Annotated in this window: 58 protein-coding genes (1 of these 58 cut by a window edge); 21 read left to right on the forward strand and 37 right to left on the reverse strand. The window is 72.4% G+C overall.

The window, feature by feature from the left end; translation table 11 throughout:
* Positions 1–399: 399 nt before the first annotated feature.
* Genes tyrS through AC5L35_RS35625 form a run of 13 tightly spaced genes read right to left on the reverse strand, consistent with a single transcriptional unit; the run spans position 400 to position 13,903 of the window.
* On the reverse strand, positions 400–1,677 hold the full coding sequence (gene tyrS, locus AC5L35_RS35565) for a tyrosine--tRNA ligase (RefSeq protein WP_495064155.1): 1,278 nt from the start codon (positions 1,675–1,677) through the stop codon (positions 400–402).
* Positions 1,678–1,711: 34 nt separating this feature from the next.
* Positions 1,712–2,725 (reverse strand): iron-siderophore ABC transporter substrate-binding protein, encoded by a 1,014-nt coding sequence (locus AC5L35_RS35570; RefSeq protein ID WP_495064156.1) that lies wholly within the window; start codon positions 2,723–2,725, stop codon positions 1,712–1,714.
* Positions 2,726–2,757: 32 nt separating this feature from the next.
* Entirely contained in the window at positions 2,758–3,417 is a 660-nt protein-coding gene (locus AC5L35_RS35575; RefSeq protein WP_495064157.1) for a DNA-3-methyladenine glycosylase, read from the reverse strand.
* A gap of 7 nt (positions 3,418–3,424) precedes the next feature.
* Positions 3,425–4,684: an aspartate aminotransferase type Ic gene (locus tag AC5L35_RS35580; RefSeq protein WP_495064158.1), complete on the reverse strand. Its 1,260-nt coding sequence runs from the start codon at positions 4,682–4,684 to the stop codon at positions 3,425–3,427.
* Entirely contained in the window at positions 4,681–6,111 is a 1,431-nt protein-coding gene (gene argH, locus AC5L35_RS35585) for an argininosuccinate lyase (RefSeq protein WP_495064159.1), read from the reverse strand. The genes AC5L35_RS35580 and argH overlap by 4 nt, the downstream gene beginning before the upstream one ends.
* Positions 6,111–7,544 (reverse strand): argininosuccinate synthase, encoded by a 1,434-nt coding sequence (gene argG, locus AC5L35_RS35590; protein ID WP_495064160.1) that lies wholly within the window; start codon positions 7,542–7,544, stop codon positions 6,111–6,113. Before argG ends, argH begins: the two co-directional genes overlap by 1 nt.
* A gap of 18 nt (positions 7,545–7,562) precedes the next feature.
* A complete protein-coding gene (locus AC5L35_RS35595) occupies positions 7,563–8,084 on the reverse strand; it encodes an arginine repressor (protein ID WP_495064161.1) in 522 nt (173 codons plus the stop codon).
* Positions 8,081–9,004 carry an ornithine carbamoyltransferase gene (argF, locus tag AC5L35_RS35600; protein ID WP_495064162.1) on the reverse strand — a complete coding sequence of 308 codons (924 nt, stop codon included), beginning with the start codon at positions 9,002–9,004 and terminating at the stop codon, positions 8,081–8,083. The genes AC5L35_RS35595 and argF overlap by 4 nt, the downstream gene beginning before the upstream one ends.
* On the reverse strand, positions 8,997–10,187 hold the full coding sequence (locus tag AC5L35_RS35605; protein ID WP_495064163.1) for an acetylornithine transaminase: 1,191 nt from the start codon (positions 10,185–10,187) through the stop codon (positions 8,997–8,999). The genes argF and AC5L35_RS35605 overlap by 8 nt, the downstream gene beginning before the upstream one ends.
* The gene (argB, locus tag AC5L35_RS35610; protein WP_495064164.1) at positions 10,184–11,119 is read right to left on the reverse strand and encodes an acetylglutamate kinase; all 936 of its coding nucleotides are present in this window, start codon (positions 11,117–11,119) and stop codon (positions 10,184–10,186) included. Before argB ends, AC5L35_RS35605 begins: the two co-directional genes overlap by 4 nt.
* Complete coding sequence (argJ, locus tag AC5L35_RS35615) at positions 11,103–12,269, reverse strand: bifunctional glutamate N-acetyltransferase/amino-acid acetyltransferase ArgJ (RefSeq protein WP_495064165.1); 1,167 nt, start codon at positions 12,267–12,269, stop codon at positions 11,103–11,105. Before argJ ends, argB begins: the two co-directional genes overlap by 17 nt.
* Positions 12,266–13,291: an N-acetyl-gamma-glutamyl-phosphate reductase gene (argC, locus tag AC5L35_RS35620; RefSeq protein ID WP_495064166.1), complete on the reverse strand. Its 1,026-nt coding sequence runs from the start codon at positions 13,289–13,291 to the stop codon at positions 12,266–12,268. The genes argJ and argC overlap by 4 nt, the downstream gene beginning before the upstream one ends.
* 51 nt (positions 13,292–13,342) lie before the next feature.
* Positions 13,343–13,903, reverse strand: coding sequence for a DinB family protein (locus AC5L35_RS35625; RefSeq protein ID WP_495064167.1), 561 nt, complete (start codon positions 13,901–13,903; stop codon positions 13,343–13,345).
* 95 nt (positions 13,904–13,998) lie between these two features.
* Between AC5L35_RS35625 and AC5L35_RS35630 the strand changes: the two genes are divergently transcribed.
* Positions 13,999–14,988, forward strand: a complete 990-nt coding sequence (locus tag AC5L35_RS35630) for a helix-turn-helix transcriptional regulator (protein ID WP_495064168.1) — start codon at positions 13,999–14,001, stop codon at positions 14,986–14,988.
* Positions 14,989–15,012: 24 nt separating this feature from the next.
* Positions 15,013–16,062: an LLM class flavin-dependent oxidoreductase gene (locus tag AC5L35_RS35635; protein WP_495064169.1), complete on the forward strand. Its 1,050-nt coding sequence runs from the start codon at positions 15,013–15,015 to the stop codon at positions 16,060–16,062.
* 13 nt (positions 16,063–16,075) lie between these two features.
* Here the strand turns inward: AC5L35_RS35635 and AC5L35_RS35640 are convergent, their stop codons facing one another.
* A complete protein-coding gene (locus AC5L35_RS35640) occupies positions 16,076–16,876 on the reverse strand; it encodes an SDR family NAD(P)-dependent oxidoreductase (protein WP_495064170.1) in 801 nt (266 codons plus the stop codon).
* Positions 16,877–16,947: 71 nt separating this feature from the next.
* Between AC5L35_RS35640 and AC5L35_RS35645 the strand changes: the two genes are divergently transcribed.
* Positions 16,948–17,577, forward strand: a complete 630-nt coding sequence (locus AC5L35_RS35645) for a TetR/AcrR family transcriptional regulator (RefSeq protein WP_495064171.1) — start codon at positions 16,948–16,950, stop codon at positions 17,575–17,577.
* Positions 17,578–17,623: 46 nt separating this feature from the next.
* Entirely contained in the window at positions 17,624–18,208 is a 585-nt protein-coding gene (locus AC5L35_RS35650; protein ID WP_495064172.1) for a hypothetical protein, read from the forward strand.
* Positions 18,209–18,210: 2 nt separating this feature from the next.
* Here AC5L35_RS35650 and pheT read toward each other — a convergent pair whose 3' ends face one another.
* The 7 genes from pheT to AC5L35_RS35685 form a co-directional block, all read right to left on the reverse strand.
* The gene (gene pheT / locus AC5L35_RS35655; RefSeq protein ID WP_495064173.1) at positions 18,211–20,703 is read right to left on the reverse strand and encodes a phenylalanine--tRNA ligase subunit beta; all 2,493 of its coding nucleotides are present in this window, start codon (positions 20,701–20,703) and stop codon (positions 18,211–18,213) included.
* Positions 20,704–20,734: 31 nt separating this feature from the next.
* Positions 20,735–21,802: a phenylalanine--tRNA ligase subunit alpha gene (gene pheS / locus AC5L35_RS35660; protein WP_495064174.1), complete on the reverse strand. Its 1,068-nt coding sequence runs from the start codon at positions 21,800–21,802 to the stop codon at positions 20,735–20,737.
* Positions 21,795–22,658, reverse strand: a complete 864-nt coding sequence (locus AC5L35_RS35665; protein ID WP_495064175.1) for a TrmH family RNA methyltransferase — start codon at positions 22,656–22,658, stop codon at positions 21,795–21,797. Before AC5L35_RS35665 ends, pheS begins: the two co-directional genes overlap by 8 nt.
* Positions 22,659–22,678: 20 nt before the next feature.
* On the reverse strand, positions 22,679–23,068 hold the full coding sequence (rplT, locus tag AC5L35_RS35670; protein WP_495064176.1) for a 50S ribosomal protein L20: 390 nt from the start codon (positions 23,066–23,068) through the stop codon (positions 22,679–22,681).
* Positions 23,069–23,124: 56 nt separating this feature from the next.
* On the reverse strand, positions 23,125–23,319 hold the full coding sequence (gene rpmI, locus AC5L35_RS35675) for a 50S ribosomal protein L35 (protein WP_169396575.1): 195 nt from the start codon (positions 23,317–23,319) through the stop codon (positions 23,125–23,127).
* A 66-nt stretch (positions 23,320–23,385) separates the two neighbouring features.
* Complete coding sequence (gene infC / locus AC5L35_RS35680; RefSeq protein ID WP_495064219.1) at positions 23,386–23,979, reverse strand: translation initiation factor IF-3; 594 nt, start codon at positions 23,977–23,979, stop codon at positions 23,386–23,388.
* 349 nt (positions 23,980–24,328) lie between these two features.
* Positions 24,329–24,532: a hypothetical protein gene (locus AC5L35_RS35685; protein ID WP_495064177.1), complete on the reverse strand. Its 204-nt coding sequence runs from the start codon at positions 24,530–24,532 to the stop codon at positions 24,329–24,331.
* A 293-nt stretch (positions 24,533–24,825) separates the two neighbouring features.
* Between AC5L35_RS35685 and AC5L35_RS35690 the strand changes: the two genes are divergently transcribed.
* Complete coding sequence (locus AC5L35_RS35690; protein WP_495064178.1) at positions 24,826–25,059, forward strand: DUF397 domain-containing protein; 234 nt, start codon at positions 24,826–24,828, stop codon at positions 25,057–25,059.
* A gap of 18 nt (positions 25,060–25,077) precedes the next feature.
* Here AC5L35_RS35690 and AC5L35_RS35695 read toward each other — a convergent pair whose 3' ends face one another.
* Both AC5L35_RS35695 and AC5L35_RS35700 read right to left on the reverse strand, forming a co-directional pair.
* On the reverse strand, positions 25,078–25,971 hold the full coding sequence (locus tag AC5L35_RS35695; RefSeq protein ID WP_495064179.1) for a Sco1979 family transcriptional regulator: 894 nt from the start codon (positions 25,969–25,971) through the stop codon (positions 25,078–25,080).
* Between the two features lie 102 nt (positions 25,972–26,073).
* The gene (locus AC5L35_RS35700) at positions 26,074–26,397 is read right to left on the reverse strand and encodes a hypothetical protein (protein WP_495064180.1); all 324 of its coding nucleotides are present in this window, start codon (positions 26,395–26,397) and stop codon (positions 26,074–26,076) included.
* Between the two features lie 286 nt (positions 26,398–26,683).
* Here AC5L35_RS35700 and AC5L35_RS35705 point away from each other — a divergent pair, with 286 nt between their 5' ends.
* Entirely contained in the window at positions 26,684–27,778 is a 1,095-nt protein-coding gene (locus AC5L35_RS35705; RefSeq protein WP_495064181.1) for a class I SAM-dependent methyltransferase, read from the forward strand.
* Between the two features lie 16 nt (positions 27,779–27,794).
* Here AC5L35_RS35705 and uvrA read toward each other — a convergent pair whose 3' ends face one another.
* Positions 27,795–30,758 carry an excinuclease ABC subunit UvrA gene (uvrA, locus tag AC5L35_RS35710; protein WP_495064182.1) on the reverse strand — a complete coding sequence of 988 codons (2,964 nt, stop codon included), beginning with the start codon at positions 30,756–30,758 and terminating at the stop codon, positions 27,795–27,797.
* 218 nt (positions 30,759–30,976) lie between these two features.
* Between uvrA and AC5L35_RS35715 the strand changes: the two genes are divergently transcribed.
* Positions 30,977–31,387: an OsmC family protein gene (locus AC5L35_RS35715; RefSeq protein WP_495064183.1), complete on the forward strand. Its 411-nt coding sequence runs from the start codon at positions 30,977–30,979 to the stop codon at positions 31,385–31,387.
* A 79-nt stretch (positions 31,388–31,466) separates the two neighbouring features.
* On the opposite strand, the gene AC5L35_RS35720 is transcribed toward AC5L35_RS35715, so the two are convergent.
* From AC5L35_RS35720 to AC5L35_RS35755, 8 genes are all read right to left on the reverse strand, one after another.
* Entirely contained in the window at positions 31,467–31,793 is a 327-nt protein-coding gene (locus tag AC5L35_RS35720; protein ID WP_495064184.1) for a DUF202 domain-containing protein, read from the reverse strand.
* A complete protein-coding gene (locus AC5L35_RS35725) occupies positions 31,790–32,170 on the reverse strand; it encodes a YidH family protein (RefSeq protein ID WP_495064220.1) in 381 nt (126 codons plus the stop codon). Before AC5L35_RS35725 ends, AC5L35_RS35720 begins: the two co-directional genes overlap by 4 nt.
* Positions 32,163–33,302, reverse strand: a complete 1,140-nt coding sequence (locus AC5L35_RS35730) for a sulfite oxidase (RefSeq protein ID WP_495064185.1) — start codon at positions 33,300–33,302, stop codon at positions 32,163–32,165. The genes AC5L35_RS35725 and AC5L35_RS35730 overlap by 8 nt, the downstream gene beginning before the upstream one ends.
* Before the next feature lie 199 nt (positions 33,303–33,501).
* Positions 33,502–34,206, reverse strand: coding sequence for an ABC transporter ATP-binding protein (locus AC5L35_RS35735; RefSeq protein WP_495064186.1), 705 nt, complete (start codon positions 34,204–34,206; stop codon positions 33,502–33,504).
* Entirely contained in the window at positions 34,203–34,961 is a 759-nt protein-coding gene (locus AC5L35_RS35740; RefSeq protein WP_495064187.1) for an ABC transporter ATP-binding protein, read from the reverse strand. The genes AC5L35_RS35735 and AC5L35_RS35740 overlap by 4 nt, the downstream gene beginning before the upstream one ends.
* A complete protein-coding gene (locus AC5L35_RS35745) occupies positions 34,958–35,950 on the reverse strand; it encodes a branched-chain amino acid ABC transporter permease (RefSeq protein ID WP_495064188.1) in 993 nt (330 codons plus the stop codon). The genes AC5L35_RS35740 and AC5L35_RS35745 overlap by 4 nt, the downstream gene beginning before the upstream one ends.
* Positions 35,947–36,810: a branched-chain amino acid ABC transporter permease gene (locus AC5L35_RS35750; RefSeq protein WP_495064189.1), complete on the reverse strand. Its 864-nt coding sequence runs from the start codon at positions 36,808–36,810 to the stop codon at positions 35,947–35,949. Before AC5L35_RS35750 ends, AC5L35_RS35745 begins: the two co-directional genes overlap by 4 nt.
* On the reverse strand, positions 36,810–38,036 hold the full coding sequence (locus AC5L35_RS35755) for an ABC transporter substrate-binding protein (protein WP_495064190.1): 1,227 nt from the start codon (positions 38,034–38,036) through the stop codon (positions 36,810–36,812). Before AC5L35_RS35755 ends, AC5L35_RS35750 begins: the two co-directional genes overlap by 1 nt.
* A gap of 204 nt (positions 38,037–38,240) precedes the next feature.
* Here AC5L35_RS35755 and AC5L35_RS35760 point away from each other — a divergent pair, with 204 nt between their 5' ends.
* Complete coding sequence (locus tag AC5L35_RS35760) at positions 38,241–38,915, forward strand: MBL fold metallo-hydrolase (RefSeq protein WP_495064191.1); 675 nt, start codon at positions 38,241–38,243, stop codon at positions 38,913–38,915.
* A gap of 41 nt (positions 38,916–38,956) precedes the next feature.
* Here the strand turns inward: AC5L35_RS35760 and AC5L35_RS35765 are convergent, their stop codons facing one another.
* Positions 38,957–39,379, reverse strand: a complete 423-nt coding sequence (locus AC5L35_RS35765) for a nitroreductase/quinone reductase family protein (RefSeq protein ID WP_495064192.1) — start codon at positions 39,377–39,379, stop codon at positions 38,957–38,959.
* A gap of 172 nt (positions 39,380–39,551) precedes the next feature.
* On the opposite strand from AC5L35_RS35765, the gene AC5L35_RS35770 reads away from it, so the two are divergent.
* From AC5L35_RS35770 to AC5L35_RS35780, 3 genes are all read left to right on the forward strand, one after another.
* Positions 39,552–40,796, forward strand: a complete 1,245-nt coding sequence (locus tag AC5L35_RS35770) for a PP2C family protein-serine/threonine phosphatase (RefSeq protein WP_495064193.1) — start codon at positions 39,552–39,554, stop codon at positions 40,794–40,796.
* Positions 40,797–41,030: 234 nt separating this feature from the next.
* On the forward strand, positions 41,031–41,819 hold the full coding sequence (locus AC5L35_RS35775; RefSeq protein ID WP_495064194.1) for an oxidoreductase: 789 nt from the start codon (positions 41,031–41,033) through the stop codon (positions 41,817–41,819).
* A complete protein-coding gene (locus AC5L35_RS35780; protein WP_495064195.1) occupies positions 41,816–42,178 on the forward strand; it encodes a DNA polymerase ligase N-terminal domain-containing protein in 363 nt (120 codons plus the stop codon). The genes AC5L35_RS35775 and AC5L35_RS35780 overlap by 4 nt, the downstream gene beginning before the upstream one ends.
* 13 nt (positions 42,179–42,191) lie before the next feature.
* On the opposite strand, the gene AC5L35_RS35785 is transcribed toward AC5L35_RS35780, so the two are convergent.
* Positions 42,192–42,818: a nitroreductase family protein gene (locus tag AC5L35_RS35785; protein ID WP_495064196.1), complete on the reverse strand. Its 627-nt coding sequence runs from the start codon at positions 42,816–42,818 to the stop codon at positions 42,192–42,194.
* Here AC5L35_RS35785 and AC5L35_RS35790 point away from each other — a divergent pair.
* Complete coding sequence (locus AC5L35_RS35790) at positions 42,769–43,380, forward strand: hypothetical protein (protein WP_495064224.1); 612 nt, start codon at positions 42,769–42,771, stop codon at positions 43,378–43,380. The genes AC5L35_RS35785 and AC5L35_RS35790 overlap by 50 nt on opposite strands.
* Positions 43,381–43,434: 54 nt before the next feature.
* Positions 43,435–44,616, forward strand: a complete 1,182-nt coding sequence (locus tag AC5L35_RS35795) for an LCP family protein (RefSeq protein ID WP_495064197.1) — start codon at positions 43,435–43,437, stop codon at positions 44,614–44,616.
* 27 nt (positions 44,617–44,643) lie between these two features.
* Here AC5L35_RS35795 and AC5L35_RS35800 read toward each other — a convergent pair whose 3' ends face one another.
* Entirely contained in the window at positions 44,644–45,198 is a 555-nt protein-coding gene (locus AC5L35_RS35800; protein ID WP_495064198.1) for an FKBP-type peptidyl-prolyl cis-trans isomerase, read from the reverse strand.
* 112 nt (positions 45,199–45,310) lie between these two features.
* On the opposite strand from AC5L35_RS35800, the gene AC5L35_RS35805 reads away from it, so the two are divergent.
* The gene (locus AC5L35_RS35805; protein ID WP_495064199.1) at positions 45,311–47,380 is read left to right on the forward strand and encodes a S9 family peptidase; all 2,070 of its coding nucleotides are present in this window, start codon (positions 45,311–45,313) and stop codon (positions 47,378–47,380) included.
* 18 nt (positions 47,381–47,398) lie between these two features.
* Here AC5L35_RS35805 and AC5L35_RS35810 read toward each other — a convergent pair whose 3' ends face one another.
* Positions 47,399–48,898 (reverse strand): MFS transporter, encoded by a 1,500-nt coding sequence (locus AC5L35_RS35810; protein ID WP_495064200.1) that lies wholly within the window; start codon positions 48,896–48,898, stop codon positions 47,399–47,401.
* A gap of 67 nt (positions 48,899–48,965) precedes the next feature.
* Between AC5L35_RS35810 and AC5L35_RS35815 the strand changes: the two genes are divergently transcribed.
* From AC5L35_RS35815 to ligD, 3 genes are read left to right on the forward strand one after another with little or no spacing between them, the layout of a single operon-like run.
* A complete protein-coding gene (locus tag AC5L35_RS35815; protein WP_495064201.1) occupies positions 48,966–49,340 on the forward strand; it encodes an FKBP-type peptidyl-prolyl cis-trans isomerase in 375 nt (124 codons plus the stop codon).
* A gap of 1 nt (position 49,341) precedes the next feature.
* The gene (locus AC5L35_RS35820; protein ID WP_495064221.1) at positions 49,342–49,854 is read left to right on the forward strand and encodes a metallophosphoesterase family protein; all 513 of its coding nucleotides are present in this window, start codon (positions 49,342–49,344) and stop codon (positions 49,852–49,854) included.
* Positions 49,855–49,902: 48 nt separating this feature from the next.
* Positions 49,903–50,859: a non-homologous end-joining DNA ligase gene (ligD, locus tag AC5L35_RS35825; RefSeq protein ID WP_495064202.1), complete on the forward strand. Its 957-nt coding sequence runs from the start codon at positions 49,903–49,905 to the stop codon at positions 50,857–50,859.
* 103 nt (positions 50,860–50,962) lie between these two features.
* Here the strand turns inward: ligD and AC5L35_RS35830 are convergent, their stop codons facing one another.
* Positions 50,963–51,355: a cupin domain-containing protein gene (locus AC5L35_RS35830; RefSeq protein ID WP_495064203.1), complete on the reverse strand. Its 393-nt coding sequence runs from the start codon at positions 51,353–51,355 to the stop codon at positions 50,963–50,965.
* Between the two features lie 66 nt (positions 51,356–51,421).
* Between AC5L35_RS35830 and AC5L35_RS35835 the strand changes: the two genes are divergently transcribed.
* From AC5L35_RS35835 to AC5L35_RS35850, 4 genes are all read left to right on the forward strand, one after another.
* Complete coding sequence (locus tag AC5L35_RS35835; RefSeq protein WP_495064204.1) at positions 51,422–51,712, forward strand: antibiotic biosynthesis monooxygenase family protein; 291 nt, start codon at positions 51,422–51,424, stop codon at positions 51,710–51,712.
* Between the two features lie 53 nt (positions 51,713–51,765).
* Entirely contained in the window at positions 51,766–51,945 is a 180-nt protein-coding gene (locus tag AC5L35_RS35840; protein ID WP_495064205.1) for a hypothetical protein, read from the forward strand.
* A 108-nt stretch (positions 51,946–52,053) separates the two neighbouring features.
* Positions 52,054–54,900, forward strand: a complete 2,847-nt coding sequence (locus AC5L35_RS35845) for an alpha/beta fold hydrolase (RefSeq protein ID WP_495064222.1) — start codon at positions 52,054–52,056, stop codon at positions 54,898–54,900.
* A protein-coding gene (locus tag AC5L35_RS35850) for an ABC transporter permease (RefSeq protein WP_495064206.1) crosses the window boundary here: on the forward strand, positions 54,897–55,423 show its 5' portion. Its footprint extends 370 nt past the window's final position; 527 of the gene's 897 nt are visible here — the first part of the coding sequence; it begins with the start codon at positions 54,897–54,899; its stop codon lies beyond the right edge, outside the window. Before AC5L35_RS35845 ends, AC5L35_RS35850 begins: the two co-directional genes overlap by 4 nt.

Consider the following 55,423-nt stretch of genomic DNA (forward strand, 5'->3'; position numbering starts at 1 on the left):
CAAACTGGCATAAAACCAATTCATGATAAAGCTCGACACACTGTTGAGTTCTCAAAAGACACCCGCACACCATCCACCACCGCAAGGTGATGCTCCGGGGCTGTGTTCTCGTCTGTATCGCTACCGGTCAGTGCCGGAGCAACTTTTCTACAGTACGTGGTCCTGACCGTGGAGTCAAGCTCCACCAGGCCCACATCCAGAAGCCTACACCTTGCGGTGCGGGGCCTTCCGGGGCGGCCGCCTGTCCGGGGGCTGACTCTGGGCCGGAGGATCTCCGTCCCGGTCTGTCGTGCTGCCCGCCGTGGCGACGAGGAGAAAGTTACACAGGCCCTCGGACCATAGTCAAATCGGGGGTCCCTTTTCGGGATTCCTGCTGGTCAGACCCCTTTTTCGGCCGAGTCAGGCCGAGACCACCCTGGCGCCCGCGAGGTTGCGCTTCCCTCGCCTCAGCACGAGCCAGCGCCCGGGCAGGAGGTCCGGCTCCCCCGGGATCCACTGCTCGTCGGGCACCTTCACGTTGTTCACGTAGGCGCCGCCCTCGCCGACGGTGCGCCGGGCGGCACCGCGGCTCTCCGCGAGTCCGGTGGCCACGAGCAGGTCGACGACGGTCGGCCGCTCGTCGAGGCGGACGGTGGTCGTGGGGACCTCGGCGAGCGCGGCATCCAGCGTGCTGGCGTCCAGATCGTGCAGGTCACCGCGCCCGAAGAGCGCTCCGGACGCCGCGACGACCTGCTCGGTGTGCCGCCGGCCGTGGACGAGCGTGGTCAGCTCCTCGGCCAGCCTGCGCTGTCCGGCGCGCAGATGGGGCCGTTCGGCGACCGACTTCTCCAGCTCCTCGATCTCCTCCTGCGAGAGGAACGTGAAGAGCCGCAGGTACCGGCCGACGTCGGCGTCCGAGACGTTGAGGAAGTACTGGTACCAGGCGTACGGCGAGGTCAGCTCCGGATCGAGCCAGAGGCTCCCGCCCCCGGTGGACTTGCCGAACTTGCGTCCCTCGCTGTCGGTGACCAGCGGCGTGGTGAGGGCGTGGACGCCGACGCCCTCCACCCGCCGGATGAGCTCGACGCCACCGACGATGTTGCCCCACTGGTCGGAGCCGCCGATCTGCAGCCGGCAGCCGTGACGCCGGTACAGGTGCAGGTAGTCCTGGCTCTGCAGCAGCAGGTAGCTGAACTCGGTGTACGACATGCCGTCGGTGGCGAGCCTGCGCTTCACCGTCTCGCGGCTGAGCATGACGTTGATCGAGAAGTGCTTGCCGACGTCGCGGAGGAACTCGAGGGTGGTCTGCGGGCCGGTCCAGTCCAGGTTGTCGGCGATCAGCGCGCCGGTGGGTGAGTCGTCGAACTCGACGAACCGCTCGAGCTGCCCGCGGATGCGCTCGGCCCAGTTGGTGACCGTTTCGGCGCTGTTCATGGACCGCTCGCCGACGTCTCGGGGGTCGCCGATCATTCCCGTGGCGCCCCCGGCGAGCACGATCGGCCGCGCTCCCGCCTGCTGGAACCGCCGCAGCGCCAGCAGGGGGACGAGGTTGCCGGCGTGCAGGCTGGGAGCTGTGGGATCGAAGCCCGAGTAGAGCGTGAGCACTCCCTCGGCGAGCTCGCGCCGCAGCGCGTCCCGGTCGGTGCTCTGCGCGATCAGGCCGCGCCACTCCAGCTCGTCGAGGATGTCGGTACCCACGACACCGATCCTCCCCCACACCGGCCAGGGGTTTTCAGCCGCCCAGGCGGGCGGCGAACTCGCCGGGCAGGTCGTCGAGCAGCGTCGGCAGGCTCAGCACGCTGCTGAACGACAGTGCGGCCCCCTGCTCCTCGGTGAGATCCACCACGCGACCCTCCCGGCCGACCCGCAGGGCCGGGTAGCCGGGCTGCTGCTGGAGACCGGAGTTGGAGGTCCCTGGGATGGCGATCCATCCCACGAGGTCGTTCTCGTCGAGCAGCCCGAGTTGCTCGGTGCTGATCTCGGCGTAGAAGCTCTGCCCGGCCAGCTGGTCGAAGCGCTCGGGCACGGTGAACCCCAGCGAGCCCAGGAAGCGCCCACGGTTGTCCTGGGAGTTCCAGACGAAGTAGCTGCCCGTACCGGTGGAGCTCACCGCGGCCAGTGCGGCCCGCTTGCCGGCGAACTGCGGGTACTGCGCGCGCACGGCCGCGAACCTCGCGTCCAGGTCGGTGACCATCTGCCCGGCCTGCGCGGACCGTCCGACCGCCGTGCCGATCAGCCGCGTGGCGTCCTGCCACGGAGCCTGGTACGCGGGGAAGCCGACGGGCTGCGTGATCGTCGGGGCGATCCGGGAGAACGTGGCGTACTGCTCCGCGTCGAGCCCGGCCGACACGGCCACGATCAGGTCCGGCCGCAGGGCGGCGATCGTCTCGGGGTCGATCTCGGTGCCGAGCACCTGGGGCTGCTGACCCTGCAGGCGGTCGGCCGCCCACGGCCAGGTCGCGGAGGGCTTGTTGCCGGTGAACTCCCGGATCGCGACCGGGACGACCCCGAGTGCGAGGAGTGCGTCCTGGTCGGTGTAGCCCAGCGAGACGACGCGGCGCGGCTCGGCGGGCACCACCGTGGAACCGAGGGTGTGCTCGATGGTCACCGGGAACGCCGCGTTCCCCGGCGCCGACGGTGCCGGTTCGCCGGCCGGAGACCCACCGCCGGCGCAGGCGGTGAGCAGGACGGCGGCGGCGAGGAGGGGCGCGAACGCGCGCCTTGCCCGGAGATGCGAGACGATCACGAGCGCAGGTTAGGCTAACCTATCGAAGTCGGTCAAAGGCGCCCCACCGGCGCGTTCCGGCCCGGCCGGTACTGGCTCACCGCGGCCGACCCGTGCACCCAGAACCGCCACGGCAGGTCGTGCGCCGCCGCCACCCCGACCCGAGGGCCGGAGCGCACCAGCGCCGGGTCGATCGGCGGCGCGGCCAGCAGCCGCACCGGCGACCCGGGATCGGTGACGTCCACCCCGTTGTGGTCCCGGCCGAGCCCGAGCAGCGACGCGAGCCGCGCCGGGCCCCGCGCGAGGTCGGCCGAACGCCGCGCGGTCGGCCGTCGGGCGTGGGCGACCGCGAGGTCGGACTCGACCTCGCCGGCACGCAGCAGCACCGCACCCGCCTCCCCGTCCTCGAGGCAGCTGATGTTGGCGCAGAAGTGCATCCCGTAGACGAAGTAGACGTACAGGTGCCCGGCAGGCCCGAACATCACGCCGTTGCGCGCCGTCCGCCCACGGAAGCTGTGCGAGGCGGGGTCGTCGGCGCCGCGGTAGGCCTCCACCTCGACGAGCCGCACGGCCACCGTGCCCTCGGGGGTGTCGGCCTCGACCGTGCACCCGAGCAGCCGGACGGCCGCGACGAGGACGTCCCCGGCCAGCTCATCGCGGTCCAGCAGCGGTGCCGGACCGTCCTCGTCCGCTGACCGCCGTTCCGTGCTCACACTCGGCTCAGCGGGCGGCCAGCGCGAGGCGGACGCAGTCGGTGACCCCGTACATGACGCGCTCCACCTCGGCCAGCTCCGGGAACGTCGGTGCGAGCCGGATCGTGCGGTCCTCCGGGTCGGTGCCGTAAGGGTGGGTCGCGCCCGCCGGGGTCAGCGCGATCCCGGCCTCCCCCGCGAGCCGGACGATCTCCGTGGCCGTGCCGTCCGGCACGATCAGCGTGACGAAGTACCCGCCGGCCGGCCGCGACCAGTGCACGCCGGACACCGACCCGAGGCGCTCGGCGAGGATCCGGTCGACGGCGGCGAACTTCGGGGCGATCAGCTCACGGTGGCGGCGCATGTGCTCGCGCAGGCCGTCGGCGTCCCGCAGGAACATCACGTGACGCAGGTGGTTGGTCTTGTCCGGCCCGATCGTGCGCTTCGCGGTGAGGGCGAGCCACCACTGCACGTTGGCCGGGGACGCGCCGAGGAACGCCACGCCCGCACCGGCGAGCGTGATCTTCGAGGTGGAACCGAAGACGAACGGGCGGTCGGGGTGCCCCGCGTCCGCGGCGAGCGCCAGCACGTCGGCGATCTCCACCTCGTGCTCGGTGAGGTGGTGCACCGCGTACGCGTTGTCCCAGAAGATCCGGAAGTCCGGCGCCGCTGCCGGCATCGACGCGAGCCTGCGCGTCGTGTGCTCGGAGTAGACGGCGCCGTCGGGGTTGGAGTACTTGGGCACGCACCAGATGCCCTTGACCGACGGGTCGACGGCCACGATCTCCTCGACCACGTCCATGTCGGGGCCGTCCGCGGTCATCGGCACCTGCACCAGCTCGATACCGAGTCGCTCGCAGACTGCGAAGTGCCGGTCGTAGCCGGGGGTCGGGGCGAGGAACCGCACCCGCTCCTCGTCCACCCAGCGACGGTCGGCGCCCGGGAGCGGGCTGAGCAGTGCGTGCACGAGCGTGTCGTGCATGAGCTCCAGGCTCGAGTTGCCGAACGCGATCAGCTGCTCGACCGGCACCCCCAGAAACGGCGAGAACAGCGCACGCAGCTCCGGGAGCCCCTGCAAGCCCTGGTAGTTGCGGGTGTCGGTGCCGTCGGCCGCCCGGAAGTGCTCGCCGGGCAGGCTCAGCATGGGGGTGGCCAGGTCGAGCTGGGCACTCGACGGTTTGCCGCGGGTGAGGTCGAGCGAGAGGCCGCGGGCGCGCAGCTCGTCGTAGGCGGCACGGGCCGCGTCGAGATCGAGCTGCGTTCCCACGTCGGCGGTGGACGAGGTCATGCGGGTCCTCTTCCGGTGGAGGCTGGCGTGAGCACGGCGCGGGCGGCGGCTGTGGCGGCGCGCAGCGCGTCGAGCTGTTCGGCGACGCGCTCCCCCGCCGTCCCACCACGGGCGTTCCGCGAGGCTATCGACCCCGCGACGGTGAGCACCTCCCGGACCGCTGGCGTGAGCTCCGGGTGCACGGCGGCCAGCTCCGCGTCGGTGAGGTCGGCGAGCCCGACGCCACGGGTCTCCGCGACCCGGACGCAGCCACCGGCGGCCTCGTGCGCAGTGCGGAACGGGACACCGGCCCGCACCAGCCACTCGGCGACGTCGGTGGCGAGGGTGAACCCGGCCGGGGCGAGCTCGGCGAGCCGGTCGGTGTGGAAGGTCAGGGTGGCGACCATCCCGGCCACCGCGGGGAGCAACAGCTCCAGCTGCTCGACCGAGTCGAACAGCGGCTCCTTGTCCTCCTGCAGGTCGCGGTTGTACGCCAGCGGCATCGCCTTGAGCGTGGCCAGCAGCCCGGTCAGGTTGCCGATCAGCCGCCCGGCCTTGCCCCGGGCCAGCTCCGCGACGTCGGGGTTCTTCTTCTGCGGCATGATCGAGCTGCCGGTGGAGAAGGCGTCGTCGAGGGTGACGTAGGAGAACTCCGCGGTGGCCCAGATGATCACCTCCTCGGCGATCCGGGAGAGGTCCACCGCGATCATCGCCAGCACGAACGCGGCCTCGGCCGCGAAGTCGCGCGACGCCGTGCCGTCGATGGAGTTGGCGCTCGAGGAGTCGAAGCCCAGCTCCGCGGCCACGGCCTCGGGGTCGAGCCCGAGCGACGACCCCGCCAGCGCGCCCGAGCCGTACGGCGACACCGCGGCGCGCCGGTCCCAGTCGTGCAGCCGGTCGACGTCGCGCAGCAGGGCGTGGGCGTGGGCGGCGAGATGGTGGGCGAGCAGGACGGGCTGCGCGTGCTGCAGGTGCGTGCGCCCGGGCATCGGGGCGTCCGGGTGCGCAGCGGCCTGGGCCACCAGCGCGTCGACGACGTCCAGCACGCCCGCGCCGACCCGGCGGGCGCCGTCGCGCAGCCACATCCGGAACAGCGTGGCCACCTGGTCGTTGCGCGAGCGCCCGGCGCGCAGCTTGCCGCCCAGTTCGGGACCGGCCCGTTCGATGAGCCCCCGCTCCAGCGCCGAGTGCACGTCCTCGTCGTCGGGCGCGGGTCCGAACGCGCCCGACTCCACGTCGGCCTCGAGCTTGGCCAGCGCGTCGAGCATGCCGGCGAGCTCGCCGTCGGTGAGCAGGCCCGCGCGGGCGAGCACGCGGGCGTGCGCCATCGAGCCGCGCAGATCGTACGGAGCCAGCCGCCAGTCGAAGTGCGTGGACTTCGACAACGCCGCCAGCGCATCGGCCGGCCCGGAGGCGAACCGGCCACCCCACAGCTGGGAGCCGGACATCAGTCGGTACCCGCTTCCAGAGCGGCGGCGTCGAGGGACGTTCCGGAGTCGTGCTCACCGGTCTCCTCGGCCGCCGCGATCCGGTCGAAGCCGCCCGCGGGCAGCTCGCCGAAGAGGGTGCCGTGCTCGACGAGCACCGTGCCCTGCTCCTGCGGCTGCGCGGCGTAGGCCTCCAGCTTGGCGCGGGAGTCGGCGATGTCGAGGTTGCGCATGGTGAGCTGGCCGATCCGGTCAGTGGGCCCGAAGGCGGCGTTCTCGACCCGCTCCATGGAGAGCCGGTCGGGGTGGTAGGAGAAGCCGGGCCCCTGAGTGTCCAGGATCGTGTAGTCGTCGCCGCGGCGCAGGCGCAGCGTGACGGTGCCGGTCACGAGCGAGGAGACCCAGCGCTGGATCGACTCGCGCACCATCAGCGCCTGCGGGTCCAGCCAGCGCCCCTCGTAGAGCAGCCGGCCCAGCTTGCGGCCCTCGTTGTGGTAGTTGGCGACCGTGTCCTCGTTGTGGATCGCGTTGAGCAGCCGTTCGTATGCGGCGAACAGCAGCGCCATCCCGGGCGCCTCGTAGATGCCGCGCGACTTCGCCTCGATGATCCTGTTCTCGATCTGGTCGGACATGCCCAGGCCGTGGCGTCCGCCGATCGCATTGGCCTCGAGGACGAGGGCGACCTTGTCGGCGAACCGCTTGCCGTTGATCGCCACCGGATGCCCGGCCTCGAAGGTGATCGCGACGTCCTCGGTCTCGATCCGGGTCGCCGCATCCCAGAACTTGACCCCCATGATCGGCTCGATGGTCTCCAGGGACACGTCGAGCTGCTCGAGGGTCTTGGCCTCGTGGGTCGCACCCCAGATGTTGGCGTCGGTGGAGTACGCCTTCTCGGCAGCGTCCCGGTAGGGCAGCCCGTGGGCGGTGAGCCACCTGCTCATCTCGTGGCGTCCGCCCAGCTCCTGGACGAAGTCGGCGTCGAGCCACGGCTTGTAGATGCGCAGCTCGGGGTTGGCCAGCAGGCCGTAGCGGTAGAACCGCTCGATGTCGTTGCCCTTGAACGTCGAGCCGTCGCCCCAGATGTTGACGTCGTCGGCCTGCATCGCCCGTACCAGCAACGTCCCGGTGACGGCGCGGCCCAGCGGGGTGGTGTTGAAGTACGTCCGGCCCCCGGACCGGATGTGGAAGGCGCCGCACGCCAGCGCCGCCAGGCCCTCCTCGACCAGCTGCGGCCTGATGTCGAGCACGCGGGCGATCTCGGCCCCGTACTGCTTCGCGCGTGCGGGCACGCCGGACATGTCCAGCTCGTCGTACTGGCCGAGGTCGGCGGTGTAGGTGCACGGGATCCCGCCCTTGTCGCGCATCCAGGCGACCGCCACGGAGGTGTCGAGGCCTCCGGAGAAGGCGATGCCGATCCGCTCGCCCTTGGGGAGGGAGGTCAGGACCTTGCTCACGAGATGGTTGCTCCTTGGTCAGAGTTCGCGCAGGCGCGCGACGAGTTGGGCGCCGGTGAGGGGTTCGCGGGCCACCACGAGGAGGGTGTCGTCGCCGGCGATGGTGCCGACGACGTCGTGCAGTGCGGCGCGGTCCAGGGCACTGGCCAGATAGTGCGCTCCCCCCGGCGGGGTGCGCAGGACGGCCAGGTTCCCACTCGCGTCCGCGGACACCAGCAGGTCCCCCAGCAGCCGGGCCAGGCGTGCGGTGCCGCCCTCGATGCCGCGCACCGGGCTCCCGTCGTCCGGGATCACGTAGACCGGAGTGCCCCCGTCGGCGCCGCGCAGCTTGACCGCGCCCAGCTCGTCGAGGTCACGCGACAGCGTGGCCTGCGTGGTGCCGATGCCGTCGGCCTCCAGCAGCGCGAGCAGCTCGGACTGGCTGTGCACCGACCCCTGCGTGATGAGCTCGACGATGCGGGCCTGCCGCGCGGCCCGGGAGCGCCCGGGCGCCGACGGACCGGCCAGCGCCGCGCCGCGGTCGTCGCCCACGGCGGTCATGACTGCTGCACCAGCCAGGTCAGCAGCGCCTTCTGGGCGTGCAGCCGGTTCTCCGCCTCGTCCCACACCGCGCTCGCGGGACCGTCGATGACCTCGCCGGTGATCTCGTCGCCACGGTGGGCCGGCAGGCAGTGCAGCACGATCGCCTCCGGTGCGGCCCGCTCCAGCAGCGCGGCGTTGATCTGCAGCGGCCGGAACGGAGCGGTGCGGTCCACGCCGTCGCCCTCCTGGCCCATGGAGACCCAGGTGTCGGTGACCACCACGTCGGCCCCGTCGACGGCGGCGTGCGGGTCGGCCACCAGTTCGACGCCGCCACCGGTCTCCGCACCGCGGTTCTTCGCGTCCCGCAGCACGCCGGCGTCGGGCTGGAAGCCCTCGGGCGCGCAGACCCGGACGTGCAGCCCGGCGGTGGCCCCACCGAGCAGCAACGAGTGGGCCATGTTGTTGGCGCCGTCGCCCAGGTAGGTGAGGGTGAGCCCGGCGAGCCGGCCGAAGCGCTCCCGGATCGTCTGCAGGTCGGCGAGCACCTGGCAGGGGTGGAACTGGTCGGTGAGCGCGTTGACCACCGGCACGGTCGAGGCGGCCGCCATCTCCTCGATCCGTGACTGGTCGCCGGTGCGCCACACGATCGCGTCGACGTAGCGGGAGAGCATCCGCGCGGTGTCGCCGATCGTCTCGCCGCGCCCCATCTGGCTGGACCGGGCGTCGACGATCAGCGGATGTCCGCCCAGCTGCGCGATCCCGGCCTCGAACGACAGGCGGGTGCGGGTGGAGGGCTTGTCGAACAGCACGGCGACCGGGCGCGGACCGGCGAGCGGCCGGTGCCCGTACCGGTCGGCCTTCATCGTGTCGGCGAGGTCCAGCACCGCCCGCTGCTCGTCGGGGGTGAGGTCGTCGTCGCGCAGCAGGTGCCTAGTCATCGGCCGCGTCCAGGAACGACGGGAGCGCGGCGAGGAACTCGCCGGCCTGCTCCTCGCTGAGGACGAGCGGCGGCACCAGCCGGACCCGGTCCGGCACCGCGTTGTTGACGAGGAACCCGCCCTCGCGAGCCGCGGCGGCCACCCCGGCCGAGACGGGCTTCGTGAGACCGATGCCGATCAGCAGCCCGGCGCCGCTGACCTCGCGGACCAGCGGATGGCCCAGCGACTCGATGGTCGTGGCGATCTCCTTGCCGACCAGGTTCACGTGTTCGAGCAGGCCCTCGTCGGCGATGGTGCGCAGCACGGCGAGCGCCGCCGCGGCGCAGACCGGGTTGCCGCCGAAGGTGGTGCCGTGCTGCCCGGGCTCGAGCAGCGCACCGGCCGCTCCGATGCTGATGCACGCGCCGATCGGGAGGCCGCCGCCGAGGCCCTTCGCCAGCGTCACGACGTCGGGGACGACGCCGTCGCGCTGGTGGGCGAACCACACGCCGGTGCGGCCGATGCCGGTCTGCACCTCGTCCAGGACGAGGAGAGCCCCGCGGGCCGCGGTGATCTCCCGGGCCGCCGCGAGGTACCCCGCAGGCGGGTTCACCGCTCCGGCCTCGCCCAGGATCGGCTCCAGGAACACCGCGGCGGTGTCCGGGCCGACGGCGGCGTCGAGAGCGGCGACGTCGCCGTAGGGGACGTGCGAGACGCCCGGGGTCATCGGCTCGAACGGGGTGCGCTTGGGCTCCTGGCCGGTGAGCGCGAGCGCGCCCATCGTGCGGCCGTGGAAGGCGTTCTCGGCCGCGATGATGTGCGGCCGGCCCGTGCGGCGCGCCATCTTGAACGCCACCTCGTTGGCCTCGGCGCCGGAGTTGCAGAACAACACCCGGGCCTGCGGCTGGTCGAGCAGCTCCAGCAGCTTCTCGGCCAGGTCGAGCGGCGGCTGCGTGATGTAGAGGTTGCTCGTGTGCCCGAGCGTGGAGATCTGCCGAGTCACGGCCTCGACGACGGCCGGGTGCGCATGCCCCAGCGCGTTGACGGCGATGCCGCCGACGAGGTCGAGGTAGCGGCGGCCGTCGGCGTCCCACACCTCGGCGCCGTTGCCGCGTACGAGCGCGAGCGGCGGCGTGCCGTAGTTGTCCATCATCGCGGTCTGCCACCGGGTGGTCAGATCACGCGGCTCACTCGGTGCGCTCATGACGGCACCACCATCGTTCCTACTCCCTCACTGGTGAACACCTCGAGCAGCACCGAGTGCGGCACCCGCCCGTCGATCACGTGGGCCTGCGGCACCCCACCGCGCACCGCGCGCAGGCAGGCCTCCATCTTCGGCGCCATCCCGCTCTCCAGCGCCGGCAGCATCGGCTCCAGCTCGTCGGCCGTGAGCGAGCTGATCACCGACTCCGGATCCGGGTAGTTCGCGTACAGCCCCTCGACGTCGGTGAGCACCACGAGCTTCGCGGCACCCAGCGCCGCAGCGAGCGCGGCGGCTGCGCTGTCGGCGTTGATGTTGTACACGGTGCCGTTCTCGTCGGGTGCGACGCCCGCCACCACCGGGATCCGACCCGCGCGGACGATGTCGAGCACCGCGTCCGGGTTGACCTCGACGACGTCGCCGACCAGGCCGATGTCGACCGGCTCCCCGCCGACCAGCGCCGTGCGCTTCTCGGCGGTGAAGAGCCCCGCGTCCTCCCCCGACAGGCCGACGGCGTACGGGCCGTGCTGGTTGACCAGCCCGACGAGCTCGCGCCCGACCTGTCCGACCAGCACCATCCGGACGATGTCGATCGTCTCCGGGGTGGTGACGCGCAAGCCGCCACGGAACTCCCCCGGCAGGCCGAGACGGGTGAGCATCGCGGTGATCTGCGGGCCGCCGCCGTGCACGACGACCGGCCGGATCCCGGCGAGCCGCAGGAATACCATGTCCTGGGCGAACGCCTGCTTGAGCTCCTCGTCGACCATCGCGTTGCCGCCGTACTTCACCACCACGACCTGGCCGTGGAAGCGCTGCAGCCACGGCAGCGCCTCGGCCAGCACCCCGGCCTTCTCCCCCGCGCGCTTGAGCCGCGACGCGGTGGAGCCCGTGTCGCCGGTACCGGGATCGGTGACCGTCTCAGGAGGGGTAGGCACTGTTCTCCTCCACGTAGGCGTGCGAGAGATCGGTGGTGAGGATCTCCGCGGTGCCCTCGCCGAGGCCGAGCTCGACCGCGACGAGGATGTCCGGTTCGGTCAGGTCGGCGTCGGTGCGCCCGCCTGCCGCCACACCGCCGCGGCACAGCAGCGAGCCGTTGATCGTGATGTCGAGCCGGTCGGGGTCGACGTCGGCGTCCGAGTAGCCGACGGCGGCGGCGATCCGGCCCCAGTTGGCGTCCGAGCCGAAGAGCGCCGTCTTGACCAGGCTGTCGCGGGCCACCGTCCGGGCGATCGTCACGGCGTCGTCCTCGTCGGCCGCGCCCGTGACCCGCACCGTGATCCGCTTGGTGACGCCCTCGGCGTCGGCCTGCATCTGCCGCGCCAGGTCGAGGCACACCTGCGTGAGCGCCTCGGTGAAGGCCTCGGGTTCCGGGGTGACGCCCGACGCGCCCGAGGCGAGCAGCAGCACGGTGTCGTTGGTGGACATCGACCCGTCGATGTCCAGGCGGTCGAAGCTGACACGCACGGCTGCCCGCAGCGCGGGTTCGAGCGCGGCCTGGTCGAGCACCGCGTCCGTGGTCAGCACGGTCAGCATCGTGGCCATCGAGGGCGCGATCATCCCCGCGCCCTTCGTGGTGCCGCCGATGCTCCAGCCCGCTCCGTCGACGTGGACGCTCTGCTTGGCGACGGTGTCGGTGGTCATGATCGCGGTGGCGGCGGCGAGCCCGGCCGCCGCGGTGTCGTCGAGCCCCGCCACGGCCTTCTCGACGCCGGCGAGCACCAGGTCCCGGGGCAGCTGCCGCCCGATCAGCCCCGTGGAGCCCACGGCCACCTCGATCGCTCCGCAACCCAGCAGCTCGGCGGCCTTCTCGGCCGTGGCGTGGGCGGCCTGGAAGCCCTCCGGGCCGGTGCAGGCGTTGGCGCCACCGGAGTTGAGCACCACTGCGCGCAGCCGTCCGCCGGTGAGCACCTGCTGGGACCACAGCACCGGCGCAGCCTTGACCTTGTTGCGCGTGAACAGGCCTGCGGCCCCGAACTCCGGCCCGTCGTTCACCACGAGCGCGAGGTCGGACGCTCCGCTGGACTTGAGCCCGGCGGCGACCCCCGCCGCCCGGAACCCCTTCGGGGCGACGACACCACCACTCACGGAGCCACCCCCGTCAGCGGCAGGCCCATGGTCTCCGGCAGCCCGAGTGCCAGGTTCATGCACTGCACGGCGGCGCCTGCCGTGCCCTTGGTGAGGTTGTCGATCGCGGCGACGACGACCAGCCGCTGCGCGTCGGCGTCGACGGTCACCTGCAGCTGCGCGGTGTTGGCGCCGAGCGTGGCCGCCGTGGTGGGCCAGGTGCCCTCGGGGAGCAGGAACACGAACGGCTCGTCGGCGTAGGCCTTCTCGTAGGTCTCCCGGGCCCCGGCGCCGTCCCCGGTCAGGGGGGCGGAGCAGGTGGCCAGGATGCCGCGCGGCAGCGGCGCCAGCACCGGCGTGAAGCTCACGGTGACGGGCTCGCCGGCCGCGGCGGAGAGGTTCTGCACCATCTCGGGCGTGTGCCGGTGCACCCCGCCCACCCCGTACGCCGAGAGCGACCCCATCACCTCGGCACCCAGCAGGTGCGGCTTGAGTGACTTCCCGGCGCCGGACGTCCCGCTCACCGCGGTGACGACCACGTCGGACGTGACGAGCCCGGCTGCGAGCGCCGGGAAGAGCGCAAGGCTGGCCGCCGTCGGGTAGCAGCCGGGGACGGCGACCCTGCGGGTGCCGCGCAGCGCGTCGCGCGCGCCGGGCAGCTCGGGCAGCCCGTAGGGCCAGCTCCCGGCGTGCTCGCCGCCGTACCAGCGCTCCCACGCCGCCGCGTCGGTGAGCCGGTGGTCGGCACCGCAGTCGATCACGACGGTGTCGTCACCGAGCTGCGCGGCCAGCTCCGCCGATCGCCCGTGCGGCAGCGCGAGGAAGACGACGTCGTGCCCGGCGAGGGTCTCCGGCGTGGTCTCCTCCAGGACTCGCTCGGCCAGCGGCAGCAGGTGCGGCTGGTGCGCGCCCAGCGGCGTGCCCGCGCTCCCTCCTGCCGTCAGGGCACCGATCTCCACCTCGGGGTGCGCGAGGAGAAGCCGCAGCAGCTCGCCTCCCGCGTACCCGCTCGCACCCGCAACCGCTATCCGTATCACCTGCATGACTATGCACGACAGCGCAAGTCGATGCAATCTGATTACCGGGCGCGGAGATCACCCCATGGTCTTCTGGCCGTCCAGGGACTCCCGGATGATGTCGGCGTGCCCGGAGTGCTGGGCGGTCTCGGCGACGATGTGCTGGAGCACGCGCCGGAACGACCAGGTCTTGCCCTCTTCGAACCACGGCGCCTCGGGCAGCGGGTGGGAGGCATCCAGGTCGGGGAGGGTGGCCACCAGTTCGTCGGTGCGCCGTGCCACCTGCTCGTACTCGGTGAGGACGCCGGCGAGGGTCTGGTCGGGGAGCAGCGTGAACTTCGCCGCCCACGCGTCGAGCACCTCCTGGGACGGCTCGGCGCCATCCCAGTCCGAGTCCCCGCTCATGGCCGACGGGCCGTCCAGGATGAAGTCCACCCACGCGCTCTCGACCTCGGCGACGTGCTTGATCAGTCCACCTAGGGTGAGCTCGCTGGCCGTGGTGCGCAGCCGGGCCTGCTCGTCGGTGAGGCCCTGCACCGTACGGCGCAGGAACTGGCGCTGGGTCGTCAGCGCCTCGAGCAGGTCGGCCCGCTCACCGGTCACGGTCGCCTCCGTGGTGGTCGTCGCGCTCGTCGTCATCGTGTCTCCGCCTTTCGAGCCGGTCGGTCCGTCGAGAAGAACGATACGAAGCACTGGTGCCACTTTCTGTCCTGAATTGCCGGAGACTGGGAAACATGGCGAACACGAGCTCCCGGACACTTCGGCTGCTCTCACTCCTGCAGACCCACCGGTACTGGCCGGGGGCGGAGCTCGCGGACCGGCTCGAGGTGTCGGTCCGCACCCTGCGCCGCGACATCGACCGGCTGCGCGAGCTCGGCTACCCGGTGGAGGCCAACCGCGGCGTCGACGGCGGCTACCAGCTCGCCCCGGGGGCGGCGCTCCCGCCGCTGGTGCTGGACGACGAGGAGGCCGTTGCCCTCGCCGTCGGTTTGCAGACCGCCGTGCAGAGCGGGGTCTCGGGGGTCGCGGAGTCGTCGGTGCGCGCTCTCGCGAAGGTGGTGCAGGTGATGCCACCCCGGCTGCGACGGCGGGTGGAGGCCCTGCGCGCGATGACGGTCCCCGCCGCATGGGGCGGGGGTACGGGCCCGACCGTCGACCCCGGGGACCTCACCGTCCTCGCCCAGGCCTGCCGCGACACCGAACGCCTCGAGTTCGGCTACACCGCGTCGAGCGGCGAGCGCACCGAACGCCACGTCGAGCCGTTGCGCCTCGTCCCGCTGGGACGCCGCTGGTACCTCGTCGCCTACGACCTCGTCCGGCACGACTGGCGCAGCTTCCGCCTCGACCGGCTCGACCGGCCCCGCAGCACCGGCGTCCGGTTCCGCACCCGCGAGCTTCCCGCCGAGGACGCCGCGACGTTCGTCCGGGAGAGGATGGTTCAGCTACCGGCCTCGTACGCCGTCGAGGTGCTGGTCGACGCCCCGGCGGAGACCGTCCGGGGGCACATCGGCCGGTGGGCCACGGTCGAGGAGGCCGACGAGCACCGGTGCGTGATGCGGATGCGCACCGACTCGCTGGACTGGCCGGCGATGGCACTCGGCTCGCTCGGCGCGGAGTTCACCGTGCAGTCGCCGCCCGAACTGCTCGACCACCTGCGCCGCTGGGCGGGGACGTTCGACCGGGCCGCGGGCCGTGGCGCAGCCGAGCATGTCGGGAATGCGTGATCCTTCAATCAGGTTGGGCCCGGCGTGGAACTCGGAGTGCACACCTTCGCGGACGTCAGCCTCGACCCGAACGGCGTGGGGCCCGCGCAACGGGTTCGTGAGGTGGTCGAGGAGATCACGCTCGCGGACGAGGTGGGCCTCGAGGTCTTCGGGATCGGCGAGCACCACCGCCCCGACTACGCCGCGTCGGCGCCGGCGATGATCCTCGCGGCCGGGGCCGAGCACAGCTCCCGGATCCGGCTCACGAGCGCCGTCACCGTGCTGAGCTCCGACGACCCGGTGCGGGTGTTCCAGCAGTACTCCACGCTCGACCTGCTCTCCGGCGGCCGGGCCGAGATCATGGCCGGGCGCGGGTCGTTCACCGAGTCGTTCCCGCTGTTCGGGTACGACCTCGCCGACTACGACGAGCTGTTCGCCGAGAAGCTCGACCTGCTGCTGGCGCTGCGCGACGCCGAGCGCGTCACGTGGTCCGGGCGCCTTCGCCCCCCGCTGCACGACCAGCCGGTGTACCCACGGCCGGTGCAGAACCCGCTGCCCGTGTGGGTGGCCGTCGGGGGCAACCCGCAGTCGGTCGTCCGCGCCGGAGCGCTCGGACTGCCGCTGGCGCTGGCGATCATCGGTGGTGAGCCGGAGCGGTTCGTCCCGCTGGCCGACCTGTACCGCGAGGCGCTGCGGCGCACCGACCACACCGCTCAGCCCTTCAGCCTCAACCTCCACGGCTTCGTCGCCGACACCTCGCAGGCGGCGGGCGACATCTACTACCCGGGCCATTCGGACGTGATGAACCGGATCGGGCGCGAGCGCGGCTGGGGCCCGACGAACCGCGCCGCGTTCGACGCGCAGGTCGCCCTGCGCGGCGCGTACGTGGTGGGCTCGCCCGAGCAGGTGGCCGAGAAGATCCTCTTCCAGCACGAGCTGTTCGGGCACCACCGCACGCTCATCCAGTTCGCGATCGGCAGCGTCCCGCATCGGGACGTGCTGCGCGCCATCGAACTGTTCGGCACCGAGGTCGCGCCGCTGGTGCGGGCCGAGGTGGCACGCCGCGCGGGCGCGACGGCGGGGGCCACCTCCTGACGCGGCCCCCGCGCTAGTGCACCGAGCGGATCGTTCCGCCGTCGACCCTGAGCGTCGCGCCGCTCACGTAGGCGGCGAACGGGGAGGCCAGGTACACCACGGCGGCGGCGATCTCCTCGGGGCGGCCGAACCGGCCCACGTCGTTCGGCACCCAGTCGGCCGCCGCGTTCCGCTCGATCTCCTCCCAGGTCTCTCCCCAGCCGTGCGCAGGGGCGATGTCGACCAGGAGGTCGCGGACCGCGTCGGTCAGGATCGCTCCCGGCGCCACGACGTTCGACGTCACGCCGGAGCCGGCCAGCTCCCGCGCGAGGGAGACCGCGAGGTTGTGCCGGGCGGCCAGCGTCGCGTTGTAGTGCGGTTGGACGGCCATCGGCTGGACCGCCAGCCCGCCGCCGATCTGGATCACGCGGCCCCAGCCGCGCTCGCGCATGAGCGGCACCAGCCGCTGGATCAGCCGGACCCCGGAGATCACGTTCACCTCGTAGGTCGTCGCCCACACCGCAGGCGTCGCCTCCGCCCATGACAGGTGGTCGTACGAGCCCGCGTTGTTGACGAGGATGTCGACCGGACCGCCGGCCAGTGCCTGGGCGACGACCGCATCGCCCCCGTCGTCGGTGACGAGATCGCCGATGGCGGCATCGGCGCGACCATCACTCGCCCGGATCGCGTCGACCACCGCCGTCACCCTGGCCTCGTCACGGCCGTGCACCACGACGTCGGCCCCCTCGGCGGCCAGCATCCTGGCGGTCGCCTCCCCCAGTCCCGCGCTCGCCCCGGTGACCAGGGCCCGTCGGCCTGTCAGCTGCACATCCATCAGTCACTCCGTCCCGACTCCTTGTCTACGACCGTAGACCTCCGGGAGCAGCGACGTCTACACTCGTAGACGTGACTCTCGACCCTCCTGCCGGGCGCCCCCGCAACGCCGCGGCCACGAGGGCGGCGATCCTGGAGTCGGCCGTCGTCGCGTTCACGCGATCCGGCTACGACGGGGCGGGTGTTCGGGAGATCGCGCAGGCGGCCGGTGTGACCGCGATGCTGGTCAACCGCTACTTCGGCTCGAAGGAGCAGCTGTTCGGCGAGGTGGTCGACGTCGTACTCGCACCGCCGACGATCGTCCCGGAGGACGCCGCCACGCTCGCCCACCGCGTGGCCGAGACGCTCACCGCCAGGACGACGCCCGAGGCAGAGCACCTCGACCCCTTCCTGCTGATGCTGCGGTCGGCCTCCAACCCGCGCGCCAACGAGATCGTCCGGGCCGGCATCGAACGGCACGCCCGGCGGCGCCTTGCCGCGTTGCTCCCCGGGCCGGGTGCGGACGAGCGCTCCGAACTGCTGCTCTCGCTCATCGCCGGCGTCTGGCTGATGCGCAAGGTGGTCGGGACAGCCGCGCTGGCCGCCATGGAGCCTGCGGCGCTGACCCGGCGCCTGGAGGAGGTGTTCGGGGCGGCCATCGCCCCGGATCCGGACGAGCCGGCCGGCCGCGACCGGGCGGAGAGCGGCGGGGCGGTCGAATAGTTTTGAACCGCCCCGCAGCGGTGGGGCGTCCGGTTACCGTCGCCCGGTGCGACGCGCGTGGCTCGGAGCGGTGGCGGTCGTCCTCGCCGTCACGGCGGCGGGCTGCACCACGGTGGTGCCGGGCCACGGGGTGGCCGCGCCGCCCGCCGGCGAAGCCGCCCCTCCTCCGGGAGACCCGCCGTCGTCGCAGCCGGTGCCGACCACGCCCGCCGGCCCGCGCAGCGGGCTCGACGTCGACGCGCTCGACGACGAGTGCCTGCTCAACGCCGCAGAGTTCGGCGACCTGGTCGGAGCGGCGGTACGGCCGCCCGCACAGGGCTCGGTCGAGCGGGGCGACGGGTCGCGCAGCTCCAGCTGCGTGGCCACCACCGGCAGGGAGCCCATCGCGATGATCAACGTCTACGCGGTGCGGTCGGGCACGCCTGCCGACTACGTCCGCACCGGGCCGGCCGGCCGTCGCGACCTGCCGGGCGTCGGCGAGGCCGCGGCAGTGATCGACACCGCCACCGGGCCGACGCTGCAGCTCGCGAGCCCGCGCTACCTCGTGACCATCCTCGTGGCCGGCCGCGTGCCCTCCGACGACGCCTGGCGCGCTGCGGCGGCCGCCGCGCTCTCCCGGCTCCCGTCGTGACGCTAGCGCTGGCTGGCCGCGTACCGCTCGGCGGCCACAGCCACGGCGGAGTCGCGAGCGGCGTTGGCCTCCTCGCTCGTCAGCGTCCGGTCGGAAGCCCGGAACCGGAGGGTGAACGCCAGCGACCGGCGGCCCGCCCCGACCTGCTCACCGGTGTAGACGTCGAAGAGCCGGACCTCCTCCAGCAGCTCGCCACCGCCGTCGCTCAGCGCCTCGGCCAGCTCGGCGGCGGGCACGGAGGCGTCGGCGACGAGTGCGACGTCCACCGCGATCGGCGGGTACGGCGACACCCGCGGTGCGGGGCGCCGGTCGTCCAGCGGGATGAGGTCGAGGTCGAGCTCCATCGCGCAGGTGCGTTCGGGCAGCCCGAGCGCCTCGACGACCTTGGGGTGCAGCTCGCCCGCGTGCCCGACGATCCAGTCGCCCACGCGCAGAGCGGCGCACCGGCCCGGGTGGAACGGCGGGTGCGTCGCCGCGGTGACGCGCAGCTCCACCCCGGCGGCCTGGCCGGCCAGCAACCCGGCCTGCACGGCGTCCGCCCAACTCGCGGGCCGGCCCGGCCCCCACCAGCCGCGCGCCTCCCGGTCGCCGGCGAGCACCGCCGAGACGTGGACGGGCTGAGCGGGCAGGGCGGCCTCGATCTGCGCGAGCTCGGCGTCGGACGGGCGGCCGTCGACGGCCGGGGCGGGCATCGGCACCGGCTTCGCGTGCGGCAGGACGACCTGGCCGATGTGGTAGAGCGCGAGATCGCTGGCGCCGCGGGCGCGGTTGCGCACCAGGGTGTCGAGCAGGCCGGGCAGGAGCGTGCCGGCGAGCTCGGCGCGATCGGCGTCGAGGGGGTTGAGCACGTGCACCGTCCGGCGGCGCGGGTCGTCGGCGGCCAGGCCGAAGGCGTCCCAGACCGTCGGATCGACGAACGGGAACGGCAGCACCTCGACGTACCCGGCCTCGGCCAGCGCCCGGGACACCGCGCGGCGGCGCTGCTGGGAGGGGGTCAGCCCGCGACCCCCGGGAGCCGACGGCAGCACCGAGGGGATCACGTCGAGCCCCTCCAGCCGCAGCACCTCCTCCACGAGGTCGGCGGGCTGCACGAGGTCGGGCCGCCACGACGGCGGCGTGGCCACGACGTGCCCGCGCCCGTCGTCGCCGGTGATGAGCTCCACCGCGCAACCGACCTGGGCGAGCCTGCGCACCGTGGCCCCGGGCGGGTAGGCGACACCCGCAACCCGGTCGGGCAGCTCCAGCGGCATCTCGACGGGGGCGGGCTGCGGCGCGGCGCCCACATCGGTGCGGCCGGGGGCGACCGTGGCACGGCCGTGCTCGACGAGCAGTTGCGCGGCGCGCTCGGCCGCCACCGGCGGCAGCTGCGGGTCGACCGTGCGCTCGAAGCGCCTCGACGCCTCGCTCGGCAGCTTGTGCCGCCGCGCGACCCGCGCGATCACCGCGGGATCGAAGTGGGCGGCCTCGATGAGGACGTCGATCCGGCCGTGCTCGTTGGCGCCGGAGATCTCCGTGGACGCCCCGCCCATCACCCCCGCCAGGCCGATCGGGCCGGAGTCGTCGGTGATCAGCAGGTCGTCGGGGTCCAGGGTGCGCTCGACGTCGTCGAGCGTGCGGAGCTTCTCCCCCGCCTCCGCCCGGCGCACCACGATCGGACCCGAGACGCGCGAGGCGTCGTAGGCGTGCAGCGGCTGGCCGAGCTCGATCATCACGTAGTTCGTGACGTCGACGATCAACGAGATCGGACGCATGCCCGCTGCCAGCAGGCGCCGTTGCATCCACCAGGGCGACGGTGCGGTGGGGTCGACCCCGTTCACCCGGCGCGCGACGAACCGGGGGCACCCGGAGTCGGCCAGCTCGACCGGCCAGGCGTCGCCGATCGACGGCGGCACCGCGACCCGCATGGCCGGGTCGGTGTAGTCGGCGTCCAGGGAGCAGGCGAGCTCGCGGGCCAGCCCGCGCACCGAGAAGCAGTAGCCGCGATCGGGCGTGACGTTCAGCTCGATGACCGCGTCGGGGTCGTCGGGCGAGAGCCCGAGCAGCGGCCGGGCGTCCTCGCCGGGTTCGCCGGTGCCCGGCGGCAGCACCAGGATGCCGGCGTGGTCGGCGCCGATGCCGAGCTCCCGCGCGGAGGCGATCATCCCGTCGGAGACGTGCCCGTAGGTCTTGCGGGCCGAGATCGCGAACCCGCCGGGCAGCACGGCGCCCGGCAGTGCGACCACGACGAGGTCGCCTGCGGCGAAGTTGCTCGCGCCGCAGATGATCCCGCGCGGCTGCGGCTCTCCCACCTCCACCTGGCACCAGCGGATCGGCTTCTTCAGCCCGGTCAGGACCTCGAACTCGAGCACCCGGCCGACGACCAGCGGGCCGGTGAGCTCCGGCGCCCGGTGGACGTCCTCGATCTCGAGACCGACCCGGACGAACGCCTCGGCCGTCTCGTCGGCGGGCGGGACCTCACCGAGCAGCTCGGCGAGCCAGGACTGGGAAACGCGCACGGAATTGCTCCTGGGGGATCAGATGCCGGAACTAGATGCCGAACGCGCGGCTGAACCGGACGTCGCCCTCGACCATGTCTCGCATGTCGGGGATGCCGTTGCGGAACATCAGCGTGCGCTCCAGGCCCATGCCGAACGCGAAGCCCGAGTAGACGTCGGGATCGACCCCGCAGGCCCGCAGGACGTTGGGGTTGACCATCCCGCAGCCGCCCCACTCGACCCAGCCGGCGCCGCCCTTCTTCTCCGGGAACCACACGTCCACCTCGGCGGACGGCTCGGTGAAGGGGAAGAACGACGTGCGCAGCCGAGTGCGTGACGCCGCACCGAACATCGCGCGGGCGAAGGCGTCGAGTGTGCCCTTGAGGTGCGCCATCGTGATGCCCTTGTCGACGGCGAGGCCCTCGACCTGGTGGAACACCGGGGTGTGGGTGGCGTCGAGGGCGTCGGTGCGGAACGTCCGCCCCGGGCACACCACGTAGAGGGGCAGGTCGCGCTCCAGCAGCGCCCTGGCCTGCACCGGGGACGTGTGGGTGCGCAACACGATGCCGGAGGACTCGGAGTCTTCCCCTGCTGTTGATTTGGCAAGGTAGAACGTGTCCTGCATGGTGCGGGCGGGGTGGTCCTTGCCGAAGTTCAGCGCGTCGAAGTTCAACCACGACGACTCGACCTCGGGACCCTCCGCCACCTCCCAGCCCATACCGACGAACACGTCGGCGATGCGCTCGGAGATCTGCGTGACCGGGTGGCGTGCGCCGCGCGGCGTGCGGTCCCAGGGCAGCGTGACGTCGACCGTCTCCTCGACCAGCACGCGCTCGTCACGCTCGGCGACCAGCACCTCCCGGCGGGCGTCGAACGCCTCCTGCGCCCGCTGGCGGGCGGCATTGACCCGCTTGCCTGCCTCGGCCCGCTCGGGGCCCGGCAGCGAGCCGAGCTCGCGGCGCGCCAGCAGCAGCGGAGCGCGGTCGCCCAGGTGGGCGGGCTTCACGGCGGCGAGCGAGGCCAGGTCGGAAGCCCCCGCGAAAGCCTGGACCGCTGCGGCTACCGCAGCGTCCAACGACTCCGGGTGAAGCTGGCTCATCACGTCCGTGCTCTCAGTCATGGTGGCTCGATCCTAGTGTCGCTCCGCTGCCGCCCTGTCGCCGCTGTGCCGCCACGCTCGCGTACAGGCACACCGCCGCGGCCGTGGCCAGGTTGAGGCTCTCCGCCCGCCCGTGGATGGGCACCCGGACGCGGTGGTCCGCCCGCTCCGCCACGGTGACCGGGACACCGTGCGCCTCGCCACCGAATATCCACGCGACGGGGCCGGCGAGCACCGCGTCAGCGGCGGGGTCGTGCAGGTCCAGCTCGCCGTGGGCGTCGGCGGCCAGCAACGTGAGGCCGGCCGCGTGGCAGGCGTCCAGCACGATGCCGGTATCCCGGTGGCGGGCCAGCGCGAGGTGGAAGACGCTGCCGGTCGACGCCCGCACCGCCTTGCCGTTGTGGGGGTCGACGGTCTCCCCGGCGAGCAGGACCGCACCGGCACCGGCGGCGTCGGCCACCCGGATGACGGTGCCGGCGTTGCCCGGGTCGGCGATACCGGCACACACCGCCACCAGCGCGGGCCGGCCTGCCAGCGCGTCGGTGAGCGGGACGTCGAGCAGATCGCAGACGGCCACCAGCCCCTGCGGGCTGACGGTGTCGGACAGCGACTCGGCGGCGCGCTCGGTGACCGGACTGATCCTGGCACCGGCGGTCGCCGCCGCCGTGACCAGCTCGGGATGCCGGGCGGCCGCCACGTCGGTGACGAACAGCTCGTGCATCCGGCCGGACCGCGGACCGGCCCACTGCGCGGCCTCGCGGACGGCCTGTGCTCCCTCAACGAGAAACCGCCCGGCCCGATCGCGGCCGGCGCGGCGAAGCAGCTTGCGGGCTGCGACGACGCGCGGCGTGCGTTCGGTTCCGGGCGGTTCGGGCACGATCGCGCCGGACGGACGGCTCAGGCCGCGGTCCCGTCCTGCGCGCCTGCCTGGGCCGGCACATTGGCCCTGGCCACCTCGACGAGCGCGGCGAAAGCAGCCGGGTCGCTGATGGCGAGCTCAGACAGGATCTTGCGGTCGACCTCGACACCCGAGGCCTTGAGGCCCTGGATGAACCGGTTGTAGGTCATGCCGTTGGCGCGGGCCGCGGCGTTGATGCGCGTGATCCACAGCTGCCGGAAGTCGCCCTTCTTGGCACGACGGTCGCGGTAGGCGTAGTTCAGCGAGTGGAGCATCTGCTCCTTCGCCTTGCGGTACAGCCGCGAACGCTGGCCGCGGTAGCCGCTCGCCAGCTCAAGGGTGGTGCGACGCTTCTTCTGAGCGTTGACCGCGCGCTTCACGCGTGCCATGGGGTGTCCTTACGTCTCTCGGTCAGGCGGGAGGGGTCAGCAGTGGAGCTGCGCTGTCAGCGGCCGAGCATCTTCTTGACGCGCTTGACGTCGGCCTTGTTCACGGGCACGACGCCGGAGAGGTCGCGGGTCTCCTTGCTCGACTTGACCTCGAGGCGGTGCCGCAGGCCGGCCTGCTGACGCATGAGCTTGCCGCCGCCGGTCACCTTGACCCGCTTGGACATCCCACTGTGCGTCTTGTTCTTGGGCATGACAGTTCCGTTCACCGGTGACACCCCAGCAGGGATGTCAGATTGGTCGTGCTGGCGTTGCGTGCCTCAGGTCTGCTGTGCGTCGGCCGGCTCCGGTGCGTCCGCCGGGGTGGCGGGTCGCGGGCGGGGCGCCGGCTTCTTGTTCGGAGCGATCACCATCGTCATGTTGCGGCCGTCCTGCTTCGGCGCAGCCTCGACCGTGCCCAGCTCCGCCACGTCCTCGGCGAGTCGCTGCAGCAGCCGGAACCCCAGCTCGGGGCGGGACTGCTCGCGGCCGCGGAACATGATGGTGACCTTCACCTTGTTGCCACCCTCGAGGAAACGCACGACGTTGCGCTTCTTGGTCTCGTAGTCATGGGTGTCGATCTTCGGCCGGAGCTTCTGCTCCTTGATCGTGGTGAGTTGCTGGTTACGGCGGGACTCCCTGGCCTTCTGCGCGCTCTCGTACTTGAACTTGCCGTAGTCCATGAGCTTGCAGACCGGCGGGCGGGCCTGAGCCGCGACCTCGACGAGGTCGAGCTCGGCCTCCTGCGCGAGCCGCAGGGCGTCCTCGATACGCACGATGCCGACCTGTTCCCCGTTCGGTCCGACCAGCCGGACCTCGGGAACGCGGATGCGGTCGTTGATGCGCGTCTCTGTGCTGATGGGGTCTCCTCGTATCGACGTCGGTAGTGCGACGGAGCGGAGACCCGAACCCGACGATCACAGCCGACGAGCCTGCGGCTCATCGACGGACCGGACCCGGACACCTGGGGTGTGACGGGTGGGAGCGGGGCTCCACTTGATCGCCCTGACGCCATGTCCCAACGCGCGACAGGGTGGTCGCATTCCGCAGGATAGCAGCCCCTGGACGAGCCTCGTCCGGGCGGCCCATCTGTTCACCTGGCGGTGCGCTGACCAGCCCGAGAGGGCCGTCGCGCGGGGCGCCGAACTCCCCGCGACCATAACCCCCGGGCCGCATGGCGGCGTGGTCAGGGGCGGAGCGCCGCCTGGGAGGCGCTTCTCGGAATCAGGCGTGCCGGGCCATGCACCACTGGCGCCGCGGATCGTCGCCCAGCCGGTGATGCCCGCGCCGGAAGAACGCGCGTACGCCATTGACGACGCCCGCCGCGTATCCGAATTCGCCCGGTTCGCGCCCACCCGACCCGGCGTTGCTCGGGGTGCGGGTTGCGTTCGACGTGTTGACCTGCGCGTCTGACGAGTTCCCCTGCACGTGATCAGCCTGCACAACGCCCGGTGCAGATGCAAGAGGCACCTGCACGTGCAGGTGCCCGCGCACAGACGTGTGCTACGTCTCTTTTCTCCGCGCAAACTGCCATTCGGCCGCACCCACCCTCCTGACCAGCACTAACGCCGAGCCGGACACGTTGCCAAAAGTCGGACAGCTGTCAAGGAAACCGCCAGGTCCAGGTCAGGCCACCTGGGCCGTGCAAATGCACGTGCATCTGCACGCTGCTATGGTTCGTGCAACGACGCCACTGACTCAGCAAGAGCGAGGATGATGACGTGCCCCACACGGATCGCGACAGCGGTTCAGCAGTACTTCTTCAGGGCGCCGTCTGGCGCAAGAGCAGCAAGAGTGGCGCATCGGGCAACTGTGTCGAGGTAGCCGCACTCGACTCCGGCGAATTCGCGGTCCGCAATTCGCGACATCCCGCCGGGCCGGCCCTCGTCTTCACCCGTGGCGAATGGTCCGCATTCCTCGGCGGCGTGGAGAACGGCGAGTTCCGTCCCGTCTGAGCGGGGTCAGCGGGCCGCTCAGATCTCGGCGAGCACCTTTGCCATGACCTGCCGCGACTGCTCCGGCGCCACCGCATCCGCGGTCAAGCGGTCGATCGCCCTGCCGTACAGCTCTACCTCGTCCTGCCGGTCGAGGTAGAGCGCACCGCTGAGGTGCTCGACGTACACCACGTCCGGCAGTTCCGCCTCGGCGAACCGCAGGAGCGTGAACGAACCTTCCGCGGCGTACCCGCTCAGGTGGTACGGCATGACCTGGATGGTGATGTTGGGCAGCTCGGAGAGCTCGAGCAACCGCTCCAGCTGCTCCCGGAACACGGCGCTGCCGCCGATCGGCCGGTGCAGCACGGACTCGTCCAGCGTCACCCACAGCGTCGTCGGGTGGTCGCCCACGAGGATCTTCTGTCGCTGCATGCGCAGTGCGATCCGCCGCTCCGCTTCCTCGGACGCGTACCCGGGGCGTCCCCGTGTGGCGATCGACCGCGCGTACGCCTCGGTCTGCAACAGCCCCGGCACGAACTGCAGCTCGTAGGCCTGGATGCGCGCCGCCGACTCCTCCAGACCCACGAGGTCCTGGAACCAGCCGGGCATCACGTCGCTGTACCTGCGCCACCAGCCCGGCTCGTTCGCCTGCTTGACCATGTCGAGGTAGCTCTCGCGCTCCCCCGAATCCGTGATCCCGTACAGGGTCAGCAGGTCGGCGACGTCCCGCTCCTTGAAGGCGACCCGGCCGAGCTCGAGGCGCGACACCTTCGAGTCCGAGCCGCGGATCGCATAGCCGGCGTCCGCCCGCGAGATGCCGGTCGCCTCCCGCAACCGTCGCAGCTGGGCCCCGAGCACGATGCGCCGGGCCGTGGCCCCCCTGACGTGCTCCTCTCCCGCAGAGGGTGCCCCGACGGAGCCACCTGCGGACATGCACGCCTCCTCGTGAACCGTTCTCCGGAACAGGCGCACCGCTCGTCCCCGGCACTCCTGACCGGGCAAGCTACGGGAAAAAGACGCAACCGAACAGTCACCTCAGCACGGGCGCACAACGCCTCCGAGGAGCACCTCGTCGGCCGTGGTGTCACGCGACCGGGCGGAGCCACGGTCGAGTAGTTGAAGATCGCCCAGGAAGTACTCGATCTCGGTGCGGGAGCAGAAGCGGCACGAACCCCTCGCCCCGACGCTGACGACGCCTGCCACGAACCGGGCGAGTTGCCTCACGTCGCCCCGATCTCGCGAGTCGGGGAAATGCGTCACGGACGAGGGAGAAAACCGGCGGTCGACCACTCCGCCATCGCCCACGACCGACAGGCGGTCGCGCGGTCTGTCATCCACCACGGTGACCTGCTCGAACACCTGGCGGGCGCCGTCGCCGCCGCCCTTGTTGTCGGGGAAACGATCTCCGGTCGCGCACCGCGATTGCCGTCGCGCTGTCGATGATCGAGACAGGTGCTATACCGGATGTGTCGAGGAAGATTTCCGGCCCGTCGCCCGTGACAACGATCACGAATCGCCAGGAATTGTGCCGGTATCAGTCGGTACGGCGTCGCGACGAGACGTGCCGGCTTGCCGACAACAGCCTGGCGGCGGAGCCTCTTACCGGCAGGGCTATGACGACCGTCACAACCGCTCGGGAGCAGTGATGACCGATCCCACCACCACCGCGACTGCCACCGGGGCCGGGGCGAGCGCCGAGGTGTTCTGCGAGCGCCTGTTCGGCGCCGTGGTCCAGGCCCAGCTGGTGCAGGCCGCCTACCTGGGCGACCGGCTCGGCTTCTACCGCGCACTCGCCGCCGAGGCGCTCACCCCGCCCGAGCTTGCCGCGCGGACCGGCACGGCGGCGCGGTACGCGCGGGAGTGGCTGGAGCACCAGGCGGTGGCCGGCGTCCTTACCGTCGACGACGCCGGCGCCGCTCCGGAGGAGCGCCGCTTCCGGCTGCCGGCAGGCCACGCCGAGGTCCTCACCGATGTGCTCAGCCCGAACCACGTCCTGCCACTGGCCCGGATGGTGGCCGGCGTCGGACAGCACATGGATGCGCTGCTCGCGGCGTACCGCTCGGGGGGCGGCGTGACCTGGAGCGAGTTCGGCAGCGACGCCCGCGAGGCACAGGCCGCCGCCAACCGGCCGCTGTTCCTCGGTGCACTCCCCCGCGAGTACCTGCCGTCGGTGCCGGCCATCCACGAGGTGCTGCACCGGGGCGGCCGCGTGGCCGACGTCGGGTGCGGGTTCGGGTGGTCGTCCATCGGCCTGGCCCTCGCCCACCCCGGCATCACCGTGGACGGCTACGACCTGGACGAGCCCTCGATCGCCGAAGCCCGGCGCAACGCCCTCGAGGCCGGGGTGGCCGACCGGGTGCGCTTCCACTGCGCCGACGCGGCGACCGCCGAGGGGCGCTACGACCTGGCGGCGGCGTTCGAGTGCATCCACGACATGCCGGCCCCGGTGGGCGTACTCGCGACGATGCGCCGCATCGCCGCTCCCGACGGGGTGGTGCTGGTGGTCGACGAGCGGGTGGCGGAGACGTTCACCGCCCCTGGCGACGAGGTGGAGCAGGTGATGTACGGCTGGAGCATCACCTGCTGCCTGCCCGACGGGCTGGCCCACCCGCCCTCGGTGGGCACCGGCACGGTGATGCGCCCCGACACCCTGCGCCGGTACGCGCGCGAGGCCGGCTATGCCGACATCGAGATCCTCCCGATCGAGGACGACTTCTTCCGCTTCTACCGGCTCAGGTGAGCCGGGAGAACCGTGATCAGCTGGCGGCGGCGGCCTTGCGACGGCGGGCGGGGGCCGGGCGGGCCGGCGCCTCCTCCGGCGTGACCAGGCCCGTGATGAACTGACCCGTGTAGCTCGTGGGGTGGGCTGCCAGCTGCTCGGGCGTGCCCTGCGCCACGACCATGCCGCCGCCGGAGCCGCCCTCCGGGCCCATGTCGATGATCCAGTCGGAGGTCTTGATGACGTCCAGGTTGTGCTCGATGACGATCACCGAGTTGCCCTTGTCGACCAGCCCGTTGATCACCAGCAGCAGCTTGCGGATGTCCTCGAAGTGCAGGCCCGTGGTGGGCTCGTCGAGGATGTAGACCGTGCGGCCGTTGGAGCGCTTCTGCAGCTCCGACGCGAGCTTGACCCGCTGCGCCTCGCCGCCGGACAGGGTGGGGGCCGGCTGCCCGAGCCGCACGTAGCCGAGCCCGACGTCGACCAGCGTGCGGAGGTAGCGCGCGATCGAGTTGATCGGCGCGAAGAACTCGGCCGCCTCCTCGATCGGCATGTCGAGCACCTCGGCGACCGTCTTGCCCTTGTAGTGCACCTCGAGCGTCTCGCGGTTGTACCGGGCGCCCTTGCAGACCTCGCAGGGCACATAGACGTCGGGCAGGAAGTTCATCTCGATCTTGATGGTGCCGTCGCCGGAGCACGCCTCGCAGCGGCCGCCCTTGACGTTGAACGAGAACCGCCCGGGCTGGTAGCCGCGCACCTTCGCCTCGGTGGTGGCCGCGAACAGCTTGCGGACCTGGTCCCACACGCCGGTGTAGGTGGCCGGGTTGGACCGCGGGGTGCGCCCGATCGGCGACTGGTCGACCCGCACGAGCTTGTCGAGCTCGTCGAGACCCGTGATGCGGGTGTGGCGGCCCGGCACCTGCCGCGCACCGTTGAGCTTGTTGGCCAGGACCGTGGCGAGGATGTCGTTGATCAGCGTGGACTTGCCCGACCCGGACACCCCGGTGACCGACACGAGGCAGCCGAGCGGAATGTCGACGTCGATGCCGCGCAGGTTGTGCTCGCGCGCGCCGACCACGGTGAGCTGGCGCTTCTTGTTGACGGGGCGCCGGATCTCCGGGACCGGGATCGACCGCCTGCCCGACAGGTAGGCCCCGGTGAGCGAGGTGTCGTGCGACTCCAGCCCCGGCACCGGGCCGCTGTAGACGATGTGGCCGCCGTGCTCACCGGCGCCCGGGCCGATGTCGACCGCCCAGTCGGAGGCGCGGATGGTGTCCTCGTCGTGCTCGACGACGATCAGCGTGTTGCCCAGGTCGCGCAGGCGGACCAGCGTCTGGATCAGGCGCCGGTTGTCGCGCTGGTGGAGGCCGATGGACGGCTCGTCGAGCACGTACAGCACACCCACGAGCCCGGAGCCGATCTGCGTGGCCAGTCGGATGCGCTGGGCCTCCCCGCCGGACAACGAGCCCGCGGCGCGGTCGAGCGACAGGTAGTGCAGCCCCACGTCGAGCAGGAACCCGAGCCGGGCCTGCACCTCCTTGAGGATGCGCCCGGCGATCATGGCCTGCCGGGCGTCGAGCACCATCCCGTCGAGGAACTCCGAGCACTCCGCCACCGACATCGCCGAGACCTCGGCGATGGAGCGCTCGCCCCGGTCGCGATGGGCGAGGGTGACGGCGAGGACCTCGGGCTTGAGCCGCGCGCCGTTGCAGGCGGGACACGGCACGTCGCGCATGTAGCCCTCGTAGCGCTCGCGCTGCGAGTCGGACTCGGTCTGGTCGAGCCGGCGCTCCAGGAACGGGATGACGCCCTCGTAGCTGGCGTAGTACGAGCGCTCGCGGCCGTAGCGGTTGCGGTAGCGGATGTGCACCTGGTCGTCGCTGCCGTGGAGCACGGCCTTCTGCGCCGCGGCGGGGAGCTTGCGCCACGGGGTGTCCATCCGGAACCCGATGGCCTTGGCCAGGCCTTCCAGCAGGCGCCCGAAGTACTCCGCGGACTGCCCGCCCGACCACGGTGCGATCGCGCCGTCGGCGAGACTCGCCTCCTGGTCGGGCACGACGAGCTCCGGGTCGACCTCCTTCTTGATGCCGATGCCGTGGCACTCGGGGCAGGCGCCGTAGGGCGAGTTGAAGGAGAACGTGCGTGGCTCGAGGTCGTCGAGGCTCAGCGGGTGGCCGTTGGGGCAGGCCATCCGCTCGGAGAACCGGCGCTCGCGGTGCGGATCGTCGTCGGGCAGGTCGACGAAGTCGAGCACGACGAGCCCGTCGGCCAGGCGCAGCGCCGTCTCCACCGAGTCGGTGAGCCGCTGCTTGGCCGAATCCTTCACGGCGAGCCGGTCGACCACGACCGAGATGTCGTGCTTCTCCTGCTTCTTGAGCGTGGGCGGGTCGGTGAGCGTGTGGACCGTGCCGTCGACGAGCACGCGCGAGTAGCCCTGCGTCTGCAGCGTGGAGAACAGGTCGACGAACTCGCCCTTGCGGGTGCGCACGACCGGGGCCAGCACCTGGAACCGGCTGCCCTCCTCCATGGCGAGCACCTGGTCGACGATCTGCTGCGGCGTCTGCTTCTCGATGACGTGCCCGCAGACGGGGCAGTGCGGCACCCCGGCGCGGGCGTAGAGCAGGCGCAGGTAGTCGTAGACCTCGGTGATGGTGCCGACCGTGGACCGCGGGTTGCGGTTGGTGGACTTCTGGTCGATCGAGACAGCGGGCGAGAGCCCCTCGATGAAGTCGACGTCGGGCTTGTCCATCTGGCCGAGGAACTGCCGCGCGTAGGCCGACAGCGACTCGACGTACCGCCGCTGCCCCTCTGCGAAGATCGTGTCGAACGCGAGGCTGGACTTGCCCGACCCGGACAGGCCGGTGAAGACGACGAGGCTGTCGCGCGGCAGGTCGAGGTCGACGCCGCGCAGGTTGTGCTCGCGGGCGCCACGCACCACGAGACGTGGAGCGTCGGCGGCGTGCCTCTCGGCAGCGTGCCCGTCTGCGCTGCGGTCAGCCACGGGGGAGCCTCCTGGATCCGGATCGTGGGAGGGTCGACCACGACCCTCGTTCCATGCTAGGCGCGGTCACCGACAGAACCCGTACTACAGCCGGCGGCCCTGCGAGCGGCGGCCCCCGGGAGCCGAACCGCCACCACGAGGATCGCACAGACGTTCGAAGAGGCGGCAGCCGGGTCTGACCGGTCGGTTCGGGGCGCTGCCCGGACTAACCTTGCCCTGTGGGAGATCCCAACGTCTGGTCCACCGCCCATCTTCCCGACGGCGACGGCCGGTCCGCAGGCGTCAACGTCAACGGGTACGAGCTGAGCTGCGAGATACCCCTCGACGCGGAGCCCGAGCCGGCCGGTGCCACCCCGCTGGGGCTGCTCGCCGGATCACTGTCGGCGTGCACGGCGATGTCCGTCCGCACCTTTCTGCAGCTCTGGCGGATCGACCCCGGCCAGGTGACGGTGCACGTCGCGTTCCTGCCCGGCTCGCCGCCGATGATGGACCGGCAGGTCACCGTCGAGGCCGAGGTCGGCCCGGACCTACGCGAGCAGCTGGCCGGTGTGGTCGACCACACCCCCGTCACCGTCCTGCTCCGCGACGCCCTGACCATCCGCACGGTGCTGACGACAGGCGCGCGCTGAGCGCAGCGGACGGCCCGGTCCGGTTCAGGAAAGCCACTTTCAGGCCCTCTCCGGGCAGGAAAGTGGCTTTCCTGACCTCCTAGAACAGGAGGGCGGCGCCCGTCAGCGTCGCCAGGGCCACCACGGACCAGCCGATCAGCGGGACGGCGCGGGTGGGGGCCAGGTGGACGGGCAGCGGTGAGCGGCGCAGGGCGTTGGCCCGGACCCGTCCGACCACGACCGTCGCCACCGCGATGACCACGGCCAACGCGATGGGGGCCGCTGCGGCGCCGGGGCCTGCGTCCGTGAACACACGCACGGACAGCAGCACGCCGTTGGCCAGCACCCCGAGGGACGTGCGGCTCCACGCGAGCTCCGTCCGCTCCGCCTGCAGCCCGGGTGGCGGGCCACCGGCCGGCTCCGTCATCCCTCCACACCCTTGAGGACCACGAGGAACAGGCCCACCAGCGCGAGCAGGACGAGGCCCACGGCGAGCATCCACGGGACGCGCTGCCGCGGCAGGGCCTGGTCGCGGCGCATCGCGCGCTCCACCCGCTGCCAGCGCACCACGCCGTTCGCGGCGCACAGCACGGCGAGTACGACGAGGAGCCCACCGGTGACCGTCCGGATCCCCGGCAACGGGAAGGCGGGGACCAGTTGCACCACCGCGATCCCGACCGCCAGCAAGGACAGCGACGAGCGGATCCAGGCGAGGAAGGTGCGTTCGTTGGCGAGGGTGAACCGGTAGTCCGGCTCGTGTTCCAGGACGCTGTTGTGCTCGGGGACGCTGTCGTCGTCAGCGATGGCGGCCCCCTGACGTCGCGACGGGCTCCTGAAGCGGCGCGCGTACGGCGGCGCGCGCGGTGACCGTGACCGACGGCCAGGCGTTGTTGATGTAGCCCTTCGGGTTCCACACGCTCTCGGCGTGTTCGGGCTGCAGTGCCGCGGTCGTGTCCCAGGCCCTGGCGGTGATCGTCACCTCGCCGGGCGGCAGGTCGACCGTGGCGTGCCAGAACCGCCAGGCCCAGGGGCCGAGGTCCTCCTCGAGCCCGGCCTGCGTCCAGGTGCGGCCCCCGTCCACGGAGACGTCGACGCGGGCGATGCCCCGGTCGTCGCCCGCGAAGGCGTACCCCGTGACCGTGGTCGGGCCGCCGGGCACGACGGCGTGGTCGTCGGGCCGGAGGATGGCGGAGTTCAGGGCGACCGAGGTGAGCGGGAACCCGTCACCGACCTGGGCGCGGTCGAGGTCGGTGTCGGCGGGCAGCAGCCGGTAGGCCGTGGCCTGGAAGAAGTTGTCGGAGGGGCGGTCCTGGGCGGTGATGCGCTGCAGCCACTTCACGCTGCGCGCACCGATGTGCCCGGGCACGACGACCCGCACCGGACCACCGTGGGCCTGCGTGAGCGGCTCGCCGTTCATCTCCCAGACCAGCATCGTCTCGGCCGCGGTGGCCTTGGCGGCGCTGATCGAACCCCCGTACGGCTGCGGCGGCACCGCCTCGTCCGCCACGTCCGGGGCGGCGAACTCGATGTCGGTGGCGTCCGGGCTCAGCCCGCAGTGAGCGAGGACGTCGGCCAGGCTCACCCCGCCCCAGCGGGCGGTCGAGGTGGCTCCCGGACCCCACGGGTGCTGGTGGGGGATGTCGCGGACGGCCATCAGCCCGGCACGCCGGTTGCCGGCGCACTGCAGCGTGGCGACGATCTCCCGGTGGGGGAACCGGTCCTTCAGGTCGGCCAGGGACAGCTCCATCGGCCGGTCGACCATGCCGTCCACCTGCAGGCGCCACTGGTGCGGGTCCATGTCGGGCATGGTGCCGTGGTTGCGGCCGTAGAAGACGCCGACAGGGGTCACGACGTTCTCAGCGAGAGCCGATCGTGTGGGTTCCGCGTTGTAGGGCTCCTGCTCGTGCACCACCATGTCCCGCTCGTTGCGCGTCACGTGCCCACTCCGTCCGTCGAGTCCCGGGCCACCGGCCCCTGCCTGTTCTCCGGGGTCCAGGGTGTGCCCGCCCGGGACGGCCCGGTAGACGACACAGGCCCGGGAACCCATAGGCCGGGGTTATGACCGGGCTGCCACCTCGGGCGTTCGTGGCCGGGCGGAACGGAATGCGCCCGGCATCACACCTCTCCGGGTCCGATCAGGCCACGCCGAGCAGCCGGTGTGCGGTGTCGGGGTCGCGGCGGAACTCCGCGGTCGGCACGCGGTGCACCAGCGCGCCCTTCTCCATCACCGCGATCTCGTCGGCCACGCCGAAGGCCAGGTGCAGGTCCTGCTCCACGAGCACGACGGTCACGCCCTCGGCACGCATCGTGGTGACGACGCCCGCGATCTGGTCGACGATCGCGGGGGCGAGGCCGTCGGACGGCTCGTCCAGGAGCACCAGCCGCGGGTTGGTGAGCAGCGCCCGCGCCACGGCGAGCATCTGCTGCTCCCCGCCGGAGAGCTGCCCGGCGTAGTGGCTGCGGCGCTCGGCGAGCCGGGGCAGCAGGTCGAGCACGGAGTCGACGGTCCAGGTGCCGCCCCGGGACCGCGACGACGACAGTGCGAGGTGCTCGCCCACCGTCACCGTGGCCCAGACCCGGCGGCCCTGCGGCACGAGTGCCACCCCGGCCCGCGCGATCTGGTCCGGGCGCTTCCCGGCGAGCTCCACGTCGTGGAGGCGGACCGACCCCGACGACACCGGGACGAGCCCGGCGAGGGTCATGATCAGCGTGGACTTGCCGACGCCGTTGCGGCCCAGCAGGCCCAGCACGGCGCCCGCGTCCAGATCGAGGTGGAACCCGTGCAGCACGGTGCCGCGGTCGTACCCGGAGACGAGGCCACGGACCTCGAGAAAGCTCATGACAGGAACAGCTCCTCGCGCCGCCCGGTGCCCAGGTAGGCCTCACGCACCGCCTCGCTGGCCCGGACCTCGTCGGGCGTGCCCGACAGCAGCACGCGCCCCAGGTGCAGCACCGTGACCGCGTCGGCCAGCGAGAACACCAGGTCCAGGTCGTGCTCCACGAACAGCACCGTGATCTCCGGCGGCAACCCGCGCAGCAGCTCGACCAGCCGTGCGCTCTCCGCGGGCGACATGCCGGCGGCGGGCTCGTCGAGCAGCAGCAGCGTCGGGCGGCAGGCCAGCGCCAGTGCCACCTCGAGCTGCTTGCGCTCGCCGTGCGACAGCGCCGGGACGGCGACGCCGCCGCGACCGGCCAGGCCGACGTCGGTCAGCAGCTCCTCCGCCCGCGCGGCCACCCGGGGCTGCCGGCGCGGGAACAGCGAGATCGGCCCGTTCTCGTGGCGCGCCGCGGCCAGCGCGACCGTCTCGGCCGCCGTCATCGAGGCGAAGAGGCTGGCGTGCTGCATCGTCTGGCTCATCCCGAGCCGGCACCGCTTCACCTCCGACAGCCCGGTGACGTCCCGGCCCGCCAGCTCGACGCGGCCCGCGTCGGCCCGCATGGTGCCGCTGACCAGCCTGAACAGGGTGGACTTCCCCGCGCCATTGGGTCCGATCAGGGCGTGCCGCGCACCCGGGGCCACCGCGAGTTCGACGCCGTCGACGGCCGCCAGCGCACCGAACGACCGGCTGAGCCCGGCGCACAGCAGCGCGGTCATGACGGGCTCCGGCGGCGCAGCCGAAGGCCGGCCGCCCCGCGTGGCAGCAGGTAGACCACCAGCACGAACACGACGCCGAGCAGGAGCGTGCCGTGACCGCCGAGGCCGGGGCCCAGCGCGTCGCGGATGAGGATCACCAGCGCGGCTCCGAGGCACGCGCCCCAGAGCGAGCCCGCCCCGCCGATGATCACGGCGAGCAGGGCCAGCGACGCGGTGAGGAACCCGAGATCGGCCGGCGTCACCAGGCGCTGCTGGGCCACCAGCAGCGAGCCCGCCACCCCGGCGACGCCGCCGGCGATCACGAAGACGCCGTACTTGTACAGCGCCGTCGGGTAGCCGATCGCGCGCATCCGCGGCTCGTTGTCGCGGATGCCGCGCAGTGCGGCCCCGAACGGTGAGCGCGCCACGAGCCACACCAGCACGAAGCCCAGCACGAACACGGCGAGCACGTACCAGTACACGAAACCTGCGTTCGCCAGCGGCGCTCCCCCGACCCGGACGGCCGGGACGCCGGTGAGCCCGTTGGCGCCGCCGGTGACGCTCTCCCAGGTGTTGGCCACCTGCTGCACGGTCTCCCCGATGGCGAGGGTGAGCATGAGGAAGAAGACCCCGCCGGTCCGCACGGTGATCCATCCGGTCAGCGCGGCCGCGACGGCGCCGACGGCCGCACCCACGAGCAGCGGCACCGGCGCCTCGGCGGTGACGTTGATCGACGCCCAGCCCGCCGCGTACGCGCCGGAGCCGAAGTAGGCGGCATGCCCCAGCGAGGGCAGGCCCGTGACGCCGACGAGCAGGTCCAGGCTCACGGCGAAGAGCGCGAACACCAGGATGCGGGCGAGCGTGGTGGTGGCGAACGGGGCGAGGAACAGCGGGGCGGCCGCGAGCACCACCAGCACGGCGGCGGCCACGAGCCCACTACGGCCGTGCGGCGCCCGCGGGGAGACCGCGGCCTCGCCGCCCGGCACCGCGGGGGCGTCCACGGCCGTCATCGCGTGCTCACCGACGCCGGGCTCCCGAACAGCCCCCGTGGCCGCAGCACGAGCACCAGCGCGAGCGCGCCGAACAGCACGAACGAGGCGAACTGGGGCAGCAGCACCCGGCCCAGCGTGTCGACCTGCCCGATGATCAACGCCCCGACGAGCGCTCCGCGCACGGAGCCCAGCCCACCGATCACGACGACCACCAGCGCGAGGATGAGCACGGTGGCGTCGAGTCCAGGACGCGCCCCGTAGATCGGGCCGCCGAGCACGCCGGCCGTCGCGGCGAGCAACGACCCGACGGCGAACACCGCGGCCTTGACCAGGCGGTTGTCGATTCCGAGGGTGGCGACCATCTCGCGGTCGGCCACGGTGGCCCGCACGAGCGCACCCACCCGCGTCCGCTCCACCACCAGGTACACGGCCAGCGCCAGCACGGCCCCCACGCCGATCAGCACCAGCCGGTACGCCGGGTATGTCGCGCCGAGCACCGACACCGAGCCGTCGAGCGCGGGCGGGGCGGACACCGAGAGCGGGTCGTCGCCGAACGCGATGATCAGCAACTCGGCCACGACGAACGCCACGCCCAGCGTCAGCAGCGCCTGGTCGAGGTGCGAGCGCTTGCGCAGCGGCTCGGTCATGAGCGACAGCAGGGCGCCGGCCGCCAGCCCGCCGACCGCCGCCAGGCCGAGCGCGGCGAGGAACCCGCCCCAGCTGCCGGCGAACGCCGCGCCGAGATAGGCGCCCCCGAGGAACAGGGCCCCGTGTGCGAGGTTCAGGACGTCCATCATCCCGAACACGATCGACAGCCCGACGGCCAGGATGAACAGCAGGAACCCGATCGCGAAGCCGTTGAGGACACTGACGAGCATCAGGCCGCCGGCTGACTCTGCGGGCCGAGGTCCTGCACGACGGCGTTGACCAGGGCGCCCCCGTTGTTGTCCACCCGGCGGAGGTAGACGTTCTGCCGCGGGGTCTGGTTCTCGAACGTCCAGGAGCCGCGCGGGCTGTCGTTGATCGCGCCGACCGTGCCCAGTGCGGTGGCCAGGGAGTCGCCGTCGAGCGCGGTGGCCGCGGCGAGCGCCCGGTCGAGCACGTTGGCGGCGTCCCACGTCTGCACGGAGAAGCAGCTGGGCGCCTCGCCGTGCTTCGCCGTGTAGGCCTGGACGAAGGCCGCGTTGGCCGGGTTGTCGAGCTGGTCGGTGTAGTGCAGCGTGGTCTGCACCCCGAGCGCCGCGTCGCCCTGCTGCGGCAGCACGTTGCCCTCGGTGAGGAAGCCGGAGCCGTAGAGCGGGATCGTCGACGCCAGCCCGAACTGCGCGTACTGCTTCACGAAGTTGATCGCCTCGGCGCCGGAGTAGAAGCAGAACGCGGCCCGCGCACCGGAGCTCTGGATGCCGGTGAGGAACGGCTGGTAGTCCGAGGTGGTGCCGAACGGCGTCTTGGCCGACCCGACGACCCGGCCGCCGCCGCTCTCGAACGCCTTCGTGAAGGCGGTGATGACCTCCGTGCCTGCCGCGTAGTCGGGCGCGATGGCGTACACGCCCTCGGCGAACCCGGACTGCGCCAGGTGCGTGCCCATCGCGGCCGCGATCTGGCCGTTGGTGAAGGAGGTGCGCCAGATGTAGGGCGTCCGCGACGTGCTCGTGACGGCCTCGGCGCCCGCGTTCGTGACGATCAACAGCTTCTTGGACTCGGTGAGAAGGTCGCGGACCCCCAGCGCGGTGGCCGAGTTGACCAGGCCGACCACCACGTCGACGCCGTCGTTCTGCAGCACCTTCTGCACGGCGGGCACGCCCGTCTGGGGCGTCTCGCCCTCGTCGGCGATCACCGTCTCGACGGTGTAGTCACCGAACCGCTGCCCGTTGTCGGCCAGCCACAGCTCCCACCCGCGCTGCATGTCGGTGCCGAGAGCGGCGTAGACGCCCGACTGCGGGACGACGAGGCCGACCTTCACCGTGCCGCCGCCCCCACCGGTGGCAGGTGCGCCGGTGGACCCGCCGACGCTGCTTCCGCACGCGGCGACCACCGGCAGGGCCGATGCCGCGCCGAGCAGACCGAGGAACCGTCGCCGATCGAACGTGGGGTGTACCGCCATCTCAGACCGCTCCTCGTCCACCATGCCGCACCCGCGTGAGACGACAGATCGTTGTCGGCAGGTCTTCGCAATGTCAACGATTCGGATGAACCGGGCGCGGCGCCGCGACCCAATCGTGACGGAGCGTCGCCGGGCCGCGGTGTCCACCGGGCCCGCGCGCGATCAGTCCGGCCGCGTTCCCGGCCGCCGCACTAGGCTGACGCCGTGGACGTCATCGACAGCTACTCCGGTCACACCGACCCCGGCGGCGCGGCGATCCGGCGCGATCTCGACGCCCTGAGCATCACCAAGGTCTCGGTCGGACCGATGGACAACAACGCCTACCTCCTCGTGTGCCGGTCCACGAACGAGGCGCTGCTGATCGATGCGGCGAACGAGCCGGACCGGCTGGCCGACCTGGTCGGGGCCACCGACACCCGGCCCGAGCTGCGCCACCTCGTCACCACCCACCGCCACGCCGACCACTGGCAGGCCCTCGGCGCCGTCGCGGGGATGTTCCAGACGCGGCAGATCGCCCACCCGCTCGACGCCCCCGAACTGCCGATCCCGATGGACGACCTCGTGGAGCAGGGCGACACCGTGCAGTTCGGCGACATCGAACTGGAGGTGGTGCACCTGCGCGGACACACTCCCGGATCGATCGCCCTCGTCTACCGCGGCGAGGACCACCCGCACATCTTCACCGGCGACTCCCTCTTCCCCGGGGGCCCCGGCAAGACCGCCGGCCCGGAGGAGTTCGGGTCGCTGCTGGGCGATCTGGAGGAGCGGGTGTTCGGCTCCCTGCCCGACGAGACCTGGGTGTACCCGGGCCACGGCGACGACACCACCCTCGGCAAGGAGCGCCCGTCGCTGCCGGAGTGGCGCGCCCGCGGCTGGTAGGTAGCTGCTCGTCGCTGGACGGGATTGCTGAACGAGCGTCCTCAGGACACCCGGGTCAGGCGCAGGACCGGAATCGGCCGTGTCGTCTTCTGCTGGTACTCGGCGAAATTGGGGCGCTCGGCGGCCACCCGGGCAAAGAACTCGTCGCGCTCCGGCCCGACCACCTCCTCGGCGTGCACCAGGAAGGTCTCGGTACCCGTCTCGACGGTGAGAGTCGGGTTGGCCTTCACGTTGTGGTACCAGTCCGGGTTGGTCGGGGCCCCGGCCTTGGAAGCGATGATCAGCATGCTCCCGCCGTCCTCAGGGAAGCAGGCCAGCGGCGACACCCGCTCGATGCCCGACTTCGCGCCGATGTGATGGATCAGAATCGTCGGGTAGCCGTCGGACTCGGCCACCCGGCCCTCGTTGGCCCGGAACTCGTTGATGATCCGCGTGTTGAAGTCGTCCCATTCGCCGACGTCCACGTTTCTCCTCACAGTTCGCATCAGAAGAGCAGTACCCCGGCCGCCGTGACCACGGCCCCTCCGCCACCAACCAGAACGATCCGGCCCACATTCCGTCCGGAAATGAGCTGGGCGAGCTACGGCGGCCCGGGTTCGACGGCGCTGCGGGCACTGCCGCCCTAGGGTTCGCCTGATGAGCGAGCAGCAGCTTCCGCGAACCGATCTCCGAGCGCTGCTGGAGAGCGTCGAGGCTGCCGCGCCGACCGAGGCCATCGAGGTGGTCACGCACGAGTTGGCGGTGATGGTCGGCGCCCAGGAGGTGAGCTTCCTGATCGCCGACTTCAGCGGCCACGCCGTAGTTCGCTTCGACCGGGCGAAACGGGGCGTCGACGCCGCGGACAGCCGCCTCGTCCGGAGCCGGGAAACCGTCCCGCTGACCGGCACCGTGTACGAACGGGTGCTGCGGACTCAGCAGGTCGACGTTCACGGCATGGGCGACGGGGCGCGGTTGGTCCTCCCGGTGACCGATCGCGGGGATGCGGTCGGCGTGCTCGAGCTGATCCTGCCGCACTATCCGGACGCGCAGGTCGTGGCCGATGTCGCGGCAGCGGCCCACGCGCTCAGCTACGTCGTGATCGCCAATCGCCGCCACACCGACCTGTTCGAGTGGGGCCAGCGGACGACACCGTTCTCCCTGGCCGCGGAGATCCAGCGGCGACTGCTGCCCGGCTCGTTCACCTGTGAGGCCGGACAGTTCACCATCTCGGGGTGGATGGAGCCGGCCAGTGCCGTCGGTGGCGACACGTTCGACTACGCGCTCGGTGAGGATGCCCTCCACGTGTCGATCACGGACGCGGCAGGGCACGACGTCGCGGCAGCCCTGCTCGCGACCCTGCTGGTCGGCAGCCTCCGCAACGGCCGGCGCCGCGGCCTGGACCTCGGCGAGCAGGCACGGAACGCGAACGACGCGCTCGTCGCGCACTCCGCGGTAGGCCAGTTCGTCACCGGTCAGCTGATGCGGATCGACCTCGACACGGCATCAGCGACGATCATCAACGCCGGCCACCCATTCCCGCTGCGACTGCGCGACGGGCGCGTCGAGGAGATCGAGCTGAGCATCGACTTCCCGTTCGGCATCAACTCCGGCAGGTCGTTCCGGGTGCAGCAGTTTCCGATAGCGCCAGGTGACCGCATCGTCTTCGTCACCGACGGCATGCTGGAACGGAACGCGGCCGAACTGGACGTCCCCGACACGCTGAGCCGCAGCGGCAACCTCCACCCCCGCGAGGTCGTCCACGCGCTCGGTGACGCCGTCATGCGCGCGACCAGAGGCAAGCTCCGCGACGACGCCACCGTCGTCTGCCTGGACTGGTACGGCGGTCCACCCAGACTCCGGGTCAGTAGAAGCGGCGCGAGCGAGCGCCGCGCCTCGACATGAGAACTCGATGCGAACCGTCCCGTGTCACGCAGCCCGGCAGGTAAGGTCCACAACTGCAGTCACACGCCGCCCGGCAGGCCATGCCTGAGCGCTCGGACCGGTGCACCTCCGCCGGCTCCGGGTCGGGTGAGCCACCGCCGGATCAGGCGGGAGCAGGCACGCGTGACCCCGCCGATGCCGTCAGGCGCAGCCGGACACGCCGATTTCCGCTGATCACGCCACGAGGAGACCGCCATGGATCTGGACCTGCTCGGCAAGGTCGCCGTCGTCACCGGAGCCAGCAAGGGGATCGGCCTCGCGATCGTCCGGTTGCTGGCGGCCGAGGGTGCGAACGTCGTCGCGGGATCCCGGGGCGGCAGCCCTGAGCTGGCCGAGCTCGCCGGCCGGTACCCGGTGCACGCGGTACAGGTGGACCTCACCGAGCCGGCCGGCCCGGCCCGGCTCGTCGACGAGGCGGTGCAGGTCTTCGGCGGGGTGGACATCCTGGTCAACAACGTCGGAGCGGTACGGCCGCGGTCCGACGGCTTCCTCGCCCTCAGCGACGACGACTGGGAGCGGGCGATCACGATCAACTTCCTCTCGGCCGTACGCACCACCCGTGCCGCGCTACCGCACCTGCTCGACCGGGCCCCGTCGACGATCGTCACGATCAGCTCGATCAACGCGTTCCTGCCGGATCCGGGCATCATCGAGTACAGCGCCACCAAGGCCGCGTTGTCCAACTTCTGCAAGGCACTGTCCAAAGAACTCGGGCCCCGCGGCGTCCGGGTGAACACCGTCAGCCCCGGCCCGGTCGAGACCGCGCTGTGGCTCGGTGCCGACGGGGTCGCCGCCACCATCGCCCGCGAGAGCGGCGGCGACCCGGCCGACGTCGCGAAGCACGTGGCCGACCAGACGGTCACGGGCCGGTTCACTCGTCCGGAGGAGGTGGCCGACGTCGTGGTGCTCCTCGCGAGCGGTCGAGCAGGCAACGTGACCGGCACCGACGTGGTCATCGACGGCGGACTGGTCACCACCCTGTGACCGACCGCGTGGACAGCGCCGAGCGGCCCGCCTTCGTCCTGCACGAGCACCAGCGGCCGCAACACCACTTCGACCTGCGCCTCGAGGAGGACGGCGTGCTGCGCTCGTGGGCGGTGCCGAAGGGGCTCCCCGAGGAGCCGGGCGACAAGCGGCTGGCGGTCGCCGTTGCCGACCACGACCTCGACCACCTCACGTACGAGGACGAGGTCAAGTCCATCGCCGACATCGGCTGGTGGGAGGAGCACGACCGCTCGGAGCGCCGCATCCTCCTGACCCTGCACGGCAGGGACGACGACCGCCGCTACGCACTCATCCGCACGTCACAGGGCTGGCTGCTGCACCGCCTCGCGGACCAGTAGCGGGACCGGGCGCTCAGACCTCCACCAGCACCTGGTCCAGCGACTTGCGGACGAGGTCGGGCACCTCGCAGTGCGAGGCCGGACGGCCGACGGGGATCGCCGCGAACGCCTTCTCGTTGCGCGGCCGGTTGAGCACCTCGGACAGGAAGCGCATGGGGCTCGGCGTGTGGGTCAGAGCCGCCAGCCCGGCGAGGTGCAGCGCCGTGAGCAGCATCCCCACGGAGATCCCGACGGATTCGTCGACGTAGTAGTGCTTGTAGGACGTTCCGTCCGAATTCAGGTAATAACGCTGCTGGAACACGACGATCAGGTAGGGCGCATCGGTGATGTGCGGTTTGTGCTCGTCCGTGCCGATCGGTCGCAATGCGCCGAGCCATTCCTCGCCGAGCCGGCCGGCGTAGGACCGTCGCTCCTCCTCCTCGGCCGCCTCCCGGATGCGCCGCCGGACCTCGGGGTCCTTCACCAGAACGTAGGTCCAGGGCTGCTGGTGCGCACCGGAGGGGGCGGTGGCCGCCACCGCGATGGCGTCGCGGACGATCTGCTCCGGTACCGGCTCGGTGGAGAAGCTCCGCACCGTCCGCCGTTCGTCCATGCGTCTGCGCAGGTCCGAGGCGGTGGCCAGGCCGACATCGCTGCGCACCCAGCTCGAACGGGCGCCGCAGCCGGTGGTGGTGAACCTCGCCGGTCCGGGTATCACCCGTGGCGGCGTGCAGTGGGACGACCCTCAGCTGACGCGGCGCTGGTCGGGCCTGCGGGCGCAGCTGCAGGCCGGCCGGGCCAACGATCTCCTCGGTCCGGCGCTCGCCCGCCACGGCGGCCGCACCCGCTACGTGGTCTACAACCCCGGATTCGCCGACACCCGGCCGTACGTCGGGATGAGGCAGCCGTGGCGGGCCGCCGCGGAGCTCGCGGCCGCCGCGATCGCCGCTCCACCGGACCGGGCCGCCGCGGCCATCGGCGCTCTGCTCGACGCGCCGCCGGAGCCCGGCTTCAGCGCGTGGCGGCGTCGGGGACTCGACAACCGCCGCATCGACCCGGCCCTGCGGACGTTCGATGCGGCGGATGCCGACCGGCTCGAACGGCTCACTGTCGACCTGCTGGCCGCAGTCGACCGATCAGCAAGATCGCCTCTCAGTCACCTTTCAGCCGCCCGGTCTACATGCGCGGTTATCGTGGATTCAGGGTCGCGACTGCGGCCATGACTCTCCAGGCTGTCGCGGCGCGGCAACGGTACTGGCGCGGGTGACCGGAGAACAATGAACGCGAGACGGACCGTGCGTGTGGTCATGCGCACCGTGGTGGCGCTGGCTGCGGTCGTCGCGTTCGCCGTGGCAGGCCTTGCCTGGTCGCTGCAGCGGTACCTCGACACCAGCTTCACCAGCACGGCGGCCATTCCCCACGCCGTTCCCACGCCCCAGGGTCAGGCGTACAACGCCCTGCTGGTGGGTCTCGACGCCCGCACCGACTCCGCGGGCAACCCACTGCCCCCCGCGCTGTTCAACGCCCTGCACGTCGGCCCGGACGGTGGCCAGCTGAACACCGACACGATCATCCTGCTGCACGTCCCCGCCGATCCGGGCCGGCCCGCCGAGGCGATCTCTATCCCGCGCGACTCGTACGTCCCGATCGCGGGCGGCCGCGGCACCCACAAGATCAACTCGGCCTACGAGCTCGGGCTGACGAGCGCCGAGAACACGCTCACCGCGCAGGGCATCACCGGCCCCGAGCTCGACCGGCGCGGGCGCGAGGCGGGGCGCGCCACTCTCGTGGCCACGGTCGAGCAGCTCACCGGCGTGCAGATCGACCACTACGCCGAGATCAACTTCGTCGGGTTCGTCGAGCTCACCGAAGCCCTCGGCGGCGTGCCCATCTGCCTGAACGAACCCGTGCACGACTCCTACTCCGGCATCGACCTCCCGGCCGGAGCGCAGACGGTCAACGGGCCGGCCGCTCTCGCGTTCGTCCGCCAGCGCCACGGCCTGCCGGGCGGCGATCTCGACCGCATCGCGCGCCAGCAGGCCTTCGCGGCAGGACTGACGAAGCAGCTGATCTCCACCGGGACGTTCACCAACCCGGTGCGGCTCACCCGGCTCGTCGGCGTCGTCGACCGCAACGTCGTGCTCGACAGCGGCTGGAACATCGAGCAGGCACTCAGCCAGTTCGCGGGCCTCTCGGGCAGCGACCTCCGCTTCCAGACGATCCCCACCGGCCGCACCGACCTGCGCACGCCCTACGACGGCGTCGCGGTCCAGATCGACCAGAGCGCGGTACGCGCCTTCGTGAGGTCCGTGGTGGCCGGCCACGAACCCGGCGCGACCTCCTCGTCGGAGGCAGCTGCGGCGCCGCCCGTGCAGCCTGCCGCGTCGGGGCGCTCGTCGAGGTCCACCGACGACACACCGCGCGTGATCACGGCAGGCGGCGTTCCCTGCGTGAACTGACCGGCGCGTGAGCCGACCGGCCCGGCGTCAGGCGATACCGACGAGGTCCACCACGAAGACCAGCGTGGCGTTGCCGGGGACCGGGCCGCTGCCGCGGGCGCCGTAGCCCAGGTCGGGCGGGATGACGATCACCCGGCGGCCGCCGACCTGCATCCCCTCGATGCCCTGCGCGAAGCCCGGCACCACCCCGTCCAGCGGGAAGGAGACGGGTTGGCCGCCGTCCTTCCACGAACTGTCGAACGGCTTGCCGTCGGAGTAGAGGGTGCCGCTGTACTGGACGTCGACGGTGTCGGTCGGGACGGCCTTCTTGCCGGTGCCGACGACGATGTCCTGGGTCACGAGCTTCGTGGGCGGCTGCCCCGTCCCGGCCTGCGCCTCGCTCTGCGCCGTCAGGTCCGTCGGGTTGCCGGTGAGGGCCGGGACGCCGGGTGCCGGGGCAGGAGCCGGGGCGGCCGCGGCCGCGGTCGGCTGGGCAGCGGCCGGTGGGAGGGGCGGGGCTGCCGGTGCGGCGCCGGAGCCGCAACCGGCCAGGGCCGTCACAGCGACGGTGGCGACGGCGACCCGGAGAAGGGAGCGGTTCATGCGACCAGTCGAGCACGACCGGCCCCGCCCCGATCGAGGGGGTACGCGTCGCGGCGGGGACAGAGCAGGTCAGGTATCCACATCGGGGCCCCCGCAGGCAGACTGATCCACCGTGACGGACAGCTTCCCCCGCAGGCAGGCCCGGACCCGGCGCTTCACACTCGGGTCCCCGCGTGGCATCACGGTCTCCCCCGACGGCGGCCGCGTCGTGTTCCTGCGCAGCCGCGGAGGCACCGACCCGGTGACGTGTCTCTGGACCCTGGACCTGGAGAACGGTGAGGAGCGCCTGGTCGCCGACCCCCACGAGCTGGACAGCGGCACGGAGGACCTGCCGCCGGAGGAGCGGACACGCCGGGAGCGCAGCCGGGAGCAGGCGGGGGGCGTCGTCGGGTACGCCACCGACCGGCCGGTCACGATGGCCGCCTTCACCCTGTCCGGGCAGCTCTACGTCACCGACTTCGCCGCGGGCCTCACCCCGCGGCTGGTGGACACCCCCGGCGGCGTCATCGACCCGAGGCCCGACCCGCACGGACGCCGCGTCGCCTACGTCAGCGGTGGCGGGCTGCACGTCCACGACGTCGCCGCGCGCACCACCACCACCCTCGCCGAGCCCGACGGGGAGCAGGTCACGTACGGCCTGGCCGACTTCGTGGCGGCCGAGGAGATGGGCCGGATGCGCGGCTACTGGTGGTCCCCCGAGGGGGACGCCGTGCTCGTCGCGCGGGTGGACGACTCGCCCGTGCAGCGCTGGCACATCGCCGACCCCGCCAACCCCGACCGCACCCCCGCCGTCGTCGCCTACCCGGCGGCCGGCACCGCCAACGCGCACGTCTCGCTGCGGATCCACACGCTCGACGGCGGGAGCACCCAGGTCGACTGGGACGGTGTCCGCGACGAGTACCTCGTCAACGTCGTGTGGGACGCCCACGGACTCCTGATCGTCGTGCAGCCGCGGGACCAGCGGGCGCTGCGGGTGCTGCGGGTCGACCCGGACACGGGCACCACCTCCCCCGTGCACGAGCAGACCGACCCCGCGTGGGTCGAGATCGTCCCGGGTGTCCCGACGCACACGGCGTCCGGCGCGCTGGTCACCGTGGCGGACGCGGACGGCGCACGCCGGCTCGTCGTCGACGGCGAGCCGGTGACCCCGCCGTCGCTGCAGGTCCGCGACGTGCTGGACGTCGAAGGTGACACCGTGTTCTTCCGCGCCGGTGAGGACCCCACGTCCATCGGGCTGTGGACCTGGGGCCCGGACGGGCTCGCCGCGGTCACGTCGGAGGCCGGGGTGCACTCCGGGCGGCTCGTCGGCGGCACGCTCGTCGTCGCCCGGCAGAGCCTCGACGCCGACGCCACGACCACCACCGTGCACCGAGACGGCGCCGAGTGGACCATCACGTCGTTCGCCGACCCGTCCGGGCTGACGCCGCGGGTCACCCTGCTGGCCGCGGGCGATCGCGGGCTGCGCACGGCGGTGCTGCTGCCGACCGGACACGAGCCGGGCACGCCGCTGCCCGTCCTCATGGACCCCTACGGCGGCCCGCACTCCCAGCGCGTGCTCGCCACCCGTGGCGCGTACCTGACCAGCCAGTGGTTCGCCGACCAGGGCTTCGCGGTGGTCGTCGTCGACGGGCGGGGCACACCGGGGCGGGGGCCGGAGTTCGAACGTGCGGTCAGCGGGGACCTCGCCGCGCCCGTGCTGGACGACCAGGTCGACGCGCTGCACGCCGTCGCGGAGAAGTACCCCGACCTGGACCTCACGCGGGTGGGCATCCGCGGCTGGTCGTTCGGCGGATACCTGGCCGCACTCGCGGTGCTGCGGCGCCCGGACGTCTTCCACGCGGCCGTCGCCGGGGCGCCCGTCACCGACTGGGCGCTCTACGACACGCACTACACCGAGCGCTACCTCGGACATCCGGGGCAGGCACCGGACGCGTACGCGCGGTCGTCGCTCATCGAGGACGCGGCGAAGCTCACCCGGCCGCTGCTGCTGGTGCACGGGCTCGCCGACGACAACGTGGTGGCCGCCCACACCCTGCGGCTCAGCTCGGCACTGCTGGCCGCGGGGCGGCCGCACAGCGTGCTGCCGCTGTCGGGTGTCACGCACATGACGCCGCAGGAGGTCGTGGCGGAGAACCTGCTCCTGCTGCAGGTGCGGTTCCTCAAGGACGCGCTGGGGACCTGACCGCGCCGGGGGCGCTGCTCAGTGCGGATCCGGGGGGATGTGGTCGGCTGCCCCGGTCTCTTCGTGGAGGCCGGCGTACTTGCGGGCCGTCCGCCACTCGAGGATGCCGACGACCAGCGCGACCACGGACCCGAGGGTCGCGGCGCCCACCGCGACCGCCACCGCCATGCGGAAGTCGTTCCCGTTGCCCATCAGCTCCGAGTAGAAGATGCCCGTGAGCGCGGCGGTGCCGATCGCGGCGCCGATGCGCTGCCCGGTCTGCAGCGCGCCCCCCGCCGAGCCCGCGCTGCTGACGGGCACGTAGCGCAACGTCATCGTCGTGTTCGGGGCGACGACCCAGCCGCCGCCGATGCCGGCGACCAGCAACGGGGCCGCCACGGCGAGCCCGGCCGACTCGGCAGGCGCGAGCGCCAGCACCACCCCCGTGACCGCGAGCCCGACCACGACGAGGACCAGGCCCATCACCGTGAGCACGCGCCCGAGCCGGGCGACGAGCCGACCCCCCACCACCGCCGAGGCAGCCGAGCCGATCGCGAACGGGGTGACCGCCAGGCCCGACTCGAGCGGCGTGTAACCGAGACCGGTCTGGAAGTACAGCGCGAACACCAGCCAGATCCCGCTGAAGCCGATGAAGTAGATGGTGCCGAGCGCCACCCCGGACGCGTAGCCGGGCCTGCTCTTGAGCAGCCGGATGTCGAGCAGCGGGTCGCGGTCGTGGCGCAGCACCCGGCGTTCCCACGCGATGAACGCGGCCACCAGCAGCGCGGCCACCGGGAACAGCCACCACAACCGGACGAGCCCACCCGAGTCGGCCTCGACCAGCGGCAGCAGGACGGCGAGCACCGCTCCACCGAGGAGCGCGGTCCCGATCATGTCGACGTGCCCCCGCGGACCGCTCTCGGTGCGCGGGATCAGCCGGGCGGCCAGCAGGAGGGCGACCACCCCGATCGGGACGTTGACGTAGAAGATCCACCGCCAGCCGTCCGCTCCGCCCGCCAGCGCCAGGATCACGCCTCCCACGATCGGGCCGACGGCCGTCGAGATGCCGAGGGTGGCACCGAAGAGACCGAACGCCCTGGCGCGCTCGTCACCCCGGAACAGCTGCTGGATGAGCGCGGAGTTCTGCGGCGCGAGCGCGCCGGCAGCCAGCCCCTGCGCGAGGCGAGCGAGGATGAGCGTCTCGGCTGTCGGTGCGGCCCCGGCGAGCGCGCTGAACAGGACGAACGCAGCGAGCGCGAACAGGAACATGCGCCGGCGGCCCAGCGCGTCCCCCAGGCGCCCGGCCGGCACCAGCGCGAGCCCGAACGTCAGCGCGTACCCCGACACCACCCACTGCACCTGCGCCGGGTCGGTGCCGAGGCCGCGCTGGAGCGAGGGCAGCGCGACCGCCACGATGCTCACGTCGAGCAGGCTCATGAACCCGGCGACGAGCGTCACCCACAGGGCCTGCCATCGCTTCGGGTCGAGCTCGCCGTCATCCTCGCCAGGCCGGCCCGTTGTGGCGTCGGTGCTGGTCATGCCTCCTGTGTACCTCCCGCTCCGGGCTCTGGCACTCTGAACGGTCAACCGAACCGGAGGACTCCCTGTGGCACTGCAGCGACCTGAAGTCGACCCCATCGACGGCCCCGCCCCCGCCGACCTGGTCGTCGAGGACATTCAGACCGGCGACGGCACCGAGGCCGCCCCCGGCACTACCGTCGAGGTGCACTACGTGGGTGTGGCGCACTCCACCGGCGAGGAGTTCGACGCCTCCTGGAACCGCGGCTCGACGCTCCGGTTCCCCCTCGGCACGGGCCGCGTCATCGCAGGCTGGGACCAGGGGGTGGCCGGGATGAAGGTCGGCGGCCGCCGCCGGCTCGTGATCCCGCCGCACCTCGGCTACGGCGACCGGGGCGCGGGCGGCGCCATCAAGCCCGGCGAGACGTTGATCTTCGTGGTCGACCTCGTGGGTGTGAGCTGACCTGCGCCTGCTGCTGATCTCCGACACCCACCTCCCGGTACGGGCGAAGGATCTGCCCGTACCGGTGTGGGACGCCGTCGACGCCGCCGACGTGGTGGTGCACGCGGGCGACTGGGTGTCGGTCGACCTGCTCGACGCGCTCGAAGCGCGGGCGCGGCGGCTCGTCGGCGTCTACGGCAACAACGACGGGCCGCCGCTACGCGCCCGGCTGCCGGAGGTCGCGAAGGTCGAGGTCGGCGGCGTCCGGTTCGCGGTGGTGCACGAGACCGGTGCCGCGGCGGGCCGGGAGCGCCGCTGCGCCGCCGCGTACCCGGACGTCGACGTGCTCGTCTTCGGGCACAGCCACATCCCGTGGGACACCGTCGCCCCCGGTGGTCTGCGGCTGCTGAACCCGGGCTCCCCCACCGACCGCCGCCGGCAGCCCACGTTCACCTGGATCACCGCGGAGGCCGCCGACGGCCGTCTCACCGCCGTGGACCTGCACCACCTCGCACCCGCACGGTCGGGGCCCTGATCGCCCTTCGGCCTGGCCGCGGCGCGGCCCAGGTGGTAGGAGGTGACGATGAGCCGCACGAAGGCCGACGAGATCCGCGACGGTGTGGAGCTCACGAGCCTCGACAAACCGCTGTTCGATGGGGCCGGGGCCACCAAGCGGGACCTGGTGGACTACCTGGACGCCGTGGCCGACCGGATCCTCCGCGAGCTGCGTGACCGGCCGCTGTCGGTGATCCGCGTGCGGCCCGGCCAGGAGCCGTTCATGCAGAAGAACGTGCCGAAGTACACCCCGGACTTCGTGCGGACCACCACGGTGTGGGCGGAGGCGTCGCGGCGCGAGGTGTCCTACGCCCTCTGCAACGACCGCCGGACCCTGCTGTGGTTCGCCAACCAGCGGGCCGTCGAGTACCACCCGACCCTGATGCACGCCGAGGAGACCCACCCGACGTACCTGGTGCTCGACCTCGACCCGCCGGCGGACGACGCGTTCCCGCACGTCGTCGCGGCGGCCCGGCTCGTGCGGCAGGCGCTGGACGACACCGGACTCGCAGGCGTGGTGAAGACCAGCGGCGCGAAAGGGCTGCACGTGTTCGTGCCCCTCGACGAGCGCACCGGGGTCGAGGACGCCGCGGCGGCGACACGGGCGCTCGCCGCACGGGCCGCCCGCCTCGACCCGGACGTCGCCACCACCGCCTACATCAAGGACGACCGCGGCGGCAGGGTCTTCGTCGACTCCACCCGCTCCGGCGGAGCCACCATCGTCGCGGCGTACAGCCCGCGCGTCCGTCCGGGTGCTCCCGTGTCGTTCCCCGTGACGTGGGACGAGCTCGACCACGTCGTACCGGCCGACTTCACCGTCCGCACCGCCGTCGAACTGCTGGGGGACGGCGACCCGTGGCACGAACGGATGCCGCCGCCCCAGCAGCTCCCCGCCGACCTGGTCGAGGAGGGGCACACCATCCCCATCGCCCGCGTGCAGGCCATGCACGAGGGGAAGCGGCGCGCCCGCGCCCGCCGGCAGTAGCGGCAGCCACTGGCGGCGGGCGCGGAAACCGGGCGACTCGCGCGCGGGAACCGGGCGACTCGCGGGGCGGAACCGGGCGACTCGCGGGATGGGGACGGCGCGGCTACTTCGTCGGGGGCTCGTCCTGGCCCGACTCCTCGGCCTTGTCGGCCTCCTTCTTGGTCTTGTGCACGACGCCGTCGGCGTGCTCCGGCGGTCCGTAGACCGTGTAGAGGACCAACGGGTTCGGGCCGGTGTTGACGAAGTTGTGCTTCTTGCCCGCCGGCACGACGACGAGGTCGCCCGCGGCCACCGCCTTCGTCCTGCCACTCACCTTCGCCTCGCCCGTGCCGCTGACGAAGGTGAGGATCTGGTCGGTGTCGTCGTGCACCTCCTCGCCGATCTCCCCACCCGGCGGGATCGTCATGATGACGAGCTGGGTGTGCTCGCCGGTCCACAGGACCCGGCGGAAGTCGGCGCTCTGCTCGGCGACAGTGGCGATCGTGAAGTGCTCCATGCCGTCATGTGCCCAAAATGGCCTTACCGCACTCCTCGAGATACGAGTCCGTGCGAGGATGCGACCATGGTGTTGGAGATCGCCGATTTCGCGGTGCAGCCGGGCACGGAAGATCAGTTCAGCGCGGCCGTGCGCGAGGGCGTGAAGTTCGTGTCCGACACGCCGGGCTTCCGCGAGGCCCGGCTCACCCGCAGCGTGGAGACGCCCACCCGGTTCGTCCTGCTGATCGAGTGGGACAGCATCGAGGCGCACACCGTCGGGTTCCGCCAGTCGGAGAACTACACCCGGTGGCGCACCCTGATCAGCCCGTTCTTCGACGGGGCTCCGCGCGTGGAGCACTTCGACGACGTGCTCTGAGCTGTTTCCTCGACTTCGCCACGGAGGTCTTCGGAGCCGTCGAGCTCTCGCGCGTGCAGACCGCGGACGGCGGGATCGGGCACGCCGAGCTGCGGCTGGGCGACACGTGGTTGCTCGCTTTCGACACCCGGCCGGACTGGCCGCCCCTGCCTGCCCTGATCCGGGGGTGGGTGGACGACGCCGAGGCCACGATGACCACGGCCGAGAGGGCCGGGGCGCGGGTCCACCGGTAGCTCCCCCTTCGTCGCTGAGAGACGGCTGAGGGGGCCCTACCGACCTTCGCATAACGTCAACCTGTGCACCGGACCCTCCGCGCGCTCGCCGCGGCCCTCACGCTCGCCATGGTCGCGCTGGTGGTGCCGACCGGCACCGCGTTCGCCGCCGCGACGCCTGCGGTCCGCACGCAGGAACAGCGCATCGAGGTGGCGGGCGGCCCGGGCACCACCGGGCCGGTGAGCCTGGACACCACGCTCTACCTCCCCGCCGTCACCCCGGCCCCGGCCGTGCTCGTCGCGCACGGTTTCGGGGGGAGCAAGGCCTCGGTCGACCCCGACGCCCGCGACCTGGCCGCACGTGGGTTCGTCGTGCTCACCTGGTCGGCCCGCGGCTTCGGCGCCAGCACCGGCCAGATCTCCCTCGACGACCCCGACCACGAGGTCGCCGACGCGCGGGCACTCGTCGACTGGCTGGCCGCGCGCCCCGACGTGACCCAGGACGGGCCCGGCGACCCCCGAGTCGGGGTCACGGGCGGGTCCTACGGCGGCGCACTCGCTCTGCTGCTCGCCGGCTACGACCGGCGGATCGACGCCATCGCCCCGGTGATCACCTGGAACGACCTCGGTCAGGCCCTGTTCCCCAACGCCGCGACCACCGCCCCGCTCCCCTCCGGCACCCCGGCGCGGGGCGCGTTCGCCCCTGACGGGGTGTTCAAGCGGGGGTGGGCCGGCCTCTTCTTCTCCGCCGGGCTCGGCCCGGCCGACGGCGCGGCCGGCCCGGACTCGGCCCCGCCCGGGGCCGCACAGCCGGCCGCCGCTGCCGCCCCCGTCGGCGGGTCCGCGCAGGCCGGCTCTGCCCAGCCCGGGCCTGCCCAGCCCGGCAACCCGGCCCCGCCCGGTGAGCCCCTCACCTGCGGCCGGTTCACCGCGCAGGTGTGCGCCGCGTACACCGAAGCCGCCACCACGGGCCAGCTCTCCCCCGCCACCGCGGCTCTCCTGCAGCGCTCGTCGCCGTCGACGGTGACCGACCGGATCACCGCCCCGACGCTGCTCGTGCAGGGCGAGCAGGACACGCTGTTCGGGCTCGACCAGGCCGACGCGAACGCCCGCCAGATCGCCGCGACCGGAACGCCGGTGAAGGTCCTCTGGTACGGGGGCGGGCACGATGGCGGCGCGCCCGGCGCGGCCGTGCGGGAGGCGATCGGTGACTGGTTCGACTTCCACCTCGCCCACACCGGCACGAACCCCGGAACCGGTTTCGGCTACACCGTCCAGAGCGGGGTGCGCACCAACGGCGGCGCCCCGAACAGCCGCACCGTGGAGGCCACCGGCTACCCCGGGATCTCCGGCGCGGCTCCGGTGGAGTCCCAGCGGCTCGGTCTGGAGGGGCCGGAGCAGGTCGCGCTGAACCCGGCCGGGGGCAACCCCGCCGCGATCACGACGCTGCCGGGGATCGGTGGGGCGCTGGGCAGCCTGGCCGGCCGGCTCTCGGCGGCCACCGCCGAGGTCCCCGGCCAGTCCGCGCAGTTCCGCACCGCTGCTCTCGGGGAGCCGGTGCTGGTCGCCGGCGCGCCCCGGGTCGACGTGTCGGTCTCCCGCGTCCCGGGCCAGCCCGCACCCGCCGAGGCGGTCCTCTTCGCCAGGACGTTCGAGGTGGCGCCCGACGGTCTGCGCACGTTGCTGGGCAACGCGGTCGCCCCGTTCCGGGTGGCCGTCCCCGCCGACGGGTCCCCGGCCCGCGTCACCGTCACCCTGCCGGGAGTCGTGGCGCCGGTGGAGGCCGGGAACAGCCTGGTGGTGTCGATCGGCACCACCGACCAGGCCTACGCGAGCGGCACCGAGCCCGCGGTGTGGCGGATCGGGCTCACGGGTGACGCGGCGCTCACCGTGCCGCTGGTGCCGGGCGAGGCCGTCACGGCCAACACCGTGCCGCTCCTGCCCCTGATCGGGATCGCGGTCGTGCTGGCGCTGGCCCTGCTGGCCTGGGTCGTCGCCCGGCTCGTCGGCCGCCGCTCGGCGGCAGGCACCGTGGCGGCCGCCGACCCGGACGCCCCGCCGCTGGAGATCCACACGCTGGCCAAGACCTACCGCGGCGGGTTCAGCGCGGTGAAGGACGTGTCGTTCACCGTCCGGAAGGGCATGGTGCTCGGGCTGCTCGGCCCGAACGGCGCAGGCAAGACCACCGTGCTGCGGATGCTCATGGGTCTGATCAAGCCCACCGCAGGCACGATCACGGCGTTCGGGGAGCCGGTCGCGCCGGGCGCGCCGGTGCTGGCGCGGATCGGGGCGTTCGTCGAGGGACCGGGGTTCCTGCCCCACCTGTCGGGGGAGGACAACCTGCGCCTCTACTGGGCCGCGACGGGCCGTCCGGCCGCCGAGGCCCACCTCGACGAGGCCCTGCGGATCGCCGGTCTCGGCGCGTCGGTACAGCGGCGGGTGGGCACCTACAGCCAGGGCATGCGGCAGCGCCTGGCCATCGCTCAGGCCATGCTGGGCCTCCCGGAGCTGCTCGTGCTCGACGAGCCCACCAACGGGCTCGACCCGCCCCAGATCCACGCGATGCGTGAGGTGCTGCACCGGTACGCGGCAGGCGGGCGGACGGTGCTGATCTCGAGTCACCTGCTCGCCGAGGTGGAGCAGACCTGCACGCACGTCGTCGTGATGCACCACGGCGAGGTGGTCGCGGACGGCACGGTCGACGACATCATCGCCGGCGGCGGGGCCGCCACGTTCGGCGTGGACGCCCCCGACCGCGCGGCCGCGGTGCTCAGCGGGCTGGCGGGGGTGCACGCCGTGTCGGTCGACGGTGGCTCGGTGCACGCCGAGCTCAACGGCACCCCGCGCGCCTCGGCGGTGCGGGCGCTCGTCACGGCAGGGGTGGACGTCGCGTCGGCCGGCCCGCGGCGGCGTCTCGAGGACGCGTTCCTGCAGCTCGTCGGAGAGGACGCCGGAAAAATGGATGCAGCCCCGTGACCACGAACGACGGTCCGTCCACCTGGAAGGGCACGGTCGGCGACCTCGCCGACGACGTCCAGCCCGGCCGGTACCGCCCTGGCCGCACGCTGCCACTGCGTGTCGAGCTGCGTCGCCAGCTCCTGCGCCGCCGCACGCAGGTGACGTTCGCCCTGGTCACGCTGCTCCCCGTGATCCTCTGGATCGCGTTCGAGCTGGCCGACGACGGCACCGCCACCGGTTCGGTGAACCTCGTCGACCTCGCGAAGGGCAGCGGAGCCAACTTCGCGGTGTTCGCACTCTTCGCCTCCTCGTCGTTCCTCCTGGTCGTGGTGGTGGCGCTGTTCTTCGGCGACACGGTGGCCGCGGAGGCGTCGTGGTCGAGCCTGCGCTACCTGCTCGCCGCCCCGGTCCCCCGCGCCCGGTTGCTCCGGCAGAAGGCGGTCGTGTCGGCGGTGCTGTCGGTGGCGGCGCTGCTGCTGCTCCCCGTGGTGTCGCTGGCCGTCGGCGCCGTGGCGTACGGCACCGGTGACCTGGTGAGCCC

It is taken from the genome of Pseudonocardia sp. OZ21, from assembly GCF_059359135.1.

What these genes read in the sequence shown, in the direction of transcription:
- AC5L35_RS35790 (WP_495064224.1), top strand. Translation starts at nt 42,769, where the DNA reads ATGCGTCTGCGCAGGTCCGAGGCGGTGGCCAGGCCGACATCGCTGCGC.
- AC5L35_RS35740 (WP_495064187.1), bottom strand. Translation starts at nt 34,961, where the DNA reads ATGACCGCGCTGCTGTGCGCCGGGCTCAGCCGGTCGTTCGGTGCGCTG.
- AC5L35_RS35810 (WP_495064200.1), bottom strand. Translation starts at nt 48,898, where the DNA reads ATGACCAGCACCGACGCCACAACGGGCCGGCCTGGCGAGGATGACGGC.
- ligD (WP_495064202.1), top strand. Translation starts at nt 49,903, where the DNA reads ATGAGCCGCACGAAGGCCGACGAGATCCGCGACGGTGTGGAGCTCACG.
- AC5L35_RS35720 (WP_495064184.1), bottom strand. Translation starts at nt 31,793, where the DNA reads ATGACGGAGCCGGCCGGTGGCCCGCCACCCGGGCTGCAGGCGGAGCGG.
- rplT (WP_495064176.1), bottom strand. Translation starts at nt 23,068, where the DNA reads ATGGCACGCGTGAAGCGCGCGGTCAACGCTCAGAAGAAGCGTCGCACC.
- AC5L35_RS35750 (WP_495064189.1), bottom strand. Translation starts at nt 36,810, where the DNA reads ATGCTCGTCAGTGTCCTCAACGGCTTCGCGATCGGGTTCCTGCTGTTC.
- AC5L35_RS35625 (WP_495064167.1), bottom strand. Translation starts at nt 13,903, where the DNA reads ATGACGACGAGCGCGACGACCACCACGGAGGCGACCGTGACCGGTGAG.
- argC (WP_495064166.1), bottom strand. Translation starts at nt 13,291, where the DNA reads ATGCAGGTGATACGGATAGCGGTTGCGGGTGCGAGCGGGTACGCGGGA.
- argH (WP_495064159.1), bottom strand. Translation starts at nt 6,111, where the DNA reads ATGTCCGGCTCCCAGCTGTGGGGTGGCCGGTTCGCCTCCGGGCCGGCC.
- AC5L35_RS35845 (WP_495064222.1), top strand. Translation starts at nt 52,054, where the DNA reads ATGGTCGCGCTGGTGGTGCCGACCGGCACCGCGTTCGCCGCCGCGACG.
- AC5L35_RS35775 (WP_495064194.1), top strand. Translation starts at nt 41,031, where the DNA reads ATGGATCTGGACCTGCTCGGCAAGGTCGCCGTCGTCACCGGAGCCAGC.
- AC5L35_RS35835 (WP_495064204.1), top strand. Translation starts at nt 51,422, where the DNA reads ATGGTGTTGGAGATCGCCGATTTCGCGGTGCAGCCGGGCACGGAAGAT.
- AC5L35_RS35605 (WP_495064163.1), bottom strand. Translation starts at nt 10,187, where the DNA reads ATGAGCGCACCGAGTGAGCCGCGTGATCTGACCACCCGGTGGCAGACC.
- AC5L35_RS35745 (WP_495064188.1), bottom strand. Translation starts at nt 35,950, where the DNA reads ATGACGGCCGTGGACGCCCCCGCGGTGCCGGGCGGCGAGGCCGCGGTC.
- AC5L35_RS35830 (WP_495064203.1), bottom strand. Translation starts at nt 51,355, where the DNA reads ATGGAGCACTTCACGATCGCCACTGTCGCCGAGCAGAGCGCCGACTTC.
- AC5L35_RS35580 (WP_495064158.1), bottom strand. Translation starts at nt 4,684, where the DNA reads ATGACCTCGTCCACCGCCGACGTGGGAACGCAGCTCGATCTCGACGCG.
- argF (WP_495064162.1), bottom strand. Translation starts at nt 9,004, where the DNA reads ATGACTAGGCACCTGCTGCGCGACGACGACCTCACCCCCGACGAGCAG.
- AC5L35_RS35735 (WP_495064186.1), bottom strand. Translation starts at nt 34,206, where the DNA reads ATGAGCTTTCTCGAGGTCCGTGGCCTCGTCTCCGGGTACGACCGCGGC.
- AC5L35_RS35795 (WP_495064197.1), top strand. Translation starts at nt 43,435, where the DNA reads ATGAACGCGAGACGGACCGTGCGTGTGGTCATGCGCACCGTGGTGGCG.
- AC5L35_RS35705 (WP_495064181.1), top strand. Translation starts at nt 26,684, where the DNA reads ATGACCGATCCCACCACCACCGCGACTGCCACCGGGGCCGGGGCGAGC.
- pheS (WP_495064174.1), bottom strand. Translation starts at nt 21,802, where the DNA reads ATGACTGAGAGCACGGACGTGATGAGCCAGCTTCACCCGGAGTCGTTG.
- AC5L35_RS35630 (WP_495064168.1), top strand. Translation starts at nt 13,999, where the DNA reads ATGGCGAACACGAGCTCCCGGACACTTCGGCTGCTCTCACTCCTGCAG.
- AC5L35_RS35800 (WP_495064198.1), bottom strand. Translation starts at nt 45,198, where the DNA reads ATGAACCGCTCCCTTCTCCGGGTCGCCGTCGCCACCGTCGCTGTGACG.
- AC5L35_RS35770 (WP_495064193.1), top strand. Translation starts at nt 39,552, where the DNA reads ATGAGCGAGCAGCAGCTTCCGCGAACCGATCTCCGAGCGCTGCTGGAG.
- AC5L35_RS35595 (WP_495064161.1), bottom strand. Translation starts at nt 8,084, where the DNA reads ATGACCGCCGTGGGCGACGACCGCGGCGCGGCGCTGGCCGGTCCGTCG.
- AC5L35_RS35755 (WP_495064190.1), bottom strand. Translation starts at nt 38,036, where the DNA reads ATGGCGGTACACCCCACGTTCGATCGGCGACGGTTCCTCGGTCTGCTC.
- rpmI (WP_169396575.1), bottom strand. Translation starts at nt 23,319, where the DNA reads ATGCCCAAGAACAAGACGCACAGTGGGATGTCCAAGCGGGTCAAGGTG.
- AC5L35_RS35640 (WP_495064170.1), bottom strand. Translation starts at nt 16,876, where the DNA reads ATGGATGTGCAGCTGACAGGCCGACGGGCCCTGGTCACCGGGGCGAGC.
- AC5L35_RS35695 (WP_495064179.1), bottom strand. Translation starts at nt 25,971, where the DNA reads ATGTCCGCAGGTGGCTCCGTCGGGGCACCCTCTGCGGGAGAGGAGCAC.